This window comes from Pseudomonas sp. MSSRFD41, from assembly GCF_014230245.1.
GTDB classification, from domain to species: Bacteria; Pseudomonadota; Gammaproteobacteria; order Pseudomonadales; family Pseudomonadaceae; genus Aquipseudomonas; species Aquipseudomonas piscis.
The window spans coordinates 1-56884 of the sequence record NZ_JACKZK010000002.1 but is presented as its reverse complement, the minus strand read 5'-3'; the positions used below and the strand labels follow the sequence as shown (position 1 = coordinate 56884).

At 64.5% G+C, this 56884-nt stretch carries 51 protein-coding genes and 2 pseudogenes (1 of these 53 cut by a window edge); 27 read left to right on the top strand and 26 right to left on the bottom strand.

Features of this window, described 5'->3' with window-relative positions; translation table 11 throughout:
- From H7A76_RS03945 to H7A76_RS03935, 3 genes are all read left to right on the top strand, one after another.
- Positions 1 to 573, top strand: partial view of an ATP-binding protein gene (locus H7A76_RS03945; protein ID WP_185697302.1) — the final stretch only. Its footprint begins 1236 nt before the window's first position; 573 of the gene's 1809 nt are visible here — the last part of the coding sequence; the start codon falls outside the window, past its left edge; its stop codon occupies positions 571 to 573.
- A gap of 79 nt (positions 574 to 652) precedes the next feature.
- The gene (locus tag H7A76_RS03940; protein WP_185697301.1) at positions 653 to 2059 is read left to right on the top strand and encodes a sigma-54-dependent transcriptional regulator; all 1407 of its coding nucleotides are present in this window, start codon (positions 653 to 655) and stop codon (positions 2057 to 2059) included.
- Between the two features lie 38 nt (positions 2060 to 2097).
- Complete coding sequence (locus H7A76_RS03935) at positions 2098 to 2553, top strand: YiiD C-terminal domain-containing protein (protein ID WP_022644228.1); 456 nt, start codon at positions 2098 to 2100, stop codon at positions 2551 to 2553.
- 48 nt (positions 2554 to 2601) lie between these two features.
- On the opposite strand, the gene cysQ is transcribed toward H7A76_RS03935, so the two are convergent.
- Both cysQ and nudE read right to left on the bottom strand, forming a co-directional pair.
- Positions 2602 to 3444, bottom strand: a complete 843-nt coding sequence (gene cysQ / locus H7A76_RS03930; RefSeq protein ID WP_185697300.1) for a 3'(2'),5'-bisphosphate nucleotidase CysQ — start codon at positions 3442 to 3444, stop codon at positions 2602 to 2604.
- An 11-nt stretch (positions 3445 to 3455) separates the two neighbouring features.
- The gene (gene nudE, locus H7A76_RS03925; protein WP_185697299.1) at positions 3456 to 4022 is read right to left on the bottom strand and encodes an ADP compounds hydrolase NudE; all 567 of its coding nucleotides are present in this window, start codon (positions 4020 to 4022) and stop codon (positions 3456 to 3458) included.
- A gap of 212 nt (positions 4023 to 4234) precedes the next feature.
- On the opposite strand from nudE, the gene yrfG reads away from it, so the two are divergent.
- Positions 4235 to 4903, top strand: coding sequence for a GMP/IMP nucleotidase (gene yrfG, locus H7A76_RS03920; protein WP_185697298.1), 669 nt, complete (start codon positions 4235 to 4237; stop codon positions 4901 to 4903).
- 45 nt (positions 4904 to 4948) lie between these two features.
- Here the strand turns inward: yrfG and lysM are convergent, their stop codons facing one another.
- Complete coding sequence (lysM, locus tag H7A76_RS03915; RefSeq protein WP_185697297.1) at positions 4949 to 5389, bottom strand: peptidoglycan-binding protein LysM; 441 nt, start codon at positions 5387 to 5389, stop codon at positions 4949 to 4951.
- Positions 5390 to 5524: 135 nt separating this feature from the next.
- On the opposite strand from lysM, the gene H7A76_RS03910 reads away from it, so the two are divergent.
- The 3 genes from H7A76_RS03910 (at position 5525) to H7A76_RS03900 (ending at position 9727) form a co-directional block, all read left to right on the top strand.
- Positions 5525 to 6412, top strand: a complete 888-nt coding sequence (locus H7A76_RS03910; protein ID WP_185697296.1) for a LysR family transcriptional regulator — start codon at positions 5525 to 5527, stop codon at positions 6410 to 6412.
- A 267-nt stretch (positions 6413 to 6679) separates the two neighbouring features.
- Positions 6680 to 9028 carry an FdhF/YdeP family oxidoreductase gene (locus tag H7A76_RS03905; RefSeq protein ID WP_185697295.1) on the top strand — a complete coding sequence of 783 codons (2349 nt, stop codon included), beginning with the start codon at positions 6680 to 6682 and terminating at the stop codon, positions 9026 to 9028.
- 225 nt (positions 9029 to 9253) lie between these two features.
- Entirely contained in the window at positions 9254 to 9727 is a 474-nt protein-coding gene (locus H7A76_RS03900) for a YMGG-like glycine zipper-containing protein (protein WP_185697294.1), read from the top strand.
- A gap of 170 nt (positions 9728 to 9897) precedes the next feature.
- Here H7A76_RS03900 and H7A76_RS03895 read toward each other — a convergent pair whose 3' ends face one another.
- The 5 genes from H7A76_RS03895 to H7A76_RS03875 form a co-directional block, all read right to left on the bottom strand.
- The gene (locus H7A76_RS03895) at positions 9898 to 10326 is read right to left on the bottom strand and encodes a thioesterase family protein (RefSeq protein WP_185697293.1); all 429 of its coding nucleotides are present in this window, start codon (positions 10324 to 10326) and stop codon (positions 9898 to 9900) included.
- A gap of 56 nt (positions 10327 to 10382) precedes the next feature.
- On the bottom strand, positions 10383 to 11609 hold the full coding sequence (locus H7A76_RS03890; protein ID WP_185697292.1) for a 3-hydroxyacyl-CoA dehydrogenase: 1227 nt from the start codon (positions 11607 to 11609) through the stop codon (positions 10383 to 10385).
- Between the two features lie 132 nt (positions 11610 to 11741).
- Entirely contained in the window at positions 11742 to 13676 is a 1935-nt protein-coding gene (locus H7A76_RS03885) for an ATP-dependent DNA helicase RecQ (RefSeq protein ID WP_185697291.1), read from the bottom strand.
- Positions 13677 to 13815: 139 nt separating this feature from the next.
- Positions 13816 to 14946, bottom strand: coding sequence for a polysaccharide deacetylase family protein (locus H7A76_RS03880; RefSeq protein ID WP_185697290.1), 1131 nt, complete (start codon positions 14944 to 14946; stop codon positions 13816 to 13818).
- Between the two features lie 69 nt (positions 14947 to 15015).
- Positions 15016 to 16179 (bottom strand): tetratricopeptide repeat protein, encoded by a 1164-nt coding sequence (locus H7A76_RS03875; protein WP_185697289.1) that lies wholly within the window; start codon positions 16177 to 16179, stop codon positions 15016 to 15018.
- Positions 16180 to 16413: 234 nt separating this feature from the next.
- Here H7A76_RS03875 and H7A76_RS03870 point away from each other — a divergent pair, with 234 nt between their 5' ends.
- Positions 16414 to 16782: a DUF1493 family protein gene (locus tag H7A76_RS03870; RefSeq protein ID WP_185697288.1), complete on the top strand. Its 369-nt coding sequence runs from the start codon at positions 16414 to 16416 to the stop codon at positions 16780 to 16782.
- A 27-nt stretch (positions 16783 to 16809) separates the two neighbouring features.
- Positions 16810 to 17664 (top strand): DMT family transporter, encoded by an 855-nt coding sequence (locus H7A76_RS03865; protein WP_185697789.1) that lies wholly within the window; start codon positions 16810 to 16812, stop codon positions 17662 to 17664.
- Positions 17665 to 17776: 112 nt separating this feature from the next.
- On the opposite strand, the gene H7A76_RS03860 is transcribed toward H7A76_RS03865, so the two are convergent.
- Positions 17777 to 19318 carry a phosphoenolpyruvate carboxykinase gene (locus H7A76_RS03860; RefSeq protein WP_185697287.1) on the bottom strand — a complete coding sequence of 514 codons (1542 nt, stop codon included), beginning with the start codon at positions 19316 to 19318 and terminating at the stop codon, positions 17777 to 17779.
- 181 nt (positions 19319 to 19499) lie between these two features.
- Positions 19500 to 20402 (bottom strand): Hsp33 family molecular chaperone HslO, encoded by a 903-nt coding sequence (gene hslO, locus H7A76_RS03855; protein WP_185697286.1) that lies wholly within the window; start codon positions 20400 to 20402, stop codon positions 19500 to 19502.
- 99 nt (positions 20403 to 20501) lie between these two features.
- Here hslO and H7A76_RS03850 point away from each other — a divergent pair, with 99 nt between their 5' ends.
- Entirely contained in the window at positions 20502 to 21314 is an 813-nt protein-coding gene (locus tag H7A76_RS03850) for a phosphatase PAP2 family protein (protein ID WP_185697285.1), read from the top strand.
- Positions 21315 to 21362: 48 nt separating this feature from the next.
- On the opposite strand, the gene H7A76_RS03845 is transcribed toward H7A76_RS03850, so the two are convergent.
- The gene (locus H7A76_RS03845; protein WP_185697284.1) at positions 21363 to 21770 is read right to left on the bottom strand and encodes an RNA-binding S4 domain-containing protein; all 408 of its coding nucleotides are present in this window, start codon (positions 21768 to 21770) and stop codon (positions 21363 to 21365) included.
- A gap of 368 nt (positions 21771 to 22138) precedes the next feature.
- Here H7A76_RS03845 and H7A76_RS03840 point away from each other — a divergent pair, with 368 nt between their 5' ends.
- Together H7A76_RS03840 and rimK are read left to right on the top strand one after the other, a co-directional pair.
- Positions 22139 to 22621, top strand: coding sequence for an ATP-dependent zinc protease (locus H7A76_RS03840; protein WP_185697283.1), 483 nt, complete (start codon positions 22139 to 22141; stop codon positions 22619 to 22621).
- Positions 22618 to 23523, top strand: coding sequence for a 30S ribosomal protein S6--L-glutamate ligase (rimK, locus tag H7A76_RS03835; protein ID WP_185697282.1), 906 nt, complete (start codon positions 22618 to 22620; stop codon positions 23521 to 23523). The genes H7A76_RS03840 and rimK overlap by 4 nt, the downstream gene beginning before the upstream one ends.
- 62 nt (positions 23524 to 23585) lie before the next feature.
- Here rimK and H7A76_RS03830 read toward each other — a convergent pair whose 3' ends face one another.
- Complete coding sequence (locus H7A76_RS03830) at positions 23586 to 24899, bottom strand: ATP-binding protein (RefSeq protein WP_185697281.1); 1314 nt, start codon at positions 24897 to 24899, stop codon at positions 23586 to 23588.
- A gap of 100 nt (positions 24900 to 24999) precedes the next feature.
- A complete protein-coding gene (gene ompR / locus H7A76_RS03825) occupies positions 25000 to 25740 on the bottom strand; it encodes a two-component system response regulator OmpR (RefSeq protein ID WP_185697280.1) in 741 nt (246 codons plus the stop codon).
- A 350-nt stretch (positions 25741 to 26090) separates the two neighbouring features.
- On the opposite strand from ompR, the gene H7A76_RS03820 reads away from it, so the two are divergent.
- From H7A76_RS03820 to tauD, 7 genes are all read left to right on the top strand, one after another.
- The gene (locus tag H7A76_RS03820; protein ID WP_185697279.1) at positions 26091 to 28415 is read left to right on the top strand and encodes a Tex family protein; all 2325 of its coding nucleotides are present in this window, start codon (positions 26091 to 26093) and stop codon (positions 28413 to 28415) included.
- Positions 28415 to 28798: a PaaI family thioesterase gene (locus tag H7A76_RS03815; RefSeq protein ID WP_185697278.1), complete on the top strand. Its 384-nt coding sequence runs from the start codon at positions 28415 to 28417 to the stop codon at positions 28796 to 28798. Before H7A76_RS03820 ends, H7A76_RS03815 begins: the two co-directional genes overlap by 1 nt.
- Positions 28799 to 29014: 216 nt before the next feature.
- Positions 29015 to 30598, top strand: a complete 1584-nt coding sequence (gshA, locus tag H7A76_RS03810) for a glutamate--cysteine ligase (protein WP_185697277.1) — start codon at positions 29015 to 29017, stop codon at positions 30596 to 30598.
- A gap of 216 nt (positions 30599 to 30814) precedes the next feature.
- Positions 30815 to 31792 carry a taurine ABC transporter substrate-binding protein gene (gene tauA / locus H7A76_RS03805; RefSeq protein ID WP_185697276.1) on the top strand — a complete coding sequence of 326 codons (978 nt, stop codon included), beginning with the start codon at positions 30815 to 30817 and terminating at the stop codon, positions 31790 to 31792.
- Between the two features lie 30 nt (positions 31793 to 31822).
- Positions 31823 to 32614 (top strand): taurine ABC transporter ATP-binding subunit, encoded by a 792-nt coding sequence (gene tauB, locus H7A76_RS03800; protein WP_185697275.1) that lies wholly within the window; start codon positions 31823 to 31825, stop codon positions 32612 to 32614.
- A complete protein-coding gene (tauC, locus tag H7A76_RS03795; protein WP_185697274.1) occupies positions 32611 to 33447 on the top strand; it encodes a taurine ABC transporter permease TauC in 837 nt (278 codons plus the stop codon). Before tauB ends, tauC begins: the two co-directional genes overlap by 4 nt.
- A 93-nt stretch (positions 33448 to 33540) precedes the next feature.
- Positions 33541 to 34380 carry a taurine dioxygenase gene (gene tauD, locus H7A76_RS03790; protein ID WP_185697273.1) on the top strand — a complete coding sequence of 280 codons (840 nt, stop codon included), beginning with the start codon at positions 33541 to 33543 and terminating at the stop codon, positions 34378 to 34380.
- Positions 34381 to 34437: 57 nt separating this feature from the next.
- Here tauD and lpdA read toward each other — a convergent pair whose 3' ends face one another.
- From lpdA to H7A76_RS03750, 8 genes are read right to left on the bottom strand one after another with little or no spacing between them, the layout of a single operon-like run.
- The gene (gene lpdA / locus H7A76_RS03785) at positions 34438 to 35892 is read right to left on the bottom strand and encodes a dihydrolipoyl dehydrogenase (protein ID WP_185697272.1); all 1455 of its coding nucleotides are present in this window, start codon (positions 35890 to 35892) and stop codon (positions 34438 to 34440) included.
- A complete protein-coding gene (locus tag H7A76_RS03780; RefSeq protein ID WP_185697271.1) occupies positions 35889 to 36815 on the bottom strand; it encodes an alpha/beta hydrolase in 927 nt (308 codons plus the stop codon). Before H7A76_RS03780 ends, lpdA begins: the two co-directional genes overlap by 4 nt.
- A gap of 37 nt (positions 36816 to 36852) precedes the next feature.
- Positions 36853 to 37050: a rubredoxin gene (locus H7A76_RS03775; protein ID WP_022644198.1), complete on the bottom strand. Its 198-nt coding sequence runs from the start codon at positions 37048 to 37050 to the stop codon at positions 36853 to 36855.
- Positions 37051 to 37057: 7 nt separating this feature from the next.
- A complete protein-coding gene (locus tag H7A76_RS03770; protein ID WP_185697270.1) occupies positions 37058 to 39022 on the bottom strand; it encodes an alpha/beta fold hydrolase in 1965 nt (654 codons plus the stop codon).
- Positions 39023 to 39040: 18 nt separating this feature from the next.
- Positions 39041 to 39361: an acyl carrier protein gene (locus tag H7A76_RS03765; protein WP_022644195.1), complete on the bottom strand. Its 321-nt coding sequence runs from the start codon at positions 39359 to 39361 to the stop codon at positions 39041 to 39043.
- A 53-nt stretch (positions 39362 to 39414) separates the two neighbouring features.
- Complete coding sequence (locus H7A76_RS03760) at positions 39415 to 40371, bottom strand: acyl-CoA desaturase (protein WP_185697269.1); 957 nt, start codon at positions 40369 to 40371, stop codon at positions 39415 to 39417.
- Positions 40372 to 40402: 31 nt separating this feature from the next.
- Positions 40403 to 41311: an acyl-CoA desaturase gene (locus H7A76_RS03755; protein WP_185697268.1), complete on the bottom strand. Its 909-nt coding sequence runs from the start codon at positions 41309 to 41311 to the stop codon at positions 40403 to 40405.
- Positions 41308 to 43170: a fatty acyl-AMP ligase gene (locus tag H7A76_RS03750; RefSeq protein WP_185697267.1), complete on the bottom strand. Its 1863-nt coding sequence runs from the start codon at positions 43168 to 43170 to the stop codon at positions 41308 to 41310. Before H7A76_RS03750 ends, H7A76_RS03755 begins: the two co-directional genes overlap by 4 nt.
- Before the next feature lie 292 nt (positions 43171 to 43462).
- Here H7A76_RS03750 and H7A76_RS03745 point away from each other — a divergent pair, with 292 nt between their 5' ends.
- Positions 43463 to 44509: a GlxA family transcriptional regulator gene (locus H7A76_RS03745; RefSeq protein ID WP_260497903.1), complete on the top strand. Its 1047-nt coding sequence runs from the start codon at positions 43463 to 43465 to the stop codon at positions 44507 to 44509.
- A gap of 6 nt (positions 44510 to 44515) precedes the next feature.
- On the opposite strand, the gene H7A76_RS03740 is transcribed toward H7A76_RS03745, so the two are convergent.
- On the bottom strand, positions 44516 to 46108 hold the full coding sequence (locus tag H7A76_RS03740; protein WP_185697266.1) for a DHA2 family efflux MFS transporter permease subunit: 1593 nt from the start codon (positions 46106 to 46108) through the stop codon (positions 44516 to 44518).
- Between the two features lie 76 nt (positions 46109 to 46184).
- Between H7A76_RS03740 and H7A76_RS03735 the strand changes: the two genes are divergently transcribed.
- Positions 46185 to 47372: an HlyD family secretion protein gene (locus tag H7A76_RS03735; RefSeq protein ID WP_185697265.1), complete on the top strand. Its 1188-nt coding sequence runs from the start codon at positions 46185 to 46187 to the stop codon at positions 47370 to 47372.
- 77 nt (positions 47373 to 47449) lie between these two features.
- Here the strand turns inward: H7A76_RS03735 and mgrA are convergent, their stop codons facing one another.
- Together mgrA and H7A76_RS03725 are read right to left on the bottom strand one after the other, a co-directional pair.
- Positions 47450 to 48487, bottom strand: a complete 1038-nt coding sequence (mgrA, locus tag H7A76_RS03730) for an L-glyceraldehyde 3-phosphate reductase (protein ID WP_185697264.1) — start codon at positions 48485 to 48487, stop codon at positions 47450 to 47452.
- Between the two features lie 1053 nt (positions 48488 to 49540).
- Positions 49541 to 49668 (bottom strand): annotated as a pseudogene (locus H7A76_RS03725) (LysR family transcriptional regulator); the annotation flags it as partial.
- Between the two features lie 21 nt (positions 49669 to 49689).
- On the opposite strand from H7A76_RS03725, the pseudogene H7A76_RS32265 reads away from it, so the two are divergent.
- Both H7A76_RS32265 and H7A76_RS03715 read left to right on the top strand, forming a co-directional pair.
- Positions 49690 to 49791 (top strand): annotated as a pseudogene (locus tag H7A76_RS32265) (3-ketoacyl-ACP reductase); the annotation flags it as partial.
- 69 nt (positions 49792 to 49860) lie between these two features.
- A complete protein-coding gene (locus H7A76_RS03715) occupies positions 49861 to 50118 on the top strand; it encodes a hypothetical protein (RefSeq protein ID WP_185697263.1) in 258 nt (85 codons plus the stop codon).
- Positions 50119 to 50166: 48 nt separating this feature from the next.
- On the opposite strand, the gene betT is transcribed toward H7A76_RS03715, so the two are convergent.
- Both betT and epsC read right to left on the bottom strand, forming a co-directional pair.
- Positions 50167 to 52128, bottom strand: coding sequence for a choline transporter BetT (betT, locus tag H7A76_RS03710; protein WP_185697787.1), 1962 nt, complete (start codon positions 52126 to 52128; stop codon positions 50167 to 50169).
- 418 nt (positions 52129 to 52546) lie between these two features.
- On the bottom strand, positions 52547 to 53473 hold the full coding sequence (gene epsC / locus H7A76_RS03705; RefSeq protein ID WP_185697262.1) for a serine O-acetyltransferase EpsC: 927 nt from the start codon (positions 53471 to 53473) through the stop codon (positions 52547 to 52549).
- Between the two features lie 190 nt (positions 53474 to 53663).
- Here epsC and H7A76_RS03700 point away from each other — a divergent pair, with 190 nt between their 5' ends.
- From H7A76_RS03700 to H7A76_RS03685, 4 genes are all read left to right on the top strand, one after another.
- The gene (locus H7A76_RS03700; RefSeq protein WP_185697261.1) at positions 53664 to 54659 is read left to right on the top strand and encodes a D-cysteine desulfhydrase; all 996 of its coding nucleotides are present in this window, start codon (positions 53664 to 53666) and stop codon (positions 54657 to 54659) included.
- A 281-nt stretch (positions 54660 to 54940) separates the two neighbouring features.
- Positions 54941 to 55738 carry a cystine ABC transporter substrate-binding protein gene (gene tcyJ, locus H7A76_RS03695; RefSeq protein WP_068580138.1) on the top strand — a complete coding sequence of 266 codons (798 nt, stop codon included), beginning with the start codon at positions 54941 to 54943 and terminating at the stop codon, positions 55736 to 55738.
- Positions 55738 to 56403 carry a cystine ABC transporter permease gene (gene tcyL, locus H7A76_RS03690; protein WP_185697260.1) on the top strand — a complete coding sequence of 222 codons (666 nt, stop codon included), beginning with the start codon at positions 55738 to 55740 and terminating at the stop codon, positions 56401 to 56403. The genes tcyJ and tcyL overlap by 1 nt, the downstream gene beginning before the upstream one ends.
- 4 nt (positions 56404 to 56407) lie before the next feature.
- A partial coding sequence (locus H7A76_RS03685; RefSeq protein WP_185697259.1) for an ATP-binding cassette domain-containing protein occupies positions 56408 to 56884 on the top strand: 477 nt, incomplete at its 3' end.

The following is a 56884-nucleotide window of genomic DNA, read 5'->3' as shown; positions in this document are numbered from 1 at the left end:
ATCAGCGAACTGACCGGGCGCATGGCCTCGATCATCACCCACCTGCGGGCCTTTGCCCGGCGCGATCACCACGCACCGGAGAGCGTCGCCCTGCAGCCGGCCCTGGACGATGCCCTGGCCCTGCTGGCCAAGCGGCGCCGGGCCATGGATGTGGAGCTGATCCGCGACCTGCCGGCCGCCACCCTGTGGGTCGAAGCCGGGGAAACCCGCCTGCGCCAGGTGCTGGGCAACCTGCTGGCCAACGCCCTGGATGCCCTTACCGAAAAAGGCCCACCGCGCAAGCTGTGGCTGAGTGCCGAATCCACCGCCACGGGCGTCAACCTGTGCATTCGCGACAACGGCCCGGGGTTCTGCATGGAAGCCCTGGGCCGGGCTGGCGAGCCGTTCTATACCACCAAGACGCGAACCCAGGGCCTGGGACTCGGATTGGCGATCTGCGACACGCTGATGCGGGCTTTCGGCGGCGAGTTGTCGTTCGCCAACCATCGCGAAGGCGGTGCGCTGATCACTCTGCGCCTGCGAGCCGGGGCTCCAGGGGTCAGTCCGCAGCCGTCCGAGGATCGCGGAGTATGAGACACGACGCAGCCCGCAAGCCGATAATCCATGGACCGGCCAGGCATGGCTGGCCACGACACGACCTGGAAAGCCACCGATGACCCGTCCCGACAGCCTCGCCCCCCAATTGCAAGTGGTGTTGATCGACGACGACCCGCACCTGCGCCAGGCCTTGAGCCAGACCCTGGACCTGGCCGGGCTCAAGGTCCTGTCCCTGGGTGAAGCCCAGGGCCTGGCCGAGCGCCTGGAACGGGATTGGCCGGGGGTAGTGGTCAGCGATATCCGCATGCCCGGCATCGACGGCATGGAACTGCTGGCCCAGTTGCACGCCCAGGACCCGGAGCTGCCAGTGCTGCTGATCACCGGCCATGGCGACGTGCCCCTGGCGGTGCAGGCGATGCGCGCCGGGGCGTATGACTTCCTGGAGAAACCCTTCGCCAGCGATGCCCTGCTGGACAGCGTGCGCCGCGCCCTGGCCTGGCGCCGCCTGGTGCTGGACAACCGCTGCCTGCGCCTGGCCCTGAGCGATCGCCAGGAGCTGAACGCCCGGCTGGTGGGCCAATCGGCTCCCATATTGCGCCTGCGCCAGCAGATCGGCGCCCTGGCAGCGACCCGCGCCGATGTGCTGATCCTCGGCGAAACCGGGGCCGGCAAGGAGGTGGTGGCCCGGGCCCTGCACGACCTGTCGGGACGGCGCAACGGGCCGTTCGTCGCGATCAACGCCGGGGCCCTGGCGGAGTCGGTGGTGGAGAGCGAACTGTTCGGCCATGAGCCTGGAGCCTTTACTGGCGCGCAAAAGCGCCGCATCGGCAAGTTCGAGTTCGCCAATGGCGGCACGCTGTTCCTCGATGAAATCGAAAGCATGAGCCTGGATGTCCAGGTCAAGCTACTGCGCCTGCTCCAGGAACGGGTGGTGGAGCGCCTGGGCGGCAACCAACTGATCCCGCTGGATATCCGCATCATCGCCGCGACCAAGGAAGACCTGCGCCAGGCGGCGGACCAGGGGCGCTTTCGCGCCGACCTCTATTACCGCCTGAACGTGGCGCCGCTGCGGATTCCGCCACTGCGCGAGCGCGGCGAAGATGTGCTGATGCTGTTCCAGCACTTTGCCGATGAAGCCAGCAACCGCCACGGCCTGCCGGCCCAGGAACTGCAACCGGGACACCGGGCCCTGCTGCTGCGCCACGATTGGCCGGGCAACGTGCGCGAATTGCAGAACGTCGCCGAACGCTTCGCCCTGGGCCTGGAGCTGGCCCTGGACAACGGTGATCCAAGCCAGGCTCCGGCCGCGACCGCAACGCCGATCGGCGGCGGCCTGAGCGAACAGGTCGAGCATTTCGAGAAATCGCTGATCGCCGCCGAAATGACCCAGCCCCACAGCTCGCTGCGCAGTCTCGCCGAGGCCTTGGGCATCCCGCGCAAGACTCTGCACGACAAGCTGCGCAAGCATGGCCTGAACTTCGCAGACAGCGGCGCCGGACAACCCGGCGACGAATCGGAATGAACCACTCCCAGCCATCTCCCGACCCCCGAGGCCCGTGCATGAACCGCGACAGTCGATACCTGGAATCCATCCTCCACCATGACATTCCCCTGACCCGGGAAATGGGCCTGAAGGTGCTCGACTGGCAGGCGCAACAACTACGCCTGCAACTGCCCCTGGAGGCCAACGTGAACCACAAGAGCACCATGTTCGGTGGCAGCCTCTATTGCGGCGCGGTACTGGCTGGCTGGGGCTGGCTGCACTTGCGGCTCAGGGAGGAGGGAATCGAGGACGGGCACATCGTCATCCAGGAAGGGCAAATCAGCTACCCGCTGCCGGTCACCGGTGACGCCCAGGCGATCTGCGCGGCCCCGGAGGACAAGGTCTGGAAGAAATTCCTGTCGATGTACCAGCGCTACGGTCGGGCGCGCCTGACCCTGCACACCAAGGTGGTGAATGCCGGCAGCGAAGAAGACGCGGTGCTGTTCGCCGGCCAGTACGTGCTGCACCGCTGAAACCGGCCTGCCCCGGGACTTCACCCGGGGCTCGGGCCGCCTGCGGTATCAGCTCTGCCCGTCCTGGGCGCCACAGAGTTCCAGCAGCCTGGCCCGCCAAGGTGCCTTGGCGGGCAATGCCACGAAGAAATCGTTGAGCAACGACTCCCGGGGCGGATAGCAGAACGGCGCGCCGGCAAGATCCAGCACTTCGCCCCCGGCGCCTTCGAGCACGCCCTGGGCCGCCGCCGTGTCCCATTGCGATGTGGGCGCCAGCCGTGGATAGCAGTCCGCCGTCCCTTCGGCCAGCAGGCAGAACTTCAACGAGCTGCCGATATTGGCCAGTTTCAGCTCACCCAGGGTGGCGCTCAAGCCACTGAGCAGGCGCTCTTGCGCCGGGCTCGAATGGCGTCGGCTGGCCACCACGGTGAAGGCCTCGCCAGCCACCGGTTGCTCGCGCACAGTGATCGCCCGCAGCGGCTGGCCGCGCTCGGCACGCCAGGCGCCCAGGCCGGCGCCACCCAGGTAGCAACGGCCATTGGGGGGCATCGCTACCACGCCGAACACCACGCGCCCCTGCTCGATCAGGGCGATGTTGACGGTGAACTCCTCGCTCCCGGCAATGAACTCCTTGGTACCGTCCAGCGGGTCCACCAGCCACCAGCGCTGCCAGCTGGCCCGGGTCGCCTGGGGAATGTCGGCGTCTTCCTCGGACAGCACCGGGATGTCCGGGGCCAAGGCCTTGAGACCGGCGACGATCAAGTGGTGCGCGGCCAGGTCGGCCGCCGTCACCGGGGATTCGTCGGCCTTGTGCTCGACCGCCACATCGGCGCGCCAGAACGGCAGGATGGCGTCGCCGGCACGCAGCGCCAACTCCATTACCGGAGCCAGGAAAGGATGGGGAAGCGTCATCGATATCTCACTCATGCTTGAAAGACCCCGCGCTGGCTCAGCAGGTCGCGGGCCAGGTACAACGCGGCCAGGGCCCGGCCTTCGCTGAACTGGGGATTCTGCGCCAGGGCGGACAACTCTCGCAGGTTGACCTTGTCGACCCGCATTGGCTCGGGCTCGTCACCCTCCAGGCGCTCTTCGTACAGGTCGGTGGCCAGCACCACCTGGATCTTCTGGCTCATGTAGCCCGGGGACAACGACAGCTCGGTCAGGTGCTCCAGCTGCCGCGCACCAAAGCCGGCTTCCTCCTTGAGCTCACGCTCGGCCGCCGCCAGCACATCCTCGCCAGGCTCGATCAGGCCCTTGGGCAAGGACAGCTCGTAGGCATCGGTGCCGCCGCAGTATTCCTCCACCAGCACCGCGTGCTCGGCATCGAGCATCGCCACGACCATCACCGCACCATAACCCGCGCCCCGTCCCACCAGCCGCTCGTAGGTGCGTTCGGCGCCATTGGCGAACCGCAGTTGCAGCTGTTCGACACAGAACAGGCGACTGGAAGCGACGATCTCTCGGGCGAGTACGGTGGGTTTCTGACGCATGGCGGGCTCCTTGGCGATAGCGGGTTACTATACAGCCTGTTTGAAAGTGACTGGGTTGCAGATTGCGGCGGCGCGCAGGCGCTGCGAGACCTATTGTTTACTGCGTGTGATCGCCCCTGGCGGGGCCGTTTTTCTACGCCGGGTGCACGGCCTTGGCCCCTCCCGCTTCGCCGGCCCTGGCGGTCGATCGTTTTCCACTGGAGAAGTAGTCAATGGCCCTGATGCCCTGGCGCGATATCGATACCGTCCTGCTGGACATGGACGGCACCTTGCTGGACCTGCACTACGACAACCATTTCTGGCTGGAGCACCTGCCCCAGCGCTATGCCGAGCTGCACGGGGTGAGCCGGGCCATGGCGGAACTGGAACTGCGCCCGCTGTTCGAGCGTAACGCCGGTCGGTTGCAGTGGTATTGCCTGGACTTCTGGAGCACCGAGCTGAAGCTGCCGGTACGCGAGCTGAAGCTGGAAACCGCCCACCTGATCGCCCTGCGTCCGGACGCCGACACCTTCCTCGCAGCACTGGGGCGCGCCGGCAAGCGGGTGGTCCTGATCACCAATGCCCATCGCGACTCCCTGTCGTTGAAGCTGGAGCGGATCGAGCTGGCACCCTACTTCGAACGCCTGATCAGTTCCCACGACTACGGTTTTCCCAAGGAGGATCCGCAATTCTGGGAAGCCCTGCAGGCCGATATCCGCTTCGACCCGACCCGCAGCCTGTTCATCGACGATACCTTGCCGATCCTGCGCAGCGCCCGGGACTTCGGGATCGCGCAATTGCTCGCGGTCAGCCAGCCGGACAGCCGCAAGGGGCCGAAGGACACGGAGGAATTCGCGGCGCTAGGGGATTATCGGGAATTGCTCGAGGGCTTGGTCGAGTAACAGGCCCGCATTCGCGCAGGCCTGTTGGCGACGCGGGCTATCGACTCACTCGGGAATGCGCAGGACCTGGCCCGGATAGATCTTGTCCGGATGGGACAGCAGGGGTTTGTTGGCCTCGAAGATCTTGTTGTACTTGTTGGCATCGCCGTATTGCGCCTTGGCGATGGCACTCAGGGTATCGCCCTTCTTCACGGTGACGAAGACCGCCGTAGCCGCGGCCGGGCCGCTGACGGTGATCTGGTCCTCGACGCTGCCGACGCCGGCGATGTTGCCCAGGGCCAGGAGGATCTTCTCCTTCTCTTCCTGGCTCGCCACCTCGCCCTTGACGATGACCTTGTCGCCTTCCACCGTCGCCTGGACATTGGGGTTGCCCAGGCCGACCTTGGCGATGTGCTCCTTGAGCTGCTCACTGGCATTGGCGTTACCGGGGGTCAGCAGGTCGATCAGTTTCTCGCCCGCTTCCTTCACAAAGCTGAAAATGCTCATGTCGCACACTCCTTGGTTGATAGTTCCAGATGCGAAAGACTAGACCAGCCTGGCCGATCCAGGTTCCCGGCCGACCACTGACCCAGGCCGCGCTGGCACGGTAGAATCCCGGCCTTTTGCCGTACCGGAGCGAAGATGGACATCAAGCAGCTGAAATTCCTCATCGCCCTGGATGAAACCCGCCACTTCGGCCAGGCCGCCGCGCGCTGCCATATCACCCAACCGACCCTGTCGATGCGCCTGCGCAACCTCGAGGAAGAACTCGACCTGCCGCTGGTCAACCGGGGCCAGCGCTTCGAAGGCTTCACCGCGCCCGGCGAGCGAGTCCTGGCCTGGGCCCGCACCGTGCTCACCGCCTACGACGGACTGCTGGCCGAGGCCGCCGCCTGCCGGGGTAACCTGGTGGGCACCTTGCGCCTGGGAGTGGTACCGCTATCGAGCTTCGACCCGCAGCCACTGATACAGCGCCTGCATGCCGAACACCCGCACCTGCGCTTCGAACTCTGCTCCCTGAGTTCCGAGCAGATTCTGGAGCAGTTGGCGAGCAATCGCCTGGACCTCGGGGTGTCCTACCTGGAACGCCTGGACGGCGAGCATTTCGACTCCCTGCCCCTGGCCCAGACCCACATGGGGTTGTTGTACGACCAGCGGCATTTCAGCTTCGGCGAACAGCCCCTGAGCTGGGAGGCGCTGACAGAATTGCCCCTGGGCCTGCTGACCAGCGGCATGCATTTTCGCCAGTCCATCGATCACAACTTCCATATCCGCGGGCTGCATCCGCAACCAGTCTTGCAAACCGACGCCGTCCATCAACTGGTACAGATGGTCCACGGCGGCCTGTGCTGTGCGGTGATGCCCCTGGGCAGCGGCCTGCAAGCCATGACCGAACACCTGCGCCTGCAGCCGATAGAAGATGCCCAGACCCTGGCCCGCCTGGGTTTGATCATGCGCCGCAGCGCGCCACGCTCGGCCCCGGCCGAGGCCTGCTTCGCCCTCTACCGTGAACTCCTCGACGATCGTTGATCGACGCTATCTATCAAGGGATCAGTACTAGCAATTAGACGCGACACAATGCCGCGCTTAGGCTTGGCCACCAGTACGCCGCTGATCCCCCGATGAACGCCAAACGCCCGCCCTGCGCAGCGCCAGCTCCTGCGAGGCCCGCCCCCGTGCTCGCTTCTCGAGCTTGCGCCACTCCCGGCAAGGGCCGCGTCATCACCGTCACTACCTTGTCCACCTGCCGCATCGCAGCGCACTGCGGCCCGACAGCCCCGCGATGGAGAGTCGCCCGTGAGTACACATAACCAAGCCGACCAGAAACCCGTGGCCCGCTACAAGCCCTACAAGGGGCCGGCCGGCGGTTGGGGTGCCCTGATCAGCGTGGCCCAGGCCTGGCTGACCAGCGACAACGCCCTGAAGAACATCCGCATGATGCTCAAGACCAACCAGAACGGTGGCTTCGACTGCCCGGGCTGCGCCTGGGGCGACTCGCCGGAAAGCGGCATGGTCAAGTTCTGCGAAAACGGCGCCAAGGCAGTGAACTGGGAAGCCACCAAGCGCCGGGTGGACGGCGCCTTCTTCGCCAGGCACAGCGTCAGCTCCCTCTTGGAACAGAGCGACTACTGGCTCGAGTACCAGGGCCGACTGACCGAGCCGATGAGCTATGACGCGCAGACCGACCGCTATCGCCCCATCAGCTGGGAAGACGCCTTCAGCCTGATCGCCCGGCACCTGCTGAACCTGCCGAGCCCGGACATGGCCGAGTTCTATACCTCGGGCCGGGCCAGCAACGAGGCGGCCTATCTCTATCAATTGTTCGTACGGGCCTACGGCACCAACAACTTCCCCGACTGTTCGAACATGTGCCACGAAGCCAGTGGCGTGGCCCTGGCGCAGAGCGTCGGGGTGGGCAAGGGCACGGTGACCTTCGACGACTTCGAGCACTCGGACGCGATCTTCGTCTGGGGCCAGAACCCCGGCACCAACCATCCGCGGATGCTCGAACCCCTGCGCGAGGCGGTGAAGCGCGGTGCCCAGGTAGTGTGCGTCAACCCGCTCAAGGAGCGCGGCCTGGAACGCTTCCAGCACCCGCAGAATCCCCTGGAGATGCTCACCAACGGCAACCGCCCCACCAACACCGCGTACTTGCGCCCAGCCCTGGGTGGCGACATGGCGTTGCTGCGCGGCATGGCCAAGTTCCTCCTGCAATGGGAACGCGATGCCCAGAAGGCCGGGACCGAAGCCGTGTTCGACCACGACTTCCTCAACACCCACACCGCCCAGGTGCTGGAATACCTGGGCACCCTCGACGACACCCCATGGGAGCAGATCGTCGAGCAGTCGGGCCTGACCCTGGTGGAGATCGAACAGGCGGCGCGCATGTATGCCAAGGGCAAGAACGTCATCATGTGCTGGGCCATGGGCATTACCCAGCATCGCCATTCGGTGGCGACCATCCAGGAAATCGCCAACCTGATGCTGCTGCGCGGCAACATCGGCAAGCCCGGCGCCGGCCTGTGCCCGGTCCGCGGCCACAGTAACGTCCAGGGCGACCGCACCATGGGCATCAACGAGCGGCCGCCGGTGGCCTTCCTCGACGCCCTGGAGCGGCGCTTCCAGTTCAAGGCGCCCAGGACCAACGGCCATAACGTGGTCGAGGCGATCCACGCCATGCTCGAAGGCCGTTCCAAGGTATTCATCGGCCTTGGGGGCAACTTCGCCCAGGCCACTCCGGACAGCGAGCGGACCTTCCAGGCCCTGCGCAACTGCGACCTCACCGTGCAGATCAGCACCAAGCTCAATCGCAGCCACCTGGCCCACGGCAAGGATGCACTGATCCTGCCGTGCCTGGGCCGCACCGACATCGACCTGCAGGCCGGCGGCCCGCAAGCGGTGACCGTGGAAGACTCCTTCAGCATGGTCCACGCCTCCAACGGCCAGTTGCAGCCGCTGTCGGTGCACATGCGTTCCGAACCCTGGATCCTCGCCGGCATCGCCTCGGCCACCCTGGGCAACCGCCCGGTGGACTGGAGCTGGCTGGCAGCCGACTACGGGCGCATCCGCGACCTGATCGCCGACACCATCCCGGGCTTCAAGGAATTCAACGAGCGGCTCAAGCACCCAGGCGGCTTCTACCTGGGCAACGCCGCCGGCGCCCGCCAGTGGAACACCCCTTCGGGACGCGCCAACTTCCGCGCCAACCTGCTGCCTAGGGACCTGATCGACGAACGCACCCGGGCCAGTGGCCAGTTGCCGGACCTGATCCTGCAATCGATGCGCTCCCACGACCAGTACAACACCACCATCTACGGCCTCGATGATCGCTATCGTGGGGTCAAGGGCCAGCGCGACGTGCTGTTCGCCAACGAAGCGGACATCATCCGCCTGGGTTTCAAGCCGGGGCAGAAAGCCGACATCGTGTCGTTGTGGAACGATGGCCGCGAACGGCGAGTCAAGGGTTTCACCCTGCTGGCCTTCGATATCCCGACCGGCCAGGCTGCGGCCTACTACCCGGAGGTGAATCCGCTGGTGCCGCTGGAAAGCACCGGCGACGGCAGCCACACACCGACCTCCAAGTTCATCGCCATCCGCCTGGAAGCTGCCAGTGACAACGGCCTGATCATGGCCCGCTCGGCCTGATCCTCCACGCTTGCAACAGCGTTGCCCCAGGCACGAAAAAGGCCGCCCCTGCATGCAGGGAGCGGCCTTCGTCAAGTAACCGTAGACCTGCGAAAATCACTTAAGTTCCCCATTAAAAACAATAAGTTATGCGATTGTGTACAACTCGTGCTATTCGTCGGATTTCGTTTGTAAGCCTCGCGGTACAGCCTCAGGATCGCGCCGTCATCCCTTTGAGGCTCATGTATGAAGTTCTCCTCGATTCTCTTGTTGTCCCTTGGCCTGGTCAGCGGCGTCGCCTCTGCCGGTGGCACCACTGAAGCAGGTGTGGGCGGCGCATTGGGCGGGGTTCTAGGCTCGGTGGTCGGCCAGCAACTGGGCGGCAATACCGGTTCGGCCATTGGCGCGGCCATCGGCGGCGCGGGCGGCAGCGCGGTGGGCGCCGACAAGCGCAGCCGTGGCCAGGCAGCCATCGGTGGCGCCTTGGGCGCGGCTGGCGGCAACGTCGTGGGCCGCAGCATGGGCGGCAGCACCGGCAGCCTGATCGGTGCGGCGGCCGGCGGTGGCGCCGGCGGTGCGCTGGGTAACTACATGGGTAACGAAAGCGCCCGGGAGGATCGCGAATACCGCCGCGATCGCGACCGCCGCTACTACCGCGACGGCCACCGTGGCCGTGGTCATGCCTATGGCCACCGCAAGCATCGTCACTACGACGACTGATCGGCCCGGCCCCCTGTAGCTGCTACGCACACTGGACGCGAGGCCAAGGGCCTCGCCAGACCAGACGCTGCGGTACTGGCCCCGAGGATCGAGCTCAGGCCTCTCCTACGGCGCCGGTCGCAGCCTGTGGCAGCGGCTACAGGGTCCGCAAGTCAATCAAGTTTCGAGACTCAGGCCAGCTGTTCCAGGGCTGCGCGCAGGACCGTTGGAATCGGCACCGGCTGGTTCGATGCCCGATCCACGAATACATGGACGAAGCGCCCCGCGGCGCATGGCTCCCCCTCCCCCAGCTTGAACACCGCCAGCTCGTATTGCACCGAGCTGTTGCCCAGCTTGCCGACCCGCAGGCCGACTTCGATACGTTCGGGGTAAGCGATGGACGCGAAATAATCGCAAGCCGAACTGACCACGAACCCCACCACCTCGCCCTCGTGGATATCCAGGCCACCCTGCTCGATCAGGTAGGTATTCACCGCCGTGTCGAAAAAACTGTAGTAGGTGACGTTGTTCACATGGCCATAGACGTCATTGTCATGCCAGCGGGTGGTGATCGGCTGGAAATGGCGGTAGTCGCCGCGTTGTGGCACAGGCTCGGACATCAGGACGGTCTCCCATGGATTGAGCGATTGATCGCCGGGCATTTCACCCCAGGCGACTAAGCCTGGGCAAACCCTTTTCCTGCGCCAGACAGATCCTCGATCAACGGCGCCGGCCGCCAATGGGCACCATGCTCGGCCTCCAGGCGCAGCAACCGGAGCCGGATCTGCTCCAGGCCCTGGTTATCGGCCCAGGTCATCGGCCCGCCCCGCTCCCTGGGAAAGCCATAACCGTTGAGATAGACCAGGTCGATGTCATGGGCCGAGCCGGCAATGCCTTCCTGGAGGATCTTCGCCCCTTCGTTGACCAGGGCCAGCAGGCAGCGCTCGAGGATCTCCTCGGGGCCGATATCCCGCCGCTGGTAACCCAGGCCTTCGCTGACCTGCAGCACCAGCGCATCCACTTGCGGATCGTGTTCGGCCTGGCGGCTACCGGGCTCGTAGTGGTAATAGCCCGCGCCGCTTTTCTGACCGAAACGACCCAGTTCGCACAAGCGATTATCGACCTGGACCTGCGGCGCATCCTGCCCGGTACCGGCCAGTTGCCGGGCACGCCAGCCCAGGTCGATGCCCACCACGTCGTACATGCGAAACGGCCCCATGGCAAAACCGAACGCCTGCAAGGCACCGTCTACCTGATAGGGAAAGGCTCCTTCCAGGAGCATCTTGCGGGCCTCGAGGACATAGGTGTTGAGCATGCGGTTGCCGATGAACCCGAAACAGTTGCCAGCCACCACGCTGACCTTGCCTATGCGCTGGCCCAGGGCCAGGGCCGCGTCCAGCACCGCCGGTGCCGTCTTGGCCGCGCGTACCACCTCCAGTAGCTTCATGATGTGCGCCGGGCTGAAGAAATGCATTCCCAGCACCTGGGGCGCCCGTTGGGTGACGGCGGCAATGGCATCGATATCCAGCGCCGAAGTGTTGCTGGCCAGGATCGTCGATGGCTTGAGGACGGTGTCCAGCTGGCGAAAGATCTGCTGCTTGAGTTCGAGGTTCTCGTACACCGCCTCGATCACCAGGTCCACCTCGGCCAGCTGTGGATAACCGTCGGCAATGCCGATCCGTGCCAGCCGCGCGTCGGCTTCAGCCTGCTCGATACGGCCCTGGCGCACACCGTGGGCATAGGTCTGGGCCACCGCCGCCAGCGCCTGCTGGAGCATCTGCGGGTCCTTGTCCAGCCACAGTACCGGCAGGCCGGCATTGGCCAGGCACATGGCGATGCCACGGCCCATGGTGCCGGCGCCAATCACCGCGGCGCGCTGAATATCGAATGCCCTCTGGCTCATGGCGGCTCTCCTTCCTGTAGGCGATCCTGGGTCAGGCACCACCATAGTCAGGCGAGCATCATTTTTGAAATTTATTCCTGTGATGCGCGACATTCAGCAGATGGATCGCCATCAGGAGCAAGGCACTCGGCTTCAGGCCGGCAAATGGCTCTCGCACCATTGCCGCACCTCGGCGTAGGGGTAGTCCTCCAAGGCGGCGAAACCCGGGATGCCACGGGCCTTGAGCTTGGTGAACAACGGCACGCTGATGCCGCAGAGAAAACGCGTCAGGCGCTCTGCCCCGGGAAGAGCCCCGGTGTGCTGCTGGTGCCTGTGGATAAAATCGCCACACAAGCCGGCGAAGTTCTTATCCACAAGCGCAGGCAGCGCGGGGGGCTCGGGCAAGCGCGCCACCTGGCCCCGGCACACCGAACAATGCCCGCACTGCCGAGGTGCCTGCCGGTCGCCGAAATACTCCGACAACCGATGCCCCAGGCACTGCTCGCTGGCGAACAGGTCGAGCATGGCGTGGATCCGCGCGATCTCGCTGGTCTCGTGACGGGTGAAGTAGCCGTGCAGCTCGGCACTTAGCGCCGGCGCATCGAAGTCGCTCTGCAACAAGCTGTAGACCTCGGTCATCTGCTTGCTTTCCAGCTCCACCCAGCCTTTTTCCTGGAAGTAGTCCAGGGCCTTCACCACCCGTTGGCGCGGCGCCTGGCAATGGTCGTAGAGCGCGTCGAAATCCACCGTGGCCCAGGTCCGGGCGCGACTGGAGGTGTGCAGGATGGCCTCGACGAAGTCCCGCCGTTCGCCTTCGAAACGCCCCAGCAGATCAGCCGGCTCCAGCAGCAACTTGAAGCGGTATTCGGCGAAATAGGCATAGCGCGGAGCGATCAGGCCACGCAGTTCCAGCTGCACCAGCAGGGTCTTGAGCGGCAACTGGCGAATATTGCTCTGGTCCGCCAAGGGGCCCAGCAACACTTCCCACTGCCCGGTGGGCGCCGCGGCCAGCAAGTCGTCGAGCACGCAATGGATCCCGCTCAGTTCCGGGGTATCGCCGTAAACGAAGTTCTCCAGCACGTTGAGACTGTCGCGGTTGGCCAGCACCAGGCAGTCCGAGGGTTGCCCATCGCGCCCGGCGCGGCCGATTTCCTGGCTGTAGTTCTCGATGGACTTGGGCAGGTCGAAATGCACGACGTTGCGGATGTCGCTCTTGTCGATGCCCATGCCGAAGGCGATGGTGGCGACGATGCATTGGCTGTGCCCCTGCATGAAGCGGCGCTGGATCGCCTCACGCTGCTCATGGGGCAAACCGGCGTGGTAGGCCTGGGCGGCAATGCCCTGCTGGTCCAGGTACTCGGCGACCTGCTCGGCGGTCTTCTGCAGGGTCACGTAGACGATGCTCGGCTGTCCCTCCCGCTCGCCCAGCCACTGCACCAGCCGCCGGCGCTTGGCGGCCCCGGCGACCGGCTCCACCAGCAGGTTGAGGTTGGGTCGATAGAAACCGGTGGTCACCACATCGGCGGCGGCGATGGCGAAGCGCGCCTGCATGTCGGCGATCACCTTGGGGGTGGCCGTGGCGGTCAACAGCAGGGCCTGGGGGATGTTGAACTGGCGCTGGTAGTCCGGCAGCTTCAGGTAGTCGGGCCGGAAGTTGTGACCCCACTCGGAAATGCAATGGGCCTCGTCCACCACCAGCAGGGAGATGGGCACCTGCTGCAGGAAGTTGCGAAAGCGTTCGTTCTTCAGACGCTCCACCGAGATCATCAGGACCTTCAGTTCCCCGGAGCGGGCGCGAGCCATCACCTGGTTGGCCTCGTCGCGGCCCTGGGCCGAATCGATGCTCGCCGCGGCGATGCCATGGCGCTGGAGAAAGGCCAGCTGGTCTTGCATCAAGGCCAACAGCGGCGACACCACCAGGGTCAGGTGCGGCAGCAGCAGGGCCGGCAGCTGGTAGCACAGGGACTTGCCGGAACCGGTGGGAAAGATCGCCGCCGCCGAGCGCCCGGCCAGCACCGCGCTGATGGTGGCCTCCTGGCCCGGGCGAAAGCCTGGATAACCGAAGACCTGTTCGAGGGTGCTGTACATGGGAGTCACTCCTTTGACCGCTGAGCGTCGTTGAAGACTAGCGCGGTGGGTCGGCGGATCGAGGAAAGGTCGTGGAGAAAAGCGCTACCGGATGATACCGGCACACCAGGACGGTGGCCGGATCACTGGCAGGGAGCGGCTAGCGCAGGCTGCGGCAGTCCAGCCATTGCACGCCATTGTGCTGGTTGGCCTCGACCAGCAGCGGCACGGCCTGGGCCGCCTTGGGGTGGACGTCATGGAACAGCACGATGCCGCGCCGCCACAACAGCATCAGCGTCTGCACCCGCTGGGCGGCGGCCTGGGCGCTGACCTTCTTGCTCCAGTCCTGGGAGTCGATGTTCCACAGCATCAATTGCAGGCCGTGGCTCTTGAGGAAAACACCAGCGTCGCTGCGACGTTGCCCATAGGGCGGGCGAAACAGCGGCAGGTATTCCCCTTCCAGGGAGCGACCGACCAGGCTGGCGCTGTCGACCAGGGAATCCTGCCACCGGCTCCAGGAGGCATGGGACTTGTGTTCCCAGCCATGCAGGCCCACGCATTGACCGTTGTAGAGCTCGCGCAACTGCCCGGCCGAGGTCCGCTGCAAACGAGCCTGGAACGGCGCTCCCAAGACGAAGAACAGCCCATGCAGGTCATGGGCTTGCAGCACCGCCGCCAGCTCATCGCTATGCCCACCGCGCGGGCTGGGACCATCGTCGAAGGTCAGCAGGAACTGCCGGTCAGCCAGTTCATCGCCCAGTCTTTCCGCCGGATCCATTCGCTGGATCTCGCTGCTGACCGTGGGAAACAGGGCCGCCAGGCGCAGTTGCTCATGCAGGTACTGCTGGTGGAAGCGCGAGCTGGCCTGGGCCCAGGCGTCGTAGGTGTCCTTGCTCTCGCCGGTGAAGCCGGCCACCAGTTGGCGCAACTCGGCGAGATTGCGCACGGGCTGGCAGAACGGTGCGCTGTCGCAATCGTGGCTGGCCAGGCGATAGTTGACCAGCAGCAACTCCCAGAAGCGCTGGCGCACCCGGTCGATGGACTTGAGGTCCAGCTGCCGTACCCCGAGACGTTGCTTCAGGGCTCCCTCATCCAGGCTCTCACTGGCCAGCAGGGCCTTGCCGAACATCAGGATTTCCGCCCGGGAGGCGGTGTCGAAATCCACCGAACTGGTCAGGGGCGTCGGCCAGCCACTGCGATCGATGGTAGCGAACACTAGAGGGCCTGCCGCCTGGGCCGAGACGCTGCACAGGCACAACGCCAACAGCCAGGGGAAAACACCATTGCGCATATCAATCTCCATGGATGCACGGGACGCTCCTGCCAGCGCGCCGCGCAAAAACAACATCCAGCCTGGGGCTCAGGGTTTTTGCAGCCGCTCTATGGCCTGGTCGTACACCGGGTTGGCCCTCTGCTCGCGGGCCTTGCGGTAATTCTCCAAGGCCATGGCCAACTGCCCAGCCCCCTCGAAAACCCGACCCATGTCGTAGTAGGCACTGGCCCGGATCGTCGCGGCCGCCGGACCGCTGGCCAGGGCAATGGCCTGGCGGTCGGCGCGTATGGCTTCGTCGGGCCGGCTGTTCTTGCGCTGGCTCAAGGCCAGGTTGCTGTAGGCCTGGGCAAAACCCGGCGCCATCTCGATGGCCTCGTGGTAATAGATACCCGCCCCGCCGAAGTCGCCCTTGCGGTAGGCCTCTTCGCCCTTGCGATTGAGCGCCTTGGCCTCGGCTGGTCCCATGTCCGCGGGCACTTGCTGGTCGCTGGTGCGCATCTGCTCGAGCAACGAATTCAGGTCGCTGTAGGTGCCGTTCGGTTCGCTGCTGGTCTGCGCCACCCGGTCGATATCCTCCAGCTGGCCATCGGCACTCAGGCGGAACACGGCCCAGAGGTTGCCCCGGCGCTGCTCCGGTACCCGATAGCTACGAATGAGGCTGGCACCACGATAGACGAAGACCTGGGCCCGGCTGCGGCCCAGGTGCAGGGACTCGGGATGGTTGCCATGGGTGAAGTCATGCACGGCATACAGGTAGGACTCGCCGGGCAGGCGCTCATCGAGGGTGATGGTCTCCGCGCCATGATGGTCGTCGCTGGTTCTTTCCAGCCGCGCCCCGGGTCCTTGGCTGGCAACGAACGACAAGGCCGCGCGGGAATAGATCAGCCGGGCATCCAGGTCTTCGCCCGGGGCATCCCAGGTCAGCACTACCCGCAGGCTGGAAGGTTTGTCCATTACCGGACTCAGGGCGTAGACCAGGCCCTGGCAGGGGCATTGGGTTCGCAGGTCGGCGTAACCGGGCTTGCGGATCAGCAGCCCGCCGGCATCGTCGGGGACGTCCAGCACCACCCGTCCCTGGGCATCGGAAGCCCCCGCGACCAGGCTCGTGCCCCGCTGCAACTGCACCTGGGCCTCGGCCGCAGGCGAGTCCTTGGCCACGGCGTCCAGCACCTGGATCGACAACGGCTGGGCGTGCACCACGCTCATCACCATCCCTAGCCACAACACCGCCACCAGGCGCATACAAGCCATAGCAAAATCCCTGTAAACGAATCTGGCCGCAGCTCGAACTCGGCCCCTCCACCAGCGGCGCACCATACACATTTTCGCCCGCCAATGCTCGACCCAGGACAGGAAAATGCTGAGCAATGGGATGCAGTCGAAAATTCGCAGGGACTTGTGCGGATATGCTGCGAAGGGCTTGAAAAGCCACCACCGGATCGTCTTACACTCCACCTCCTCCAAGAGCCGTAGCGAATCGCGACCATGCATCTGGCCCCCGGCTTTCCCGACGACGCGAGCATGCGCCAACTGATGCAACTGTTGCATGAGGAGATCGGCCTGCCCGAACGCAAGACCTTGCATCTGAAGACCGCGATCAACCTCGACCTGGGTTGCGACGGTGCCGATGCCCGGCATCTGTTGCTGGCCCTGGAAGAGCAGTTCGAGCTCGACCTCGCCGACTTCGACAGCTACCGCTACTTCCAGCCCGAAGGTTTCGATCCGCACCTCAAGCGCCGGGCCAAGGGCCGGGGCGACAAGCTGCCATTGACCATCGGCATGCTGTACCAGGCGATCAGGCTGCGCCGCTGGGACACCCGGGAGTTGGAAAGCCTCCAGGACCTACAACAATAAAACAAGGAAGAAGCCGTGGATGTACTGATGGGGCTGCTCGCCGCCGTGCTCTGGGGCGGCACCGATTTTCTCGTGGGCCTGAATGTCCGCGCCGTGGGCGCCAAGCGCGCCGTGTTCTTCAGCCAGACACTGGGCGTGATCCTCATGAGCCTGCTGCTGGCACTCTTCCCCGCCTTCCTGTTCAAGGCCCTGGCCGCGCCGCTGGATGTCTGGCTGATGGGCATGCTCGCCGCCTGCTTCACCCTCTCCGGCGCCCTGGCCCTGGGCAAGGCCTTCGCCCTGGGCAAGGCCGCCATCATCGCCCCGCTGGTGACCTCCTACGGCGTGGTCACCACCCTGCTGTCCTGGGCCAGCGGCGAGCACATCAGCCTGGTCCAGTTGCTGTGCATCCTGGTCTGCGTGGTGGGGGTGATTCTCTCCAGCATTCATTCTGGCCCCAAGCTGCCACAGAACACCGATGCCAGTCGCTCGATCGTCTACGCCCTGCTGTCGGCCTGCCTGTACGGCACCAGTTTCTGGCTGCAGGGGCGCTATACCCTGCCGCAGATGGGTCCGGTCAGCATGCTGTGGCTGGGTTACGTGGTGGGATCGAGCGTATCGCTACTGATGATGCTCAAGGTCCAGGACGGCTTGAAGCTGCCTCCCCTGAAAAGCTGCGGCACCCTGGCCAGCTCCAGCCTGATGAACCTCGGCGCGTTCTTTGCCTTTTCCTGGGGCGCCATGCACGGCTCGGTGTCGGTGGTGACAGTGATCAGTACCTTGTCCGGCGGCATCGCCGCGGTGCTCAGCTACCTGTTCTTCAAGGAACGCCTGTCCAAGGTGCAAGTGACAGGAGTGGCGCTGGTGCTGCTGGGCGCCCTGGCGCTGCACTTGAAGGGCTGAGCCAGGGGTTAAAGCCAGGTAAACGTCCGCGCCCGGAACGCCGCCGCCCTGTCGATACGCCGCGCACAAAAAAGCCGCCCCGAAGGGCGGCTTTTTCATGGCAGGTCGAGGCTTACAGCTTCGGACCGGCAGCCTTGATGGCGTCGCTCACTTCGAACTTCTTGAAGTTCTCGATGAACAGGCCGGCCAGGGCCTTGGCGGCTTCGTCGTAGGCGGCCTTGTCAGCCCAGGTGTTGCGTGGGTTGAGCAGCTCGGTATCGACGCCCGGAACGGCTTTTGGCACGTCCAGGTTGATGATGTCCAGGTGCTCGGTCTCGGCACCGACCAGGGCACCGCTCTGGATCGCTGCGATCACGCCACGGGTGGTCGGGATGTTGAAGCGCTTGCCGACGCCGTAGCCACCGCCGGTCCAGCCGGTGTTGACCAGGTAGACCTTGGAGCCGAAGCCGTTGATGCGCTTGATCAGCAGCTCAGCGTATTCGCCAGCCGGACGCGGAAAGAACGGTGCGCCGAAGCAGGTGGAGAAGGTCGACTTGATGCCGCCGCCCGAACCCATTTCGGTGGAACCGACCAGCGCGGTGTAGCCGGACAGGAAGTGGTAGGCCGCCTGCTCGTTGTTCAGGATCGACACCGGAGGCAGGACGCCAGTCAGGTCGCAGGTCAGGAAGATCACCGCGTTGGGCTCGCCCCCCAGGTTGTGCTCGGAACGCTTCTCGACGTGCTCCAGCGGGTAGGCGGCGCGGGTGTTCTGGGTCAGGCTGGCATCGGCGTAGTCGGCCTGCTTGGCATCGTCCAGGACCACGTTTTCCAGCACGGCGCCGTGCTTGATGGCTTTCCAGATGACCGGCTCGTTCTTCTCGGACAGGTCGATGCACTTGGCGTAGCAGCCGCCTTCCATGTTGAACACCACGCCCTCGCCCCAACCGTGCTCGTCGTCACCGATCAGGTAGCGGCTTTCGTCGGCCGACAGGGTGGTCTTGCCGGTGCCCGAAAGGCCGAAGAACAGGGTCACGTCGCCTTCTTCGCCGATGTTGGCGGCGCAGTGCATCGGCAGTACGTCGACGGCTGGCAGCAGGAAGTTCTGCACCGAGAACATGGCCTTCTTCATTTCACCGGCGTAACGCATGCCGGCGATCAGCACTTTCTTCTGGGCGAAGTTGAGGATGACGCAGCCGTCGGAGTTGGTGCCGTCACGCTCGGGCACGCATTCGAAGTTCGCGACGTTGAGGATCTGCCACTCTTCGCGACCTGCCGGGTTGTATTGCTGCGGGGTGATGAACAGGCAACGACCGAACAGGTTCTGCCAGGCGGTCTGGGTGGTCATCTTGACGGCCAGGTAGTGCTCGGCGGCAGCCCCTACGTGGACGTGGGAAACGAAGTGTTCCTGGGCGTTGTTGAACGCCTCGACGCGAGCCCACAGGGCATCGAACTTGTCGGCCGGGAACTTGCGGTTGATCGGGCCCCAGGCGATCGCGTCCTGGGTGGAAGGCTCTTCGACGATGAAACGATCCGCCGGCGAACGGCCAGTGCGGTGGCCGGTCTTGACCGTCAGCGCGCCAGTATCGGCCAACTCGCCTTCACCGCGGGACAGCGCTTCTTTTACCAGCTCATCGACGCTCAGGTCGGTGTACACGGTGTTCTTGGCTTGCGTCATGAGGTTCCCCGTCGTCGGCCAATGGCCGATTGCTCAAACGTTTTGTAGTAGAAACTCGCGCACTACTACCGCGAAAAAAGTGCGCCGGATTATGCCAGAAAAGCCCGAAAATAGTAGGGTCCTCCCGTCAGCATGGCGTAATTCCGGCGTTGGCTAGGTGATTTACCTTCGCTGAAACGTTTTAGTGACGAGTATCTGACGGTGACTCGACGCCCGCACCGGCGAACAATTGCGTGATGTCGGCCGCGTCGAACAGATAGCGCTGGTTGCAGAACTGACAGTCGATCTCGACGCTGCCGCCATGTTCCACCACCAGTTGCTGTGCATCCTCCAGCCCCAGGCTGACCAGGGCATTGCCCGAGCGCTCGCGCGAGCAGCTGCAGCGAAAGCGCAGCGGCTGTACATCGAACAGGCGCACGGCCTCCTCGTGGTACAGGCGATGGAGCACGGTTTCGTTGTCCAGGCTAAGTAGTTCATCGGCGGTCAGGGTGCTGGCCAGGGCGGTGAGGTGCTGCCAGTTGGCAGCGCGCTCTTCAGGATCGCGCAGGCGGTCGGCCGGCAGTTGCTGCAGCAGCAGGCCACGGGCATTGCGGCCGTCGGCGTAGAGCCAGAAACGAGTGCCGGTCTGCTGCGACATGACGAAGTAGTTGGTGAAGCATTCGGCCAGGGTGGCGCCGTCCAGGTCGACGATCCCCTGGTAGCGCTGGCCCTGGGTCGGGTCCACGGTCAAGGCCAGGACGCCATTGGGCATCATGTCGGCCAGGGTCGCATCCGCCGCGATCTGCGCCGCGTCGTAGCGGGCCAGGCCACGGATCTCGCGCTCGCTGGAGCACTCGATCATCAGCAGGGGAACCGGGCCTTCGGAACGCGCCTGGAGAATCAGCAGGCCGTCGAACTTCAAGGTGCCGACCAGCAACGACGCCGCCGCCATCAACTCGCCCAGCAGTTGCGCCACCGGTTCGGGATAGGCGTGCTTGGCAAGGACTTCGGCGTAGCTGCGCTCCAGCGTCACCAGTTCGCCACGGGCGTCGCTCTCATCGAAGATGAAGCGTTGGGTGAAGTCGGTATCCGGCAAATCAGTCATAGGTCTGGGCATCTGAAAGGTGACAAAAAGGTTACAAGCACCGAAAATTCCGGTTTTGCACCATGAAGGTGCAGTTTTTGCGGTGATTGGAGATATTTTATGAACAATCCGGGTTTGTTCCAAGCAAGGTGGAACCTCGGCAAGCTGGCTCTGTGCAATGTACTCCCTTTGGCCCTGCTGGGTTTCTGGTTGTGGCCCACCGGGCAGATGCTTTGCACGATGTTCGACGAGTGGCTGTTTCACCTGCTCAACGCTCCCCTCGCCAACAACTCTACCTGGCTGCATATCTGGGCCGTGGCCAGCCTGCGGCCGTTCGACGTGGTGGTGGGCCTGATCATGCTCGGCCTGCTGATTCGCGGTGACTGGGTCTTCAAGGCGGTGGACGTACGTCGCGCCTTCTTCGGTTTCCTGTCGATCCTGATCCTGATGGTGGTGATTCGCGCGCTGTTTTCCAAGTTGGTGGCCGTGATGAACTGGCAGCACAACAGCCCATCCATGGTGCTCGAAGGCGCCGTGCACATGAGCGATTACTTCCCGGGCTGGGAAAAGACCTGGGAACTCAAGGACCGCTCCAGCCAGAGCTTTCCTGGCGACCATGCCTCGGTATTGCTGATCTGGGGCCTGTTCATGGGAGTGTTCAGCCGCAGCGTCGGCCAGTTCCTGGTGGTCTGGGGCCTGACCCTGCTGTTCATGCTGCCGCGCCTGGTCGCCGGGGCCCATTGGGGCCAGGACGACTACATCGGCGGCGTGCTGCTGGCCGTACTGGCCCTCGGCTGGGGCTACTACACCCCCTACGCGGCACGGATGTCGAACTTCCTGCTGCGCCTGAGCCATCCGCTGTTCAACCTGATGAGCCGGATGCCGGTGCTGTCGCGCATGAGCGTGGTCCGCGCCAGCAGCCTGCTGCGCTGAGCCAGCCGCTAAGGCGAGGGCAGCCTGGGCGGGTTCCCTCGCCTGCCATCATTCATGGCTGCCGCCATGGAACTTGAACAGGTCCCGACGCTGTTTCTTGGTGGGCTTGCCCTCGGTACTCACGCCCAGGGCGCCCGCCTTGCGCTGGGCTGCGGCAGTCTCGCGCTTGGCGATGCTGGCCGGGGTCTCGACATAGAGCGTCTGCGCCTCGGGGGCGCCACGACGCACGATGGACAACGCCTGGACCACGACCGTGCGCTCGTCGAAACCGGTACGGACCTCATATTCGTCGCCAACCCGTGGCTCCTTGCCCGGTTTGCAGCGCTCGCCACGGTGATGCACCTTGCCGCTTTCAATGGCCGCCTTGGCCAGGGCCCGGGTCTTGTAGAAGCGTGCAGCCCAAAGCCACTTGTCCAGGCGTACCTTGTCCTCTTCTTCCTGCTGCTTTTGCGCCACGGTGATTCCTCTCGATGAAAAATGTCGCAACGGTACAACTCGCGGACGAGCTCTCGAAAACCTGACCGCTCACCTAAAATACCTCAGGTTGCACGAGGGATCGTCATGGAGATAGCTATCGCCATTTGCCGCCGATTCTGCGTGAATACCGCGGTCTCGGAACAAGACCCGGGACAGGCCGGGCGAACGTCCGGGAGATTGTCACAATGTATGCGGAGTCGGCAGTTAGAGTCGTCGCCGAGAAGGCTCGCCAGCAGCGCTCGGCATGCCCCCCGGCAAGCATGGAGTCCACCTGGCGCAGGCTCGACCCGACACCCGGCCTGTATCAGAACCCTGGTCCGGAAAGACCCATTACGGATGTTCCTTTATTGAAGACCTTTGATCATTTGACCGTTGTCGGTCTACGCGAGTGGGTGGCGCTTCCCGATCTGGGAGTGGCCGGCTTGCGCGCCAAGATCGACACCGGCGCCAGCACCTCCAGCCTGCATGCCACCGAGATCGAGCCGTTCGAGCGCGACGGCCAGCCGTGGGTGCGCTTCAACGCGCATCTGGGCAGCGTGGTGCAATTGCGCCACCGGCGCTGCGAAGCGCCATTGGTGGCGATGAAGACCATCAAGAGCTCCAACGGCCAGGCCCAGGTCCGCTATGTGATCAGCACCACCCTGGCCCTGGGCGATCATGTGTGGCGTGTGGAGTTCACCCTCGCCTGCCGCAAGGCCATGCGCTATCGGTTGCTGCTGGGCTCCAAGGCCCTGGTCGATGGCCAACTTGTAGTCAATCCCGGCCTCAAATACGTACAAGACAAACCGGTATTCCCGGTATCCACTACCTCTGCCACAGGTGTTGCATGAAGATCGCCGTGCTGTCGCGCAATCCGCGTCTGTATTCCACTCGCCGCCTGGTCGAAGCCGGCGCTGAGCGTGGCCATGAAATGGTAGTGATCGATACCCTGCGCGCCTACATGAACATCGCCAGCCACAAGCCGCAGATCCACTATCGCGGCAAACCCCTGGAGGGTTTCGACGCGGTGATCCCGCGAATCGGCGCCTCGGTGACCTTCTATGGCTGCGCGGTGTTGCGCCAGTTCGAAATGATGGGGGTATTCCCCCTCAACGAGTCGGTGGCCATCGCCCGTTCCCGGGACAAGCTGCGCTCGCTGCAACTGCTGTCGCGGCGCGGCATCGGCCTGCCGGTGACCGGTTTCGCCCACTCCCCGGACGACATTCCCGACCTGATCGAGATGGTCAACGGCGCCCCGTTGGTGATCAAGGTGCTGGAAGGCACCCAGGGCATCGGCGTGGTGCTGTGCGAAACCGCCACCGCCGCGGAGTCGGTGATCGAGGCGTTCATGGGCCTGAAGCAGAACATCATGGTCCAGGAGTACATCAAGGAAGCCGGCGGTGCCGACATCCGCTGCTTCGTGGTGGGCGACAAGGTGATCGCGGCCATGAAGCGCCAGGCCAAGCCCGGGGAATTCCGCTCCAACCTGCACCGTGGCGGCAGTGCCAGCCTGATCAAGATCACCCCGGAAGAACGCATGACCGCACTGCGGGCGGCCAAGGTCATGGGCCTGAGCGTGGCCGGGGTGGACATCCTGCGCTCCAATCACGGGCCGCTGGTGATGGAGGTCAACTCCTCCCCGGGCCTGGAAGGCATCGAGACCACTACCGGCAAGAACGTGGCGGGGATCATCATCGAGCACATCGAGAAGAACGGCGGGCCGAACATGACCCGCACCAAGGGCAAAGGATAAAGGCCGCTACAAGCGGCGAGCTTCAAGCGGCAGAGCTTGCCGCTTGAAACTGGCCGCCGCCGCTAATCCGCATCACGTGGCAACAACAGGCCCAGCGGCAGCCTTACCCGTGCCTCCAGCCCGCCGTCCGGGCGGTTGCGCAGTTCGACGTTACCGCCATGCATGGCGGCGATCCGCTTGACGATGGCCAGCCCCAGGCCAGTGCCCTTGCCACCCCGGGCACGGTCGCCACGGGTGAAGGGGTTGAAGATCGCCTCCAGCTCCGAAGGATCGATCCCCGTGCCACGGTCCATCACGCTCAGCACCACATAGGGCGCGCTGACGTCGCCAGACAGGTGAGCGGCAACCTCCACATCCGTCCCGGCATGGTTCAGGGCGTTGCCGATCAGGTTGTTGAGCAGGCGCTTCATCGAGACCCGACGCAGGGGGAACGGCTGGATCGGCTCCAGGTGCAGGCGCACTCGCTCCTGGCTCTGGTTGTAGGGCGCCGCCACTTCCCGCACCAGGTCGTTCAGGTCCACCTCCTCCACCGACTCGTCGCGGCCATCGCGGATGAACGCCAGGAACTGGTCGAGAATGGAGTCCATGTCCTCGATGTCGCGCACCATGTCGTCGGTCAGTTCGGTGTGATCGCCCATCAATTCCAGTGACAGGCGCAAGCGGGTCAGTGGCGTACGCAAGTCATGGGAGACCCCGGCCAGCATCAGTTCGCGCTCGCGCCCGGCCTGTTCCACATCCTCGGCCATCTGGTTGAAGGCGCGGTACACCTCGGTCATCTCGCTCGGGGTGTCGCTGATGGGCAAGCGCACGCTACGTCCCTGGCCCAGTTGTCGGGCGGCATAGACCAGGCGCTTGAGCGGCTGGTTGAGCTGGCTGACGAAAATCCATGCCGACGCGGTGGACAGCAAGCCGATGGCCAGGAACCAGCCCAGCACGCTCCAGATCTTCTGCCCACGCAACGGGTGTGGATACAGCGGCACCTTGAGCCAGCCATCGCCCAGGCTCGGCGCTCGCACCCAAAGCGCCGGCGGCGCATGCATGCGTAGCCGCACCTCGGTGTCGGCCCCCAGTTCGGCCTGCATCTGCCGCTGGTAGATCTCACTGTACGGCCAATGCTGTTCACCGGCCGGCACGCCGCTGCCGATCACCTTGATCAGGCCGGCGGCCTCGGCGATCTGGTCGCGGTTGGATTCATCCGCGGCCCAATAGGCGCGCAGGGTGAGGGCCACGCCATGGCTGTACTGCCGGTCCACCAGCACGTCCTCGTTCATCAGCAGATAAACCAGGGTCAATGCCTTGGAGAACAGCACCACGATCAGCACCAGCCACAGGGTGCGGGAGAAGAAACTCTGGGGGAACCACAGGGGGGTTTTCATGACAGCAATACACACTTTGCAGGAGCGAGTCGCGCTCGCAGCGTTGCGGAATGCGAACGCCCGGACCAGGGCCCGGGCGCTCGCTCCTACAAATCACCGATCACTTGGTTGCGGTGCCATCCGGCACGAACACATAACCCACGCCCCAGACGGTCTGGATATAACGTGGCTTGGAAGGATCGGGCTCGATCATCCGGCGCAGGCGGGAGATCTGCACGTCGATGGAGCGCTCCAGGGCGTCCCACTCGCGGCCACGGGCCAGGTTCATCAGCTTGTCGCGGGTCAGCGGCTGGCGCGCGTTCATCACCAGCGCCTTGAGTACCGCAAACTCGCCGGTGGTGAGCATGTGCACCTCGTCGCCGCGCTTGAGCTCGCGGGTGGCCAGGGACAGCTCGTAGTCACCGAAGGTCACGCTTTCGTCTTCGCTGCCCGGGGCACCAGGGACAGGTGCCGATTGGCGACGCAGCACGGCTTTGACCCGGGCCATCAGCTCGTCGGGGTTGAACGGCTTGGCCAAATAGTCGTCGGCGCCCAGCTCCAGGCCCTTGATACGGCTTAATTCGTCACCCTTGGCGGTGAGCATGATGATCGGGATCTGGTTGTTCGCGCCACGCAGGCGGCGGCAGGCGGTCAGGCCATCCTCGCCAGGCAGCATCAGGTCGAGGACGACCAGGTTGAACACTTCACGCCCCAGCAGGCGGTCCATCTGCTCGGTGTTCGGGACCGCGCGGGCACGGTAGCCCTTGCTGACGAAGAAACGCTCCAGCAGGCTGCTCAGCCCCGGGTCATCGTCAACAATAAGAATTTTTTCGCCTTCAGCAGTGTGTGCAGTGCTGCTCATTGGATGCTCCTCTAATCTCGGTGCGCATTATGGCGTAGCTGCCGCTATGCGCACCGTGTGCATTGTTAGCAGATTTTTCCTCCATAGCCAGCAAACCCGCTGTCGGCCCGAGGTCGGCGATCGCTTCGCAGCTGGGTATAATGCGCCGCCTTTTGTGTCGGGCACCCCTTGATCAGTACCCAGCGGTCGCTTTGTTTTTTTGCCACGACCGGCAGTATTTCCACGATTTCACGGGTCAACAGCCAGCCTTTTGATCCAGGTGGCGGCGCGTACCAGGCCGCTCAACCAGACTCGCCGGGCTTTTTCGTCGTACCCGCGAGCCTGCTTTCACACATTTGCCAGGTGGTTTTATGGACAGCATCAACAGCCGCATTGCCGAGGAACTCGGCGTACGCCCACAACAGGTCGAAGCGGCCGTCGCCCTATTGGATGAAGGCTCCACCGTGCCCTTCATCGCCCGTTACCGCAAAGAAGTCACCGGCAGCCTCGATGACACCCAGCTGCGTCATCTGGAAGATCGCCTGCGCTACCTGCGCGAACTCGACGAGCGCCGCGCCAGCATCCTGGCCAGCATCGAGGAACAGGGCAAGCTGACCCCGGAACTGGCTCGCGAAATCAAGCTGGCCGACACCAAGACCCGCCTCGAAGACCTCTACCTGCCGTACAAGCAGAAGCGCCGCACCAAGGGCCAGATCGCCCTGGAAGCCGGCCTCGGCGCGCTGGCCGATGGCCTGTTCAACGACCCGAGCCTGGCTCCGGAAGCCGAAGCCGCACGCTTCGTCGATGCACAAAAAGGCGTGGCCGACATCAAGGCCGCCCTGGAAGGCGCCAAGTACATCCTCATGGAGCGCTTCGCCGAAGACGCCGGCCTGCTGGACAAGCTGCGCAACTTCCTCAAGCAGGAAGCCACCCTCAGCGCGCGCGTGGTGGCAGGCAAGGAAGAAGAGGGCGCGAAGTTCCGCGACTACTTCGAACACGACGAACCGCTCAAGAGCATGCCATCGCACCGCGCCCTGGCGATCTTCCGCGGGCGCAACGAAGGCATCCTCAGCTCCGCGCTGAAGGTCGGCGACGAGCTGCCAGGCACCCTGCACCCGTGCGAGGCCATGATCGGCCAGCACGTGGGCATCCAGAACCAGAACCGCCCGGCCGACAAGTGGCTCGGCGAAGTGGTGCGCTGGACCTGGAAGGTCAAGCTCTACACCCACCTGGAGACCGACCTCTTGGGCGAGCTGCGCGACGGCGCCGAGACCGAGGCGATCAACGTCTTCGCCCACAACCTGCACGACCTGCTGCTGGCCGCCCCGGCCGGCCCGCGCGCCACCCTGGGCCTGGATCCGGGCCTGCGCACCGGCTGCAAGGTGGCGGTAGTGGACGCCACCGGCAAGCTGCTGGACCACGCCACCGTCTACCCCCACGTACCGCACAACAAGTGGGACCAGACCATCGCCACCCTGGCCGCCCTGTGCGCCAAGCACTCGGTGGACCTGATCGCCATCGGCAACGGCACCGCCAGCCGCGAGACCGACAAGCTGGCCGCCGAGCTGATCAAGAAATACCCCGCCATGCGCCTGACCAAGGTCATGGTCTCCGAAGCCGGCGCCTCGGTGTACTCGGCCTCGGAACTGGCGGCCAAGGAATTCCCGGACCTGGACGTGTCGATCCGTGGCGCGGTGTCCATCGCCCGCCGCCTGCAGGATCCGCTGGCGGAGCTGGTGAAGATCGATCCGAAGTCCATCGGTGTCGGCCAGTACCAGCACGACGTCTCGCAGCTGAAACTGGCCCGTGGCCTGGACGCGGTAGTAGAAGACTGCGTGAACGCCGTGGGCGTCGACGTCAACACCGCCTCCGTGGCCCTGCTGGCGCGGATCTCCGGCCTCAACGCGACCCTGGCGCAGAACATCGTCAGCCACCGCGACGAACACGGCGCCTTCAAGACCCGCGCCGCCCTGAAGAAAGTCGCCCGCCTGGGTGAAAAGACCTTCGAGCAGGCCGCCGGCTTCCTGCGCGTGATGAACGGCGACAACCCGCTGGACGCCTCGGCGGTGCACCCGGAAGCCTATCCGCTGGTGCAACGCATCGCCGCCGACACCGGCCGTGATATCCGCTCGCTGATCGGCGACAGCGGCTTCCTCAAGCGCCTGGACCCATCGAAGTTCACCGACGAGACCTTCGGCCTGCCCACCGTCACCGACATCCTCCAGGAACTGGACAAACCCGGCCGCGACCCGCGCCCCGAGTTCAAGACCGCCGAGTTCCAGGAAGGCGTCGAGGACCTCAAGGACCTGCAACTGGGGATGATCCTCGAAGGCGTGGTGACCAACGTCACCAACTTCGGTGCCTTCGTCGACATCGGCGTGCACCAAGACGGCCTGGTGCACATCTCGGCGCTGTCGGAGAAGTTCATCAAGGACCCGCGTGAAGCGGTGAAGGCCGGCGACGTGGTCAAGGTCAAGGTCATGGAAGTGGATATCCCGCGCAAGCGCGTGGGCCTGTCGATGCGCATGAGCGACACCCCCGGCGAGAAGATCGATGGCGCCCGCGGCAGCCGTCCGGGGGCGAGCCCGCGCCCTTCCCAGGGCAATGCCCCACGCAAGGAAACCGCCACCGCGGCGCCGGCCAATAACGCCATGGCCTCGCTGTTCGCCAACGCCAAGCAGTTGAAGAAACGCTGATGGAGGTTCCAGCCAACCTCACCGAAAGCGCCTTCAGCCAACTGCTCGGCTGCCGCCTGCAACGCCTGGAGGTCGGCGAGGCGGATGTGGCCCTGGAGCTGACCCCGCAATTGCGCAATCGCGGGCAAAAGCTCCACGGCGGGGCGATCTTCAGCCTGGTGGACATCGCCATGGGCCTGGCCTGCTCCAGTACCCATGGCTTCGACCAGCAGAGCGCCACCATCGAGTGCAAGATCAACTACATCCGCGCCGTCGCCGAAGGTGAGGTGCTGTGCCGGGCCCGGGTGATCCATCCCGGCCGCCGTACCCTGGTGGTCGAGGCAGATGTGATCCAGGGCGAAAAACTGGTCGCAAAAGCGCAAGGCACCTTCGCGGTCCTATAGCTGCCCGTCATCGAATTGGGTTAATTTCGGCGCTGCGAAAGCGGCGTCGGGGTTTTCCTGCCCACGCTAGAGCCAGATTCAGGGACGGAGCACTGGCGTTTTCAGGTGAGTCGGCTTGACTCAGGAACCAGGCGAAAACGCCAGTTTTAACTCCACCCTTGTAGACCGTCCTGCCCACCCCCATATTGGGGCGACTGACGCGTGAAGGAATCCAACTTGAGCGAACTTCTCAACCGCCGCCTGGCCCTGCTCGGCGAGCGCGCTAACCTTTCCCTGCTCGAGCAGTGCCTGCACGGCATCGAACGTGAATGCCTGCGGGTCACCGGCGAAGGCCGCCTGGCCCAGACCCCGCATCCGGAAGAACTGGGTTCCGCGCTGACCAACGAACAGATCACCACCGACTATTCCGAGTCGCTGCTGGAGTTCATCACCCCGGCCCTCAAGGACCCGGCGGACACCCTGGCCAGCCTCGACAAGATCCATCGCTTCGCCTACAGCAAGCTCGGCAACGAGTACCTGTGGAGTCCATCGATGCCGTGCCCGTTGCCGGCCGAGGAAGACATCCCGATCGCCTACTACGGCACCTCCAATATCGGCCAGCTCAAGTACGTCTACCGCAAGGGCCTGGCCCTGCGCTACGGCAAGACCATGCAGTGCATCGCCGGTATCCACTACAACTTCTCCCTGCCGGAACAACTCTGGCCGCTGCTCAGGGAAGCCGAGGGCTTCGTCGGCACCGACCGTGACTACCAGTCCGCCGCCTATATCGCCCTGATCCGCAATTTCCGCCGCTACAGCTGGTTGCTGATGTACCTGTTCGGCGCCTCGCCGGCCCTGGATGCGGGTTTCCTGCGGGACCGCTCGCACCAGCTGGAGCAGTTCGACGCCCAGACCCTGTACCTGCCCTATGCCACCAGCCTGCGCATGAGCGACCTGGGCTACCAGAGCAAGGCCCAGGCCGGCCTGACCCCTTGCTACAACGACCTGAACAGCTACACCGACAGCCTGCGCAAGGCGGTGGCCACGCCCTATGCGCCCTACGTGGAAGTCGGCACCCACAAGGATGGTGAGTGGGTCCAGCTGAACACCAACATCCTGCAGATCGAGAACGAGTACTACTCCAACATCCGTCCCAAGCGCGTGACCTATACCGGCGAGCGGCCGATCCAGGCCCTGATGGCCCGGGGCGTGCAGTACGTGGAAGTGCGCTGCCTGGACATCAACCCGTTCCTGCCCCTGGGCATCGACGTGCAGGAAGCCCGCTTCCTCGACGCCTTCCTGCTGTACTGCGCCCTCAACGACAGCCCGCTGCTGGAAAGCACCGAATGCGGCAACGCCACCTCGAACTTCCTCAGCGTGGTCAAGGAAGGCCGGCGCCCTGGCCTGCAGCTGCAACGCCGCGGGCAAGCGGTGGACATGAAGGAATGGGCCGCCGAGCTGCTGGAGAACATCGCCCCGCTGGCCGCCCTGCTGGACCAGAGCCACGGCAGCGATGAACACAGCAAGGCGCTGGACGCCCAGCTGGCCAAGGTCAAGGACTCGTCCCTGACGCCATCGGCCCAGGTCCTGGCGGCCATGACCGAGCACAAGGAGAGCTTCAGCCAGTTCTCCCTGCGCCAGAGCCTGGCCCACGCCGAGCATTTCCGTAGCCAGGCCCTGGCCAAGGAAGATCAGGCAGCGTTCGAAGACGCGGCGCGCAAGTCCCTGGAACAGCAGGCCGAACTGGAACAGAACGAAGTGGGCGATTTCGACGTCTTCGTCGGCGCCTACCAGGCCAGCATCCTGGCCATCAGCAACTGATAGATACACCGCGCTGCATGCATCGCGAGCAAGCTTCGCTCCTACACGGCACCGTCCTGTAGGAGCGAGCGGGCGACGATCCGACTTGCCCGTGCTTCCCCTCTTCAACTCGTTCTCTCTTTCTAAGCTAATTCTAAAACGTTATTTATTTTATAATTCTTAGATCATTTAGGCTCCTCCCACGCCGATCAACGGCCGCCTATGAGGAGCTTTATCGTGAAACTGCATTTCCCCCTTCGCCTCCTGGCGGCCGCCTCCCTGGCCGCAGCGAGTTTCCTTGCCCAGGCGGCCGATCTCACCGTCGCCTACCAGACCACCGTCGACCCGGCCAAGGTCGCCCAGGCCGACGGTCGCTACGAAAAAGCCACCAAGGCCAGCATCGACTGGCGCAAGTTCGACAACGGCGCCGACATCATTGCCGCCATCGCCTCCGGTGACGTACAGATCGGCTACCTGGGCTCCAGCCCCCTGACCGCAGCCGTCACCCGCAAGGTGCCGGTGGAAACCTTCCTGATCGCCACCCAGATCGGCGCCGCCGAGGCCCTGGTGGCTCGCGACGGCTCCGGGATCAACACCCCCCAGGACCTGGTGGGCAAGAAGATTGCCGTGCCCTTCGTCTCCACCGGCCACTACAGCCTGCTGGCGGCGCTCAAGCACTGGAACATCGACCCGGCCAAGGTCCAGGTACTCAACCTGGCGCCGCCGGCGATCATCGCCGCCTGGAAGCGCGGCGACATCGACGCCACCTACGTCTGGGACCCGGCCCTGGGCGTGGCCAAGGAAAACGGCAAGGTGCTGATCACCTCGGGCGAGCTGGCCAAATTCGGCGCGCCGACCTTCGACGCCTGGATCGTGCGCAAGGATTTCGCCCAGAAGCACCCGGAAATCGTCAGCGCTTTCGCCAAGGTGACCCTGGATGCCTACGCCGACTACCGCAAGGACCCGCAGGCCTGGCTGGCCAACCAGGGCAACATCGACAAGCTGGTGAAGCTCTCCGGAGCCAAGGCCAGCGACATCCCCCTGCTGCTGCAAGGCAACGTCTACCCGCTGGCTGCCGACCAGGTCGCAAGCCTCGGCGCGCCGACCACCAAGGCCATCACCGACACCGCGGTATTCCTCAAGGAACAAGGCAAGGTCGAAGCCGTGCTGCCGGACTACGCCCCCTACGTCAGCGCCCGGTTCATCAGCAACTGAGGCTGCGCGTTCGCAAAGGAGACAGCCGTCATGGCTTTGCTACAACTGGAGCGCATCAGCGCACAGTACCCCGGCGCCGCCGAAGCGGTGCTGGCCGATATCTCCCTGACCCTGGGGCCACAGCAACTGCTGGTCGCCCTGGGGCCCTCCGGCAGCGGCAAGACTTCGCTGCTCAACCTGATCGCCGGTTTCGTCGAGCCCAGCGCCGGGCGCATCAGCCTCGATGGCGTGCCGGTGCAAGGGCCCGGCGCCGAGCGTGGCGTGGTGTTCCAGGACGATGCCCTGCTGCCCTGGCAGGACGTGCTGGCCAACGTCGCCTTCGGCCTCGAACTGGCTGGCGTGGCCCGCGACAAGCGCGAAGCCCGGGCCCGGGAAATGCTCGCCCTGGTGGACCTGGCCGGTTTCGACAAGCGGCGCATCTGGCAGCTCTCCGGGGGCCAGAAGCAACGTGTCGGCCTGGCTCGCGCCCTGGCCGCCGATCCACGGCTGCTGCTGATGGACGAGCCTTTCGGCGCCCTGGACGCCTTCACGCGCGAGCAGATGCAGGAACTGTTGCTGCAAGTCTGGCGACGCACCGCCAAGCCAGTGTTCCTGATCACCCACGACATCGAGGAAGCGGTGTTCCTGGCCACCGACCTGATTCTCCTGGCGCCCAACCCAGGCCAGATCGTCGAGCGCCTGCACCTGGACTTCGGCCAGCGGTATGCCGCCGGCGAGTCGGCCCGGGCGATCAAGTCCGATCCACGCTTCATCGAAACCCGCGAGCACGTGCTGGCGCGGGTGTTCTCCCAACGCACCAGCCCGCAGCAGGAGCGCCCATGAGCAGCTACGAGATTCCCGCCACCGCCAGCCACGAGGCCCACTCCAGGCCACTGGCGGCGCGGCGCAGCCTGAGCACCCGCTGGATCAGCGTGCTGACCCTGGTCGGCCTGCTGGCGCTGTGGTGGGCGGTCACCGCCAGCGGCCTGGTGGAACCGCTGTTCCTGCCCTCGCCTGGGGCCGTGGTGCAAAAGGGCTGGTTGCTGGCCACCAGCGGCTACATGGACGCCACCTTGTGGCAGCACCTGGCCGCGAGCCTGCAACGTATCGGCCTGGGCCTTAGCCTCGCGGTGCTGACGGCGATCCCGGTGGGCATCGCCATCGGCGCCAGCCGCGTCGCCCGGGGCGTGCTGGACCCGCTGATCGAGTTCTACCGGCCGATCCCGCCTTTGGCCTACCTGCCCTTGATCGTGATCTGGTGCGGCATCGGCGAGCTGTCCAAGGTGCTGCTGATCTACCTGGCGATCTTCGCCCCGATCGCCATCGCCACCGCCACCGGCGTGCGCACCGTCGACCCGGCCAAGCTGCGGGCGGCGCAGTCCCTGGGGGCGACCCGGGTCCAGCTGATCCGCCATGTGGTCCTGCCCAGCGCCTTGCCGGACATCCTCACCGGAATCCGCATCGGCCTCGGCGTGGGCTGGTCGACCCTGGTGGCCGCCGAACTGATCGCCGCCACCAGCGGCCTTGGGTTCATGGTGCAGTCCGCCGCACAGTTCCTGGTCACCGATGTGGTAGTGCTGGGGATCCTGGTGATCGCAGTGATCGCCTTCGCCATGGAGATGGGCTTGCGGGCCCTGCAGCGCAAGCTGGTGCCCTGGCACGGTCAGAGCCACTGAGCAGCCTTGGACGAAGCCAGCAACATTCAGATCGATACAGATAAAACCGAATCCGACCACGCCGACCGTTCGGCGCCGCATACGAGAACCCGCATGAGCCTGACCATCACCCCCTTGAGTTCCGCCCTCGGCGCGCAGATCGACGGCATCGATATCAGCCAGCCGCTGGACGACAAACAGCGCGACGCCATCGAGCAGGCCCTGCTCGAGCATCAGGTGCTGTTCTTTCGCAACCAGCCGATCACCCCGCAGCAGCAGGCGCGTTTCGCCGCCCACTTCGGTGACCTGCATATCCACCCGATCTACCCCAACGTACCGGAACAGCCGGAAGTGCTGATCCTCGACACCGCCGAGACCGATGTGCGCGACAACGCCATCTGGCACACCGACGTCACCTTCCTGCCGACCCCGGCACTGGGCGCGGTGCTCAGCGCCAAGCTGCTGCCCAAGTTCGGCGGCGACACCCTGTGGGCCAGCGGCATCGCTGCCTACGAGGCGCTGTCGGAACCGATGAAGAACCTGCTGCAAGGCCTGACCGCCACCCACGAGTTCATCAAGTCCTTCCCCCTGGAGCGCTTCGGCAATACCCCCGAGGACCTGGCGCGCTGGGAAGAAACCCGGCGCAAGAACCCACCGCTGTCGCACCCGGTGATCCGCACCCACCCGGTGAGCGGGCGCAAGTCGCTGTTCGTCAACGATGGCTTCACCACCCGGATCAACGAACTGTCGGACAGTGAGAGCGAAGCCATTCTCAAGCTGCTGTTCGCCCACGCCACGCGCCCGGAATTCACCATTCGCTGGCGCTGGCAGGAAAACGACGTGGCGTTCTGGGACAACCGCGTGACCCAGCACTACGCCGTGGACGACTACCGTCCACAGCGCCGGGTGATGCAGCGCGCGACCATTCTCGGGGATGCGCCGTTCTTCCGCTGAAACGCGGCGGCGCTGACAGGTCCCGGCCCCGCTGACCACGGGGCCGGGCCCGGCTCGCTAGTTAACGCTGGCGGCCGGTTTCTTCTTGCGGTTGCCGATGTGGATGGCGTGGCCATTCACCGACAGCGCCGCCTCATGCAGGGCCTCGGACAGGGTCGGATGGGAGAACACCATCATCCCCAGGTCTTCGGCGCTGGTGCCGAACTCCATGCCGATGGCGCCTTCCTGGACCAGCTCTGCGGCGCCGGGCCCGATCACATGCACGCCCAGCACCCGGTCGGTGCCAGCGTCGGCGATCACCTTGACCAGCCCCGCAGTGTCGTTGGCCGCCATGGCCCGGCTGCTGGCGGAGAAGGGGAAGGTGCCGATGTTCAGCTCGACGCCCGCGGCCTTGAGCGCCTGTTCGGTCTGGCCGACCCAGGCGATTTCCGGGTGGGTATAGATCACTGAGGGAATCAGCTCGTAGTTGAGCGGATGCGAATGCCCGGCAAGGCTTTCGGCGACCATCACGCCCTCTTCCGAGGCCTTGTGCGCCAGCATCGGCCCGCGCACCACGTCACCGATGGCATACACCCCGGGAACGCTGGTCTGGCACTGGCCGTCGACATGGATGAAACCACGTTCGTCCAGTTGCACGCCGCTGTCGGCGGCCAGCAGGTCGGTAGTCAAGGGACGCCGGCCAACGGCGACGATCAACCGGTCGAAGGTCTGCTGCTTGTCCTCGCCAGCCTCGGTCAGGCTGACCTTGACGCTATCGCCTTGCACCTCGGAAGCGGTCACCCGGGCGCCGAGGCGGATATCCAGGCCCTGCTTGCCGAGGATCTTCTGCGCCTCCTTGGCGATCTGCGCATCCACTGCCGGCAGGAAGCTGTCGAGGGCCTCGAGCACCGTCACCTCGGCGCCCAGGCGGGCCCAGACCGAACCCAGCTCCAGGCCGATGACCCCGGCGCCGATGACCCCGAGGCGCTTGGGCACGCTGGTGAATTCCAGGGCGCCGGTGGAGTCGACGATCACCTCCCCGGTCAGGGGCGCTGCCGGGATGTCGATCGGCCGCGAACCGGGGGCCAGGATGACGTGCTCGGCGCTGATGCGCTGGGTGCTGCCGTCGGCGGCAGTGACCTCCACTTCCTTGTTGGCCAGCAGCTTGCCGTGGCCTTCCAGCACCGCCACGCCATTGGCCTTGAACAGCGAGGCGATGCCGCCGTTGAAGTTGCGTACCACGTTGTCCTTGCGGGCCAGCATCGTCGCCACGTCCATCTGCGGGTTGCCGATGCCGATGCCGTGCACCTCGAAGCCGTGGCGCGCCTCGTAGTAGTGATGGGAGCTGTCGAGCAGCGCCTTGGAGGGAATGCAGCCTACGTTCAGGCAGGTACCACCCAGGGCGGTCTTGCCGTCCTTGCCCTTGTAGCGCTCGATACAGACCGTCTTCAGTCCCAGTTGCGCCGCGCGGATCGCGGCTACATAACCACCGGGGCCCGCGCCGATAACGATCACATCGTAACTTTCACTCATAGGTTGCCGTCCTTTGCACAGACAAAATCGACCACGGCTCCCATGGTCGCCCTGTCCTTGAGAATTTTCAGATGACCAAGCCCGCGGGTCTGCAGGACCTGCCGGTGCCGCAACCCCTGGGCGAAGGATTGCAGGTCGTCCGCCGGAACCTCCTGGTCCTGCTGGTCATGGACCAGCAGCACCGGGATGTCTACCTGTTGGCCGTAACGGCTGACCGCCAGGCTGCCCATGTCTTTCTGATAGCGTTGCTCGACCAGGCGTTGCATGCGCTGCCTGACGTCGTCGTTGATCCACAGGAACGCCGCGAAACGCCGGACGACGTTTTCAATGTCGGCCGGCGCCGCCACCAGCACCGCGCGCTGGAAACCCTTGCCGATGTCGGTGCTCAAAGCGTAGCCCGCTGCGGCGCCCCCCAGGGAATGACCGATCACGGTATCGAAGGGGCCCAACTGCTGCTGGACCTGGTCGAGCATGCTGACGAAGGTCGGCAGCGACGCCTGCCGGCCACCGCTGCCGCCATGGCCGATGCAGTCGAAGGACAAGACTTCGCAGCCCTGCTCCAGCAATAGCGGGATCAAGTACTGCCACTGGGTACTGGCACCACTCCAGCCATGTACCAGTACCACCCGGCGCCGGACCTGCGAAGGCGTCCAGCGAAAGCAGCGCAAGCGCCCGTCCCCGGTTTCCAGGTCCTGCACCGTGGCACTGGGCAGCGTCCGCGGGAAATGCTGGCGCAGCCGCTGTGGCGTGGTGAAGATCTTCAGCGCCCGCTGCGCAGCCCGCTGCGGAAGAAGCCGCGACTCAATCCAGAAACTGCAGCGCAGCGCGCCCAGGACCGTGTTGTAGATGCCCTTGAACAGCACCTTCCTGAAACTGCTGCGCCGGGCCCTGGCCACCACCGGCGGGTGTTCTTGAGTCGCCATCTTCCTTCCTCATCGACTACAGATTTCAAGCGTCGGGTTACAGCTTCACCATGTTGAAGTCCAATTTGCCCACGCCACATTCAGGACAGGTCCAGTCATCGGCGATGTCGTCCCAGGCGGTGCCCGGAGGCACCCCCGAATCCGGATCTCCCAGCCGTTGATCGTAGATCCAGCCGCAAATCAGGCACATCCAAAGGCCGGACTCGGCCACAGCGTTTTCAGCATAGGTCGTCATATCGTTCTCATGCGCTGGCCTGGGCCACTTCGGCCACCTTGATGTTCTCGGCGAGGAACCGCGCCACCTGCTCCAGTACCGCGGCATCGGAGAGGATCCGCACATGGCCGAGGCCGGATACCGGCTCCAGCTTGGCCCACGGCATCAGCGTGGTGATCTGCTGCGCCTCGCAGAACGGTACGGTCGGGTCCTCCTGGTCGTGCAGCACCAGCATCGGCAGTTGCAGGGCGTTGCCCAGCGCCGGGATGTCCCAGTGCTGGACCGGCACGCCATTGCGCTTCCACAGTTCGCGGTGCATGGCCTGGACGATCTGCGGCTTGAGCTGCAGGTAGCCGTTGGCCCAGCGGTCGATCACCACCGGCAGGTTGGCCGGCGAGCCCAGGAGGCACATGGCCTTGATCCGATGGGTCTCGGCCAGCTCGGCCAGGGCGCCGGTGGCGGCGATACCGCCCAGGGAATGGGCGACGATGCCCACCACGTCACCCAGGGCGACGATGGCGGCTTTCACTGCGTCCTTGAACTCGGTCATGGTGCTCAGCGAGCCCGGCGAGATGCCGTGGGCCGGTGCATCGAAGGTCGCGACCTTGAAGCCCTGGCGCTGCAGTACCCGGGTGAAGGAGTACATGCTGCGGCTGTCGGCGCCCCAGCCATGGACCAGCAGGATGGTCTCCTCGCCCGTGCCCCACTGGTAGCCATGGGGAACGCCGGGGATGCCCTTGATGTGGAAGCGCTGGGCCCCTAGGGGGCTCATTTCCTTGTCCGGCTGCTTGATGTATTCGCGGGTGTAGCCGAACAGGTCGGTGGCCCTGGCGCCGGCGCGATCGGGGGCCAGCGAGCCCAGCACGCTCATGTAGCTGCGCAGGGCCTGCTGCTTCATGGTCATCGGGCCACTGTAGCCGGTGCGGGTGTCGGCTGTTCCCGGCGACTGGTCGAAGGACTCGTAGAAGCCATTGACCGGATCGTACAGGTGGCAATGGCGCGCCACATGCCAGACGTCCTGCACGGTCAGGGGTTTTTCCCGGACCATCCCGGGGAAGGCGGACTTCAGTGCAGCCTGGGCCTCGGGCAGGTTGTAGTGGGGAATGATCGGGGCCACGTGGTGAGCGGTGTGCACCGAGATGTAATGGGTCAGGAACAGCAGCCACTTCGGATACATGTAGTCGGTGGTCAGCAGCAGGCGGCTGCTGTTGAAGCTCCAGTGCTCCTTGGTCAGGAACGGAGTCTCGTCACTGATGTGATGCATCATGGTGGTCAGGCTGAACCAGGCGTGGATCGCCAGCCAAGGGGCGACGAAATACAGGAACAGCCCGGTGAAACCGGTGAAGTACACCAGGGTCGGCAGGTAGATCACCGCGGCCACGACCATGAACAGGATCGAACGACGCACTTCGTTGCGCGCCTCGAGCTTGGGGAACATCTCCGGCCGGAACCCCGAGTGCCGCTGGTAGTTCACCGTCCCCAGCCAGAACAGCCAGGTGCGGGTGCTGCTGTAGACCAGCTTGTCCCACCAGGGCATGGCGTCGTATTGCACGCGCAGCACCGGGCGCCAGTCGACGTCCATCTCCAGGTTGTTGGTGTTGGCGTGGTGCATGTTGTGCATGTGGCGCCAGCCGTGGAACGGGTACAGCAGGGGCAGCAAGGCGATGTGCCCCAGGATGTGGTTGAAGCTGCGGCTGCGGGAAAACGAGTTGTGCCCGCAATCGTGGGCCACGCAGAACAGACCCCAGCCCCCCAGGCCGGCAATCAGCCACAGCGGCAGGTAGAAAGCCCAGTGCACATGGGCGACCGCCACCACCGCGCCGATATAGAGCGCATAGCTGACGACGAAGCTGAGCATCCCGCGCCAGACGCGGGGCGTATATAGGTGCTTGGGAATGGCGTCGGTCAGACGCAGGCCCTCGATCTCCTGTGAACGTCGGAGCAGCTCGTTGAATTTGTCCGTTTTTTGCGTGGGCATCTGTACAAAGGCCATGGCCTAGCTCCTGCGAAGTCAAACTTCGGATGTGGTCAGTTCACTGGCCAGGTATTTGGACAGGTCATCGATGCTGGAGTATTCGAACAGCAACGCCGGCGACAGGCGTTGTTCCATGAACTTCTCCAGGTCGCCCGCCACCTTCACCGCCACCAATGAATCCAGGCCATAGGCCTCGAAGGTGCGCGCGGTATCGACCTGCGATGGTTCGATCTTCAGCAGGGTCGCCATGCGTTGCACCAGCCAGTGCTTGATGTTTTCCTCGTTGAGTTCCACCGGAGCCTGTTTCTTCTCCGAAAAACTCAAGGTGCTCAGCAAATTGGAAATGAAGTTGGACATAGGTTTCTTCCTTGATGAGTGGGGGGTGTTGTACGACCTGGGAATCCCGCTGTTCAGGATGAGGCCTGACGCTTACGGACCTTGTCGATCATTGCCTGGGAGGGTGAACGCAGGTCTGAGACCAGTCTCAGCTTGCCCATTAACGCCAGTGTCCAGCCCGACAGGTCGGGCTCCCACCAATGCACGCCATGCCGGTACCAGGCAGGAAATGCGTGGTGATTGTTTTGCAGCCCCTCGCCGAAGGTGAGGAACGCGATGAGCCAGTTGTTGGTGCTCTGGTCGTGGGTCACGAACGGCCGGCTGCCATAGCGATGGCAGATCGAGCCCACGCACCAGGCCGCCTGGTTGGCGATGAACAGCCGCGCCAGGCCACCGAAGATCAGGCCGCTCCAGGCGCCCTCCCAGCTCCGGGTGACCAGGCCGCCGATCGCACCGGGCAGCAGCACGCCCAGGACCACCCAGAGCAGGTAGGTCTGGTTGTAGAAGAACAGCCGCCGGTCACGCAGGATGTCGGGGGCGAAGTAGTTCCAGCTGGAGATGTCCGGGGTCAGCATCCATGGCATGTGCGCATGCCACAGGCCCTTGGCCCGGCCCCAGCGGTCCTCGCCCAGCAAGTTGGGCGAATGCGGATCGCCCTGCTGGTCGCTGTAGGTGTGGTGGCGCCGATGGGTGGTGACCCAGAACAGGATCGGCCCCTGGGCCGCCATCGAACCGGCGATCAGCATCAAGCCGCTCATCAGCCGCGAGGTCTTGAACGCCCGGTGCGCCAGGTAACGGTGGTAACCCATGGAAACCCCGAACATCTGCACCGCGTAGAACACCCCGAAGAGGATGAAGTCCAGGGCATGGACCTGGCCGGTAACCCACAGGCGGATGGCCTCGAAGGTCCCGAACAGCGGCACCAGCATCACGGCCAGGGCGATACGCGCCTTGGTTTTCGCCGCCTGGGGACTCAGTTGGGCAACCCCGCCGATCTCGGGAGTAGCCGTGGTTGAACGTATTTCGTCCATGAATAGCTTCCTGTGAGGTGAGTACCGACTATCAGCTTTCCGAGGGTTCCGCCGCCGTGCTCGGGCCGGGACGCTTGACGTCCCAGACCAGCCCGCACAGCGCCAGCGTCTCGATGAACAGCCCACCGATATCCAGCTGCCAGGGCTTGAGGCCGGCATGGGCCAGCGCCGGGAAGGCATGATGGTTGTTGTGCCAGCCCCCCCCGACGGTGGGGATCGCCAGCCAGAACACGTTGCGGCTGGTATCCCGAGTCTTGTGATCGCGACCGCCGACCTTGTGGGCGAAGGAGTTGATGCACCAAGTGGCGTGGTCCACCAGGAAGATCCGTACGAAGCCACCCCACAGCAGGCCGCTCAGGGCGCCTTCCCAGCTACGGGCGATCAGCCCGCAGGCCAGGGTCGGTAGCAACAGGCCGAGGATGATCCACAGGTAGTAGCGCTGGTTGACCTGCATGACCAGGCGATCGCGCAGCAGGTCGGGGACGAACTGGCTCCAGTTCTGCTTGCGCAGGCTGAACAGCCAGCCCAGGTGAGCATGCCACCACCCCTGGAGATTGCCGGCCAGGCCTTCCTTGAGAGCCCGCGGTGAGTGCGGGTCGCCTTCCTTGTCGGTGAATGCATGGTGCTGGCGATGGGTCGCGGCCCAGAACAGGATCGGCCCCTGGGCCGCCATCGACCCGGCGATCCCGAAGAACGCGGTGACCACCGGGCCGGCCTTGAACGCGTGGTGGGAGAAGAAGCGGTGCATCCCCACCTCCACCCCCAGGGCAGTCAGCAGGTACATGCTGGCCAGGGCGCCGACTTCCAGCCAGCTGATGCCCTGGTGCCAGGCCAGGACCAGGGCGGCCACGGTGCCGACCGCCGGCACGCCGACAGTCAACCAGGCCAGCTGGCGCTCGCGCTGGCCGGTACGATCGATAGGAGGATTCATCGCGGTCATGACAGGGCATCCGTAGCAGTTTTGAGAGGTTGTGCCGCCCCGCGCCCGGCGCCGTATCGCGCCAGGCTGCCGTCGAGCAGGGCCTTGCGGGTGGCCTGGCGCTGGACCTTGCCGCTGGTGGTCAGCGGAATGCCGCCCATGGGCGCCAGGTGAATGCACGCCGGAGCCACGCCGAACTGGCTGACCAGGGCGCTGGTGAGCACCTGGCGCAGTTGTTCCTGCTGGGCTTCGTCAAGCTTCTCGCTGCGCTTGATCTCGGCCACGATCGCCAACTGCTCTTGCTGGCCGTTGTCCAGGCCCACCGCCACGCAGCCATTGCTGCGAATGCGCGGGTCGGCGCTCTCCACCGCCAGCTCCAGGTCCTGTGGATAAAGATTGCGCCCGGCGATGATGATCAGATCCTTGAGGCGCCCGGTGACGAACAGCTCGCCCAGGTGCAGCGCACCCAGGTCGCCGGTGCGCATGAAATGCCCCTCGACGCCTGGCAGGCGAGCGCGGAACACCTGCTCGCTCAGCACTTCCTTGCCCCAGTAGCCGGCCCCGACGTTGCCGCCCTGGACCCAGATCTCGCCGACCTGGCCGTCCGCCACGGGCAGCAGGCTGACCGGGTCGACGATCGCCAGATGCAGGCCCGGCGCCACCCGGCCACTGCTGACCAGTGGCAAGGCCAGGGCATGGTCGGCCTCGACCACCGCCAGGGTGCCGGTGGCCAGCTGGTCCCGGTCGACCTGGACGCCGAACGCCGGTTCGTCATGGGGCTTGCCCGAGACCAGTACCGTCGATTCGGCCAAGCCATAGCAAGGCCCCAGCGCCGCCGGATCGAAGCCGGCGGCGGCGAAACGCTCGGCGAAACGCGCCAGGGTGCCTTGTCGGACCGGTTCGGCCCCGCAGTAGATGGCCTTGAGCTTGCTCAGGTCGAGCGCGGCCAGCTCGGCATCGCTGATGCTGTCCACGCACAAATCGAAGGCGAAGTTCGGCGCGATGGTCACGCTGGCGCCGAAGCGCGACACCGCATCCAGCCAGCGCAACGGCCGCTGGACGAAATGCCCGGGGCTGATGAGCACGGTCGGGAAAGCGTCGTAGATCGGCTGCAGGATCCCGCCCATCAAGCCCATGTCGTGGTAGGGCGGGAGCCAGCTGCAACCCACCCGCTGTTGCGCCGGCCCCATCCACTCACTGGCGCTGCGGCAGTTACTGTAGAGATTGGCGTGGGTCAGCATCACGCCCTTGGGCGCCGAGGTCGAACCCGAGGTGTACTGCAGCAGCGCCAACTGGCCGGGAGGGAGGTCCCCGGCGCTCCAGGCCGAATCCGTGGCAGCCAGTTGCTCCGGGTCAACCCATTGCGGCGCCGGCAGCTCGCCGCTGAGCAGGGCGTTGACGCGCTCCTGGGAACGCATGAAACGCGCGCTGGTAAGCACGATCTGCGGGTGCGCGTCGGCACAGATCAGCGCCAACCGCTCCAGCCCCCGGGTACCCACGGGCGGGAACGCCGGGATCGCTACGGCGCCGGCCAGGAACAGGCCGAACAGGGAAACGATGTAGTCGATGCCGGTCTCGAACAGCATCAGCACCCGCTTGCCCCGGGGCTCGAAGATCTGCAGCGCGCCCGCCAGTTGTTGGCTACGCTTCCAGAGTTCCGCGTAGCTGATGGCGACCTGCTCCTGCTCGCCGTCGAGCAGGTGGATGAAGGCTATCGCCTCGGGTTGGCGCCAGGCGCGGTAGGCCAGCACTTGGGTAACCGAACTTAAACATTCGATACCCAGGTTTTCAGCCAGCGATTGATCATTGGCTTCTACTAGTTGTGCTGAGAAGGTCTGGTTGACATCGCTTAGATAGTCACGAGGCACGGCGTAGTTCATTCAAAATCCTTTTTAAATGGAGAGCCTTATATCGACCTGATGGTCACTTATTATTTTCAGCACTAAGGAACCGAACAAACACCCCCTCATCGATAGGGAGCTATTACAGAGGCAGTAGTTAAGATGTCATTTTGCTGACAGAACAACGCAATCACTTGGTGACTGCATATTTTTATGTCCCGCGACAACTAACGTGGGCGGAGAAAGTGAAACCTGGATGCGTTGTGAAGTCTGCCACCGGCTTGTATATTTTGCTAATGCGCAAATGGACAGTTACAGGGAGAAAATGGACATGGATGTGCTCACTCTTATCGCATTGGAAGGAGCTATGGGGTCGAGTGTCGCGATCACGCTGGACGTGTTGCGCACCGCCAACCAGGTCGCCGAAGTCATGGGGCGCCCCACCATGACCTGGCAAATCATCGGCAGCAGCGAGTCGGTAAGAATGAGGAACGGCATGCGCCTGGATGCGCAGCCGCTGGAGCGAGTCCAGGCCATCGAGGGCAGCATGCTGGTCATTCCCGGGCTGGGCCTGGAGAACACCCAGGAGCTGAATCTGTTCGGTTGCCGCACCGAAAAACGCCAGCCAGGCCTGAGCCTGTCCACGGAGCTCCTCGCCCGGCTCGACCATGGCGACATCCGCAAGCTGAGCCAGCTGGTCCGGGAACATCACCTGCGCGGGCAGCAGACAGCGGCCTCCTGCTCGGCGGTTTTCGTCCTCGGCGAAGCGGGCATCCTGCAGGACCGGACCGTCACGACCCACTGGCAACTGTATGACACTTTCAAACAGCGTTATCCCGAGGCGATACTCGATACCAAACGCATGCTTATTCATGACGGAAATATGATTACCGCCGGAGCCGGCATGTCGCAAATGGACTTGATGCTATATATATTGCGCAATAAGATGGGCAATCAAGTTGCTGAATTAACCATGCGCTACTTGTTGATAGATGGGCGCCCAGCACAATATCACTACATGGCCCTATCAAATTTGCAGACAGAGAACCGCGAAGTCCTGATGCTGGAAAAGTTCATCGAGGATTGCCTGCCGAACATTCCCCCGCTGAGCACTATCGCCGAACATCTGCGAATCACCGAGAAAACCTTGTCCCGCAGGATTCGCAGCGCCACAGGTAAACCGCCCATGGCTTTCATCCAGAAAGTTCGCCTGCAGCATGTTCAGAGTTTATTGGAAACAACCAATATGAGTATTGAAGAAGTTGCCTTCAAAGTGGGTTATGCCGACTCCACGGCACTGCGCCGGCTGATGTGGAAAAACATGGGCTGCACTCCCAGCCAACTGCGCAAGGCCAGGTCCGGCCCGCCCATCATGTAGGCCTGCTCAGCGCTCTTCCTCGGCTGCGGGGGCGGCCGGGGGCACCTTGCACAGCGGCACCAGCAACAGCGCCACCACGAACATCATGGCCATCAGGCGGAACACATCGCCAAAGGCCAGGGTCAGGGCTTCGCGTCCCACCAGCCGGCCGAGGATGCCCTGGGCCATGAGGAACGCATGACTAGGGTCCGGGGTGTCGGCGGCGATCTTCAGCGCCAGCTGGCCCATCAGCTCTTGGGCCGCCACCGCCTTGGCGCCAAGGGACTCCGACAGGTGCAAGACCTGGGTCCGCGCATCGTCCTGCAGCCAGGTGTTGACCGTGGCGATACCGATGGCCCCACCCAGGTTGCGCATCAGGTTGAACAGGCCGGATGCCTGGCGCAGCTCCACTCCCTGGAACGAACTCAGGGCCATGTTGACGCTGGGCACGATGCACAGCATCAAGAACAGGCCGCGCGCCACCTGGGGCACCAGCAATTCGTCGAACCCCCAGTTGGAAGTGATCCGCGAGGTCAACCACAGGCTCAGGGCCAGGCCCAGGAACCCCACCGAGATGATCAGGCGCCGGTCGACCTTCTCCGAGGCCCGGGCGGCAATGATGGTGCTGAACAGTTGCCCGATGCCCACGACGAACACCGTGGTGCCGATCTCCAGGCTGTCGAAGCCGCGCACCCGCCCCAGGAACACCGGCACCAGGTAGGTCGAGGAGTACAGGCCGAAGCCGATCACCAGGTTGAGCAGGCAGGCGATGGAAAAGGTGCGATCGCGAAACGGCCGCAACGACACGATAGGGTTGTTCGAATACAAGGAACGCTCGATGAACAACCCGAAGGACACCAGGGACACCCAGGCCGAGATGACGATACCGGTATCGCTGAACCAGTCCTTGCGCGGTCCCTCTTCCAGCACGTACTCCAGGCAGCCCAGGGCCAGGGCCATGGCCGCGAAATGCAACCAGTCGATGCGCCGCAGCATGGGCAGGTCGGGGCGGTCGACATCGATCAGCAACGCCGCGCCGATGCAGATCACCAGGCCCGGCAGCACGTTGATGAAGAAGATCCAGCGCCAGTCCAGGTAGAAGGTCACCAGCCCGCCCACGGTGGGGCCGAGGGTCGGCGCCAGGACCGCGGTCATGCCGAGGATGGCCGGGACCATCGCCCGCTGCTTGCCTTCGAACAACACGAAGCCGACAGCGAACACCGTCGGCACCATGGCCCCGCCAGTGAAGCCCTGCAGCGCCCGCAACACGATCATCGACTCGATGTTCCAGGCCATGCCGCAACCGACGCTGAACAAGGTGAAGAGCGCCGCGCTGGTCGCGAACAGCCAGCGAGTGGAAATCGCCTGGGCGAGGAAGGCCGAGAAGGGGATCATGATCAGTTCGGCGATCAGGTAGGCAGTCTGCACCCAGCTCACCTCATCGGGACCGGCGCTCAGGCCGGCCTGCACATCGTTGAGCGAAGCGGCCACGATCTGGATGTCGATCAGGGCCATGAACATGCCGAAGGCCATGATGGTGAAGACCAGGAACTTGCGTCGCAGGGTCGCTTGAGCCGGCTGCTCGCCCGCGCCAGGGAGGTCGGATGCGCTTGTCGTCACGTGGTTGCTTCCCTGTAGTATTGCGGTCGTCATGTGAATATTATGATCGTAATTCAAAACCGCATGGAGCTTCAACATGGAGCAGAGCACCCAGACCCAGAACGCTATCCTGCAAGCCGCCCAGGACACGGAGAAGCCGCGCAAGCGCTCCAGGCGGCCGCTGATCGCCGGCGCCGTCGCCCTGACCCTGGTGGCGGTTGGAGTGGGTTGGGTGCTGATGGCACCGTCCACCGAATCCACGGACGATGCCTATATCGCCGCCGACGCCACCTCGGTCGCGCCACGGGTCCACGGCCTGGTGACCGAGGTGCTGGTCAAGGACCATCAGAGCGTCACCGCCGGCCAGCCCCTGGTGCGCATCAACAGCGAAGAGTTCGACAGCCGGGTGACCCTGGCCGAAGGCGAGCTGGCCGATAGCCTGGCCCAGGTCGCCCTGGCCCAGGCGGCACTGACCATCCAGGACGCCGAGCAGCGCCTGGCCAATACCCGGGTGCTGGCGGCCCGCACCTCGATCCGCACCACCCAGGCCGAATCCAAGCGTGCCGGAGCCGAACGCAATCGCTTCGACACCCTGGTCACCACCGGCGCCGTGGCGCGCAACGAAGTGGAGAAATACAGCACCCAGGCAATCTCCGCCGAGCAGAACCACGCCCATGCCCAGGCCATGCTGCAAGTGGCCGAGAACGACCAGGCCGTGACTTCGGCCCAACGCGAGCGCCTGCAGGCGCAATTGCAGATGGCCAAGGCCAAGGTGGTGACCGCCAAGGCCCGGCTGGAGCTGGCGCAGCAGGACCAGAGCCACGCCACCATCTATGCCCCCATGGACGGCACCGTGGGCAATCGCCAGGTCCAGGTGGGCGACTACGTGCAACCGGGCTCGCGCCTGCTGACCCTGGTCCCGCTGCACGAGCTCTACGTCCTGGCCAACTTCAAGGAAACCCAGACCCAGCACATGCTTGCGGGCCAGCCAACGCGCATCAAGATCGATGCCCTGCCGGGAGTCAGCATGACCGGCACCGTGGAAAGCCTGGCCCCGGGCTCGGGCTCGACCTTCGCCCTGCTGCCCTTCGAGCCGGGCACCGGCAACTTCACCAAGATCGTCCAGCGGGTGCCAGTGCGCATCCGCTTCGATGCCGACCAGCCAGGCCTGGAACGACTGCGTCCGGGCCTGTCGGTGATCGCCAAGGTCGACCTGGACCAACCCCGGCAGCGCAACGCAGGCGGTACCCACTCCGAGCTCAAGGTCAGCGCCAACAGCCAGTGAAGCTCACGCCCACTTCCGGTCGCCATGCTCCAGGCGACCGGCAGGCGCCAGGACCATGGCCCTGGCGGCGGCACACACTACTCGGCGGTGGAAGGTTTTTCCCACAGGTTGATCCGCCCTTCCCGGGCGAAATGATCGATTTCCGCCAGCTCCTCCACGCTGAAGCCCAGGTTCTGCAAGGCCCCGACGTTCTCGATGATCTGCTCGGGCCGGCTGGCGCCGATCAGCGCCGAGGTCACCCGCGGATCCCGCAGGGTCCAGGCCAGGGCCAATTGGGCCAGGCTCTGCCCACGGTTCCTGGCGATATCGTTGAGGGCCCGCACATGGGCGATGTTGGTCTCGGACAAGTGAGAGGCCTGCAATGATCCGCCGCCTGGGCGGTTGACCCGCGCATCCTCCGGAATACCGTCCAGGTACTTGTCGGTGAGCAACCCCTGGGCCAGCGGGGTGAAGGCGATCACGCCCACGCCGAGCTCCTCGGTGGTCTCCAGCAGGTCCCTTTCCACCCAGCGATTGAGCATGTTGTAGGCCGGTTGGTGGATCAGCAGCGGCACCTTCCACTCCTTGAGCAAGGCGACCATCTCCCGGGTCTTGGCTCCAGAGTAGGAAGAAATACCGATGTACAGCGCCTTGCCCTGTTGCACCGCGCTGGCCAGGGCGCTGGCGGTTTCCTCCAGGGGCGTGTCCGGGTCGAAGCGGTGGGAATAGAAGATATCCACATACTCCAGGCCCATGCGCCGCAGGCTCTGGTCCAGGCTGGCCAGCACGTACTTGCGCGAGCCACCGCCCTGGCCATAGGGCCCGGGCCACATGTCCCAACCGGCCTTGCTGGAAATGATCAACTCGTCGCGATAGGACTGGAAATCCTCGCGCAGCAGACGGCCGAAGTTGATCTCGGCACTGCCATAGGGCGGGCCGTAGTTGTTGGCCAGGTCGAAATGGTTGATGCCCAGGTCGAAGGCCGTGCGCAGCAAGGCGCGCTGGGTATCGATCGGCGTGCTGTCGCCGAAGTTGTGCCACAACCCCAGGGACAGGGCCGGCAGCACCAGGCCACTGCGGCCGACACGGCGATAGGGCATGGCGTCGTAGCGATGTTCAGCAGCTGAATAAGTCATCGAATCCTCATCTGGACTGGGGCCACCTTTCGATGGCCGGTTCCGGCATGGCGGCTGGCGCAACGGCCAGCCTCCTCCTTTTGTTGTGAACCACCCGGGCCGTGGCAGTTCCGCAAACCAGCTGCGACCTTGGCCGCAAGCTCTCATACTATTTTCGTACCGAATTTCGTACTGAAAATCCGCTAGAAAACCACCTGTCGAACAAAAATCGATCAGCAAAGTACCGGTGTCAGGGCGCATCAGGTCCATGCGTCGCAAACACCGACATACCCAGTATTTATTGGACTAAATCCCAAAAAAACCTGAATGAGCGAACGGAAAGACCCATCCGAACCGGCCGATCTCGTACTACGCAAGCCAATTTGCAAACCCTCGGAATCGCTTGACCGATGAATCTCGCCCGGCGCATGAAAAAAGAAATTACGTACCATGTAGCACAATACGAAATCGTGATCAGGGGCTAATGGCAATTTGCCTTTTTCACCCCTGGCCAGTGCTCAAAAGTGGCCCACCAGGTCCCGGGGGGCAAAAACCGCATGCAAGGGCAGTCAAGGGGAAGTACGGGGTAGCGGTAGCTGGTCCTTAGTCGCGGGTGGCGAAAAATGCGTCGAAAGCCACGCGCCTGGCAGCTCGCATCCATTGTTTATAGACGGCAAAAACCACTCCTGCCCGGGCCGTGGCAGCCACCGTCGACAGGAAAAAAACAGCCAGTGGCCAGGCTATGGAAGGGTCGCTCCAGGCGCCTCTTAAGCGCGGGGGTATGGGTCAGCCGGCTTCGGCGAGGGCTTGGGCCAGCCAGTCGACGAACACCCGCACCCGTGGCGACAAGCTGGCGGTCGTGGAGGATCGGCCAGATCTTGCACATTCCCCGAGCCAGGGAATCGGCCACGGGGTAGCGCGCGCATTGCATGATGCCCAGCCCGGCCAGGGCCGCGGACCGCAGACTGGGGCGCCGGACACCGAGCCCGCGCCATCGAGGGCCATTTCGCGCCGGCCACCATGAACGCCAAGGGCAACGGCCCGCCGACACTACGGAGGCATGGCTCACCGCCCGGTGCCGGGGCAGGCTTCGAACCGGCCGAGGGCATGGGTCAGGGCAGGTTCAAGTCCTCGGCGGCCAGGGTGAAGCTGCTGCGCTCATAGATCCGCACGCACACTGTCATCGCTTTGACTTGATCCACAGGCAGCTCCGGAAGTGCCCGGGCCAGCCACAGGACATCGCCGCCATCGTCGCCTTCCTGGCCAGCCCCGCGGTCGGCTGGGTCAATGGCCAGGTGCTGCGCGCCAACGGCGGGCGGGTTTGAGACCTATGCTGGATAACAGGGCCGCCGGACTCTTTCCGGCCAGTCGGCTGGCGCCAGGAGATGCCCCTCATGCACACCACCATCGTCATTGCCTTCGGCCTGCTCCTGCTGGCCCTGGTGCTGTATATCGGTGAACGGCTGGGCTTTAGCCAACAGACCCTGGGCTATGTCTTTTGCGGGTTGTGGCTGGCGCTGAGCGTGCTCAACGGTGCGGTGGGAGTGGTCAGCGCCCAGCAGCCCCTGGTCTCGGAACTGCTGGTCGGCTGCCTGGTGTTCGCCCTGCCGGTGGCGGCCCTGGGGCTGTACCTGGCCATGAACGGCGCCTGAGCCGCAGGCCGGGAGCGACCCAGCAACTCCCGGCCGGCAGGCTCTGATTCAGCGCACCAGGTGCAGGAACTGCATGTGGCGTTCGTACTGGTCGAGGATGTCGTTGATGATCTGCTCCTTGCTGTAGCCCATCAGGTCGTAGTCCTGGCTCCCCTCGGACAGGTGCACCTCGGCACGGTAGTAACGGCGGTTGCGCAGCTCTTTCGGGCCCATGCCGCCCCGGGCGAAGGACGGCGTGAAGTAGCCGCGCATTTGCACCTGGTAGACGAACGGATGCTGGTCGCCGTGGCCTATCTCCAGGCTGACGCTGTCATTGGCCGGGTCGGGCTGGGTGATGACGTTCAGCCCCTTCTCGACGAATACCGCCGTCACTTCCTCGATGGCCGGGCGCACGGTCTGGTCGAGGAAGCGATACACCTCGTCCCGCGACGGGAAATGCACCGCCTGGCTCAAGCGCTGGCGCCAACCGCCGCGACCGCGACGTGACGGCGCCACCGGCGCCAGGGAGTGCAGCTGGGCGATACGCTTTTGCGACTCCATGTAGAACGCCTTGTGCAGGCCCCACATCATCAACAGCAGGATCAGCGAGAACGGCAGCGAAGTCAGGACCACCGCCGACTTCAGCGAATCGACGCTACCGGCGAACAGCAGCCCGCTGGTGACCAGGGCGGTCATCGCGCCCCAGAACACCCGCAGCCATTTCGGGCCGTCTTCGTCCGCGCTGCCGCCCCGCGCCGACAGGGTGGAGAGCACCACGGTGCCGGAGTCCGCCGAGGTGACGAAGAACACGAAGCTGATGAACACCGTGACCGCGATCACGGCCTTGCTCCAGGGGTAGGTTTCCAGCAGCAGGTAGAGGGTCATGGACGGGTTGTCGATGGCCGACATGCCCAGGGCGCTCATGCCGTGGTTGAGCACCTGGTCGATGGCGCTGTTGCCGAAGATCGACATCCACGCCAGGGTGAAGCCCAGGGGAATCAGCAGCACGCCGAAGACGAACTCACGAATGGTCCGGCCCCGGGAAATCCGCGCGATGAACAGCCCCACGAAGGGCGACCAGGCAATCCACCAGGCCCAGTAGAACACCGTCCAGCCACCCAGCCAGTCGCTGGGCTTGTCATAGGCATAGACATCGAAGCTCTTGGCCGGCAGCGCGCCCAGGTAGTCACCCAGGTTCTGGATCAGGGTATTGAGCAGATGCTGGGTCGGGCCGGCGAACAGCACGAACAGCAGCAGCGCCACCGCCAGCAGCATGTTGATGTCGGACATCACCCGCACGCCCTTGTCGACCCCGGATACCGCCACGGTGATCGCCGCGCCCATCATCAGGGTGATCAGCAAGACCTGGATCCACTGGGTGTGGGCGATGCCGAACAGGTAGTCGAGGCCGGAGTTCAGGTGCAGTACGCCAAACCCCATGTCGGCGCCCAGGCCGAACACCGTGGCGATGATGCCGAAGCCATCCACCGCGTAGCCGATGGGGCCATTGATGCGCTTGCCGATCAGCGGGTACAGCGCCGAACGCAGGGCCAGCGGCAGGTTATGCCGGTAGGCGAAATACGCCAGGGCCATGCCGACGAAGGCGAACACGCCCCAGCCATGCAGGCCCCAGTGCAGGAACAGTAACTGCATGCCCTGGCGCGCCGCCTCCACCGTACCCGCCTCGCCCTTGGGCGGCTGGAGCATGTGGGTCAGGGGTTCGGAAACGCAGAAGAAGAACAGGGTGATGCTGATCCCGGCGGCGAACAGCATGCCGGCCCAGGACAGGTAGCTGAACTCGGGCTCGTCGTGGTCGGCACCGAGCTTGATCTTGCCGTAGCCGGACAAGGCGGTGACCACCACGAAGACCAGGTACAGGGTCATGGCCAGCATGTAGTACCAGCCGACCGTATTGGCCGCCCAGTTCTGCGCGGCCAGCAGCCAGGCACCGGCCTGTTCCGGCAGGCCGATCACCACTACGCCGAAGATCAGGATGAAGCTGGCGGCGAAGTAGAACACCGGGGGATTCATGCGAACCAGGCTGTTCGCGGGGGTGGATGATGCACTCATGAATGGTGCACCTCGAGGGGGTGAAACATGGCTGAAAGGTACGGACTCAGCAAAGGCAAGCCTCCTGTTGTGAGCGGGCAGCGAACCACCGGTTTAACTTGAACGAGCGTTCAAGTTAAACATGGATAAGGGGTTCAGGACCAATTGCAGGGCTCAGCGGTACTGTCAGTACGCTAGCTCAAGGAAGGGTATGACGTATGCCGGGCGCAATCGTTCAGCGCTGCGGCCGCATCGGAGGCGAGAAAGCCCGGCCGGCCCCGGAAGGCGCTACCGGGCATGCGCAGCCGCTTCGTGTCGCCACCGGCTGCGCACGGGCAAGCGCCCGCAAATTGGCGGTGGCAGGGCCAGCGGGCCGCGCAGGCCCGCCAGCGGCCACAGGTTACTTCTGCGAACCGTCGTCGTGCTGCAGGTTGGCCTGGGTCAGGTTGCAGCCCGCCGGCACGCTGCGGGTCAGCCAGACGTTGCCGCCGATGGTCGAGCCCTTGCCGATGGTGATGCGCCCGAGGATGGTCGCACCGGCATAGATCACCACATCGTCCTCGACGATCGGGTGGCGCGGATGGCCCTTCTGCAACTGGCCGTCCTCGTCCGCCGGGAAGCGCTTGGCCCCCAGGGTCACCGCCTGGTAGATGCGCACCCGCTCGCCGATGATCGCGGTCTCGCCGATCACCACGCCGGTACCGTGGTCGATGAAGAAGCTCTTGCCGATCTGCGCCCCAGGGTGGATGTCGATGCCAGTGGCCGAGTGGGCGATTTCCGAGCTGATCCGCGCCAGCAATGGCAGCCCGGCCCCATACAGATGGTGCGCCAGCCGGTGATGGATCACCGCCAGGATGCCCGGGTAGCACAGCAGCACTTCGTCGACGCTGCGGGCCGCCGGATCACCGTGGTAAGCGGCCAGCACGTCGGTATCGAGCAATACGCGCAGGCCGGGCAGGGCCAGGGCGAAATCCTGGATCAGGCGAATCGCCCGGGCATTGACGTCGGCATCGCTTTCACCGTTCTGCCGGGCCACGTAGCGCAGCTCCAGGCGCGCCTGGGCCAGCAAGGCGTTGAGCGCCGCGTCCAGGGTATGGCCGACGTAGAAATCCTCGCTCTCCTCGCGCAGGTCCACCGGCCCCAGGCGCATGGGGAACAGGGCGCCGCACAGGGCCTCGAGGATCTCCGCCATGGCCGCCCGCGACGGCAGCTCGCGGCCCCCCTGCTCGCCGCTGACCCGACCGTTGCGGCTACGCCACTGATCACGGGCATCGCGCAGTTGACCGACGATGGTCTGCAATTGCCAATGGCTGGAACGCTCGCTCACGATAAGACTCCTAGACTCGGGCGGCCGGACTGTCAGGCCGCGCAAACGGCGATCACTTTACGCCCGGACACGACCACCCTTAAGAACTAATTGTGCGCACATAAGCATTTTTTGGCATAAGCGATCGGCGGTTGCCCGGCCAAATATCGCTGCCTATAGTCGATGCACCTTCCCTGTTCCGTGCGGACTCATGATCAAACAACAGCTCGCCCGTTTCGACCGCCTCGACCTGCTCGGCCACGCCACCGCCCTGGAAAAGCTCCAACGCCTGTCGGCCTGGACCGGCCGCGACATCTACATCAAGCGCGACGACACCACGCCCCTGGCCATGGGCGGCAACAAGCTGCGCAAGCTCGAATACCTGGCGGCCGATGCCCTGGCCCAGGGTGCCGACACCCTGGTCACCGCCGGGGCCATCCAGTCCAACCACGTACGCCAGACCGCGGCCCTGGCCGCCCAACTGGGCCTGGGTTGCGTCGCCCTGCTGGAGAACCCCATCGGCACCGACGATGCCAACTACCTGGGCAACGGCAACCGCCTGCTGCTGGAACTGTTCGATGCCAAGGTCGAGCGGGTGGACAACCTCGACCAGGCCGACGAGCAGCTCCAGGCCCTGGCAGAGCGCCTGCGCAGCAACGGCAAGAAGCCCTACCTGGTGCCCATCGGCGGCTCCAACGCCCTCGGTGCCCTGGGCTACGTGCGCGCCGGCCTGGAGCTGGCGCAACAGATCGAGGACAGCGGCCTGCGCTTTGCCGCCGTGGTCCTGGCCTCTGGCAGCGCCGGCACCCACAGCGGCCTGGCCCTGGGCCTGAGCGAAGCCTTGCCGCAACTGCCGGTGATCGGCGTTACCGTCTCGCGCACCGAGGAAGACCAGCGGCCCAAGGTCCAGGGTTTGGCCGAGCGCACCGCCGAACTGCTGGGCGTGTCGTTGCCGCCGAGCTTCAACGTGCAACTGTGGGACGAATATTTCGCCCCGCGTTACGGCGAGCCCAATGCCGGCACCCTGGCCGCGATCAAGCTCCTGGCCAGCCAGGAGGGCTTGCTGCTGGACCCGGTCTATACCGGCAAGGCCATGGCCGGGCTGCTGGACGGCATCGGCCGCCAGCGATTCGACGAGGGTCCGATCCTGTTCCTGCACACCGGCGGAGCCCCGGCGCTGTTCGCTTATGCCGGGGCCTTCAGCTGAAGTCAGAGCAAGGAAATACATCGGCAAAGGCGAGCACCTTGTGCTCGTGCGCAGCCGGCGGCAGCGACTGCGAAAGGCGGATTAAATATTCCTAAAACGAATATAAATGTGAATTTATATTATTTTTATATCTATAAAAGAGCACTTATAGTCGCGGCGCAGGCGAATTTGCCGGGAGACGCATACGCTGCATTTAGTGCAGGATGAAACCTGCGTCCCGGCTCATCGATCGACCTGCATTTCCCACTCGCATCGTGCATAAGAAACCACAGAGGCTTGTCATGAATCTTTCCGTACTGCGTCGCAATCTGCTGATTGGCACACTGGGCCTGGCCCTCGGTGCCGGACTGATGGGGCAAGCGGTTGCCGGCGAGCAACTGCAGAAGATCAAGGACGCGGGGGTGATCAACGTCGGCCTGGAAGGCACCTACCCACCGTTCAGCTACGTCGACGAAAACGGCAAGCTGACCGGCTTCGAAGTGGAGTTCTCCGAAGCCCTGGCCAACAAGCTCGGGGTCAAGGTCAAGCTACAGCCGACCAAGTGGGACGGCATCCTCGCGGCCCTGGAATCCAAGCGCCTGGACGCCGTGGTCAACCAGGTGACCATTTCCGAGGAGCGCAAGAAGAAGTACGACTTCTCCACCCCCTACACCATCTCCGGCATCCAGGCCCTGACCCAGAAGAAGGACGAGGGCAAGTTCAAGACCGCCGCCGACCTGGCCGGGCACAAGGTCGGGGTAGGCCTGGGCACCAACTACGAGCAATGGCTGAAGGACAACGTGCCCAACGCCATCATCAAGACCTACGACGACGATCCGACCAAGTACCAGGACCTGCGTGTGGGCCGTATCGAAGCCATCCTGGTGGACCGCCTGGCGGCCTTCGAGCTGATCAAGAAAACCAAGGACACCCTGGTGGTCTCCGGCGACCCCTTCTCCCGCCAGGAATCCGGCGTGGCCCTGCGCAAGGGCGAACCGGAACTGCTGGCCGCGGTGAACAAGGCGATCGAGGAACTGCGGGCCGACGGCACGCTGAAGAAACTCTCGGAAAAATACTTCAACGCTGACGTCACCCAATAATGGAAGCAGGCCTGCAACTGGCGCTGGACTCGGCGCCCTTCCTGCTCAAGGGTGCGTACTACACGGTGATCCTGAGCCTGGGCGGCATGTTCTTCGGACTGCTGCTGGGCTTCGGCCTGGCCTTGATGCGCTTGTCGCGCTTCGCGCTGGTGAGCTGGATCGCCCGGGTCTACGTGTCGTTCTTTCGCGGCACGCCGCTCTTGGTGCAGCTCTTCGTGATCTACTACGGCCTGCCGCAACTGGGGCTGGAGCTGGACCCGTTGCCGGCGGCGCTGATCGGCTTCTCCCTGAACATGGCGGCCTACGCCTGTGAAATCCTCAGGGCCGCCATCGGCTCCATCGAGCGTGGCCAGTGGGAAGCCGCCGCCAGCATCGGCATGACCCGGGCCCAGACCCTGCGCCGGGCGATCCTGCCGCAAGCCATGCGCACCGCCCTGCCGCCTCTGGGCAACAGCTTCATCTCGCTGGTCAAGGACACCGCCCTGGCCGCCACCATCCAGGTCCCGGAACTGTTCCGCCAGGCGCAGCTGATCACCGCCCGGACCTTCGAAATCTTCACCATGTATCTTGCCGCCGCTCTGATCTATTGGGTCCTGGCCAGCGTGCTCGCGCACCTGCAGCACCGTCTGGAAGAGCGGGTCAATCGGCACGACCAGGAGTCTTGAAGCCATGATCGTGGTGGAAAAACTGACCAAGCAGTTCAAGGGCCAGACGGTGCTCAATGGCATCGACCTGGAGGTCAAGGAAGGCGAAGTGGTGGCCATCATCGGCCCCAGTGGCTCGGGCAAGACCACCTTTCTGCGTTGCCTGAATTTCCTCGAGGAACCCACCAGCGGCCGGGTCCGCATCGGCGACATCGCCATCGACAGCCATGTCCCGCTGAGCCAGCAGCAAGGGCGGATCCGCCAACTGCGCCAGCAAGTGGGCTTCGTGTTCCAGAACTTCAACCTGTTCCCCCACCGCACCGCCCTGGAGAACGTCGTCGAGGGCCCGCTGGTGGTGAAGAAGACCCCGCGCGAGCAAGCCCTGGCCCTGGGCCGCAAGCTCCTGGCCAAGGTCGGCCTGGCGGGCAAGGAAGACGCCTACCCCAGGCGCCTGTCCGGCGGCCAGCAGCAGCGGGTGGCGATCGCCCGGGCCCTGGCCATG

Coding starts and splice junctions, on each gene's coding strand:
- H7A76_RS03940 (WP_185697301.1), top strand. CDS start 653: ATGACCCGTCCCGACAGCCTCGCCCCCCAATTGCAAGTGGTGTTGATC.
- H7A76_RS03935 (WP_022644228.1), top strand. CDS start 2,098: ATGAACCGCGACAGTCGATACCTGGAATCCATCCTCCACCATGACATT.
- cysQ (WP_185697300.1), bottom strand. CDS start 3,444: ATGACGCTTCCCCATCCTTTCCTGGCTCCGGTAATGGAGTTGGCGCTG.
- nudE (WP_185697299.1), bottom strand. CDS start 4,022: ATGCGTCAGAAACCCACCGTACTCGCCCGAGAGATCGTCGCTTCCAGT.
- yrfG (WP_185697298.1), top strand. CDS start 4,235: ATGGCCCTGATGCCCTGGCGCGATATCGATACCGTCCTGCTGGACATG.
- lysM (WP_185697297.1), bottom strand. CDS start 5,389: ATGAGCATTTTCAGCTTTGTGAAGGAAGCGGGCGAGAAACTGATCGAC.
- H7A76_RS03910 (WP_185697296.1), top strand. CDS start 5,525: ATGGACATCAAGCAGCTGAAATTCCTCATCGCCCTGGATGAAACCCGC.
- H7A76_RS03900 (WP_185697294.1), top strand. CDS start 9,254: ATGAAGTTCTCCTCGATTCTCTTGTTGTCCCTTGGCCTGGTCAGCGGC.
- H7A76_RS03895 (WP_185697293.1), bottom strand. CDS start 10,326: ATGTCCGAGCCTGTGCCACAACGCGGCGACTACCGCCATTTCCAGCCG.
- H7A76_RS03890 (WP_185697292.1), bottom strand. CDS start 11,609: ATGAGCCAGAGGGCATTCGATATTCAGCGCGCCGCGGTGATTGGCGCC.
- H7A76_RS03885 (WP_185697291.1), bottom strand. CDS start 13,676: ATGTACAGCACCCTCGAACAGGTCTTCGGTTATCCAGGCTTTCGCCCG.
- H7A76_RS03880 (WP_185697290.1), bottom strand. CDS start 14,946: ATGCGCAATGGTGTTTTCCCCTGGCTGTTGGCGTTGTGCCTGTGCAGC.
- H7A76_RS03875 (WP_185697289.1), bottom strand. CDS start 16,179: ATGGCTTGTATGCGCCTGGTGGCGGTGTTGTGGCTAGGGATGGTGATG.
- H7A76_RS03870 (WP_185697288.1), top strand. CDS start 16,414: ATGCATCTGGCCCCCGGCTTTCCCGACGACGCGAGCATGCGCCAACTG.
- H7A76_RS03865 (WP_185697789.1), top strand. CDS start 16,810: ATGGGGCTGCTCGCCGCCGTGCTCTGGGGCGGCACCGATTTTCTCGTG.
- H7A76_RS03860 (WP_185697287.1), bottom strand. CDS start 19,318: ATGACGCAAGCCAAGAACACCGTGTACACCGACCTGAGCGTCGATGAG.
- hslO (WP_185697286.1), bottom strand. CDS start 20,402: ATGACTGATTTGCCGGATACCGACTTCACCCAACGCTTCATCTTCGAT.
- H7A76_RS03850 (WP_185697285.1), top strand. CDS start 20,502: ATGAACAATCCGGGTTTGTTCCAAGCAAGGTGGAACCTCGGCAAGCTG.
- rimK (WP_185697282.1), top strand. CDS start 22,618: ATGAAGATCGCCGTGCTGTCGCGCAATCCGCGTCTGTATTCCACTCGC.
- H7A76_RS03830 (WP_185697281.1), bottom strand. CDS start 24,899: ATGAAAACCCCCCTGTGGTTCCCCCAGAGTTTCTTCTCCCGCACCCTG.
- ompR (WP_185697280.1), bottom strand. CDS start 25,740: ATGAGCAGCACTGCACACACTGCTGAAGGCGAAAAAATTCTTATTGTT.
- H7A76_RS03820 (WP_185697279.1), top strand. CDS start 26,091: ATGGACAGCATCAACAGCCGCATTGCCGAGGAACTCGGCGTACGCCCA.
- H7A76_RS03815 (WP_185697278.1), top strand. CDS start 28,415: ATGGAGGTTCCAGCCAACCTCACCGAAAGCGCCTTCAGCCAACTGCTC.
- tauB (WP_185697275.1), top strand. CDS start 31,823: ATGGCTTTGCTACAACTGGAGCGCATCAGCGCACAGTACCCCGGCGCC.
- tauC (WP_185697274.1), top strand. CDS start 32,611: ATGAGCAGCTACGAGATTCCCGCCACCGCCAGCCACGAGGCCCACTCC.
- tauD (WP_185697273.1), top strand. CDS start 33,541: ATGAGCCTGACCATCACCCCCTTGAGTTCCGCCCTCGGCGCGCAGATC.
- lpdA (WP_185697272.1), bottom strand. CDS start 35,892: ATGAGTGAAAGTTACGATGTGATCGTTATCGGCGCGGGCCCCGGTGGT.
- H7A76_RS03780 (WP_185697271.1), bottom strand. CDS start 36,815: ATGGCGACTCAAGAACACCCGCCGGTGGTGGCCAGGGCCCGGCGCAGC.
- H7A76_RS03775 (WP_022644198.1), bottom strand. CDS start 37,050: ATGACGACCTATGCTGAAAACGCTGTGGCCGAGTCCGGCCTTTGGATG.
- H7A76_RS03770 (WP_185697270.1), bottom strand. CDS start 39,022: ATGGCCTTTGTACAGATGCCCACGCAAAAAACGGACAAATTCAACGAG.
- H7A76_RS03765 (WP_022644195.1), bottom strand. CDS start 39,361: ATGTCCAACTTCATTTCCAATTTGCTGAGCACCTTGAGTTTTTCGGAG.
- H7A76_RS03760 (WP_185697269.1), bottom strand. CDS start 40,371: ATGGACGAAATACGTTCAACCACGGCTACTCCCGAGATCGGCGGGGTT.
- H7A76_RS03755 (WP_185697268.1), bottom strand. CDS start 41,311: ATGACCGCGATGAATCCTCCTATCGATCGTACCGGCCAGCGCGAGCGC.
- H7A76_RS03750 (WP_185697267.1), bottom strand. CDS start 43,170: ATGAACTACGCCGTGCCTCGTGACTATCTAAGCGATGTCAACCAGACC.
- H7A76_RS03745 (WP_260497903.1), top strand. CDS start 43,463: ATGGATGTGCTCACTCTTATCGCATTGGAAGGAGCTATGGGGTCGAGT.
- H7A76_RS03735 (WP_185697265.1), top strand. CDS start 46,185: ATGGAGCAGAGCACCCAGACCCAGAACGCTATCCTGCAAGCCGCCCAG.
- mgrA (WP_185697264.1), bottom strand. CDS start 48,487: ATGACTTATTCAGCTGCTGAACATCGCTACGACGCCATGCCCTATCGC.
- H7A76_RS03715 (WP_185697263.1), top strand. CDS start 49,861: ATGCACACCACCATCGTCATTGCCTTCGGCCTGCTCCTGCTGGCCCTG.
- betT (WP_185697787.1), bottom strand. CDS start 52,128: ATGAATCCCCCGGTGTTCTACTTCGCCGCCAGCTTCATCCTGATCTTC.
- H7A76_RS03700 (WP_185697261.1), top strand. CDS start 53,664: ATGATCAAACAACAGCTCGCCCGTTTCGACCGCCTCGACCTGCTCGGC.
- tcyJ (WP_068580138.1), top strand. CDS start 54,941: ATGAATCTTTCCGTACTGCGTCGCAATCTGCTGATTGGCACACTGGGC.
- tcyL (WP_185697260.1), top strand. CDS start 55,738: ATGGAAGCAGGCCTGCAACTGGCGCTGGACTCGGCGCCCTTCCTGCTC.